Here is a 56,290-nt window from a genome sequence, read left to right as displayed (position 1 = left end):
CGCCCGAGGAGAAGCTCTACCCCGTGCTGGACGACCTCCTGGAGGCCTGGCGGTGCAGCGACTACCGGCCGGTGCCCGCCACGAAGGTCGTCGGGCACCGGTGGTCGGCCCGGTCGTCCGACGTACGGGAGTTCCTCGCCCGCAATCAGGTGCCCTACCGCTGGTACTCCGCCGACGAGCCCGAGGGGCAGCGGCTGCTCGCCGCCGCCGGGCAGGACGGGCGGCGGCTGCCGCTGGTGATCACGCCCGAGGGGACCGCGCTGGTCGAGCCGGATGTGCCGGAACTCGCCTCGCACGTCGGTCTCGCGACGACGCCGACCGCCGACTTCTACGACCTCGTCGTCATCGGCGGCGGGCCCGCCGGGCTCGGGGCCGCGGTGTACGGGGCGTCCGAGGGGCTGCGGACGGTGCTGGTGGAGCGGTCGGCCACCGGCGGGCAGGCCGGGCAGAGCTCGCGGATCGAGAACTACCTGGGGTTCCCGGACGGTGTGTCCGGCGCCCAGCTCACCGACCGGGCCCGCCGGCAGGCCGCCAAGTTCGGCGCCGAGGTCCTCACCGCCCGCGAGGTCACCGGCCTGGAGGTCAGCGGCGCCGCGCGCATCGTGCGGTTCTCCGACGGTTCGGCCATCGCCGCGCACAGCGTCATCCTGGCGACCGGTGTGTCGTATCGGCAGCTCCGGGCACCCGGCTGTGCCGAACTCACCAGCTGCGGAGTGTTCTACGGCTCCGCGCTGACCGAGGCGCCCTCGTGCAAGGGGCAGGACGTGTACATCGTCGGCGGCGCCAACTCCGCGGGACAGGCGGCGATGTACCTGTCCAAGGGGGCGAAGTCGGTGACGCTGCTGGTGCGCGGGGCGGATCTGTCCGCGTCGATGTCGCACTATCTGATCCAGCAGATCAACGAGGCGCCCAATATTTCCGTCCGCCCGAGGACGGTCGTCGACGCCGCCCACGGCGAGGGGCATCTGGAGCAGCTGACGCTGCGCGACACGGAGACCGGGGACACCGAACTCGTCGACGCGCAGTGGCTGTTCGTGTTCATCGGCGCCGCCCCGCTGACCGACTGGCTGGACGGCACCGTGCTGCGCGACAGCGGTGGCTTCATCCTCGCCGGGCCCGACCTCACCCCCGACGGACGGCCACCGGCGGACTGGGAGCTGGACCGGCCGCCGTACCACCTGGAGACCAATGTGCCCGGTGTGTTCGTGGCCGGCGACGCGCGCGCCGAGTCCGCCAAGCGGGTCGCGTCCGCCGTAGGAGAGGGAGCCATGGCCGTGATGCTCGTCCACCGTTATCTGGAGCAGTCGTGAGCGGACAGCCCGTGCCGTGCAGCCCCGCGGAGATCGGCTCGCTGTTCCTGTTCGAGAAGCTCTCCCCCGAACAGCTCGGCAGGCTGTGCGCCGAGGGGCGGGTGGAGAGGTTCGAGCCGGGGCCGGTGTACGCCGAGGGTGATCCGGCCACCTGTTTCTACGTCATGGTCGAGGGGACCGTCGTCCTGTCCCGCCGGGTCGGCGCGGACGATGTGGAGGTGATCCGCAGCTCCCAGCGCGGGGTGTATTCGGGGGCCATGCAGGCCTACCTCGGGGACCGGGCCCGGCAAGTCTACAACAACTCCATGCGCGTGACGGAGCCGACGCGGTTCTTCGTGCTGCCCGCCGACACGTTCGCGGCCATCATGCGGGAGTGGTTCCCGATGGCCGTGCATCTGCTGGAGGGGCTGTTCTTCGGCTCGAAGGCCACCCAGCAGGCCATCGGGCAGCGTGAACGGCTATTGGCGCTCGGCTCGTTGTCCGCCGGGCTCACCCATGAGCTCAACAACCCGGCCGCCGCGGCCGTACGGGCCACCGCCACCCTGCGCGAGCGGGTGGCGAAGATGCGGCACAAGCTGGCCGTGATCTCCGCCGGCCCGTACCCGCGCGAGAGCCTCGCCAGTCTCATCGACATCCAGGAACGCACCGCCGAACGCGTCGGCAAGGCGCCCGCCTTGAGCCCGCTGGAGGCCGCCGACCGCGAGGACGCGCTCACCGACTGGCTCGACGACCATGACATCCCGGAAGGCTGGCGGCTCGCGCCGACCTTCGTGCAGGCCGGGCTCGACGTCGACTGGCTGGAGCAGGTCGCCGCGGCCGTGGAGGAGGACATCCTGCCCGGGGCGATCGGCTGGCTCAACTACACCGTGGAGACCGAGCTGTTGATGGACGAGATCGCGGACTCCACCACCCGTATCTCGCACCTGGTGGACGCCGCCAAGCAGTACTCCCAGCTCGACCGTGCCCCCTTCCGCAGCGTGGACGTCCACGAACTCCTCGACAGCACCCTGCTGATGCTCTCCGGGAAGATCGGCCCGCAGATCAAGGTCGTCAAGGAGTACGACCGCACCCTCCCGGAGATCCCCGCGTACCCGGCGGAGCTCAACCAGGTGTGGACCAACCTCATCGACAACGCCGTCTCCGCCATCAACAGCGCGGGCGGAGAAGGGACGTTGACCGTGCGGACGGCAGCGGACCACGACCGGCTGCTGGTGGAGTTCCGCGATACCGGCGTCGGTATCCCGCCGGAGAACCACGGGCGGATCTTCGATCCCTTCTTCACCACCAAACCGGTCGGCGAGGGAACCGGGCTCGGTCTCGACATCTCCTGGCGGATCGTGGTCAACAAGCACCACGGCACGCTCCGGGTCGAGTCCGAGCCGGGCGACACGCGGTTCCAGGTGCTGCTTCCGCTCACCGCCGCCGCGGAGGACGACACGAACGAGGAGTCCGTATGACCAGCGGAATCGACCCCGGCGTTCCGCCCAGCGGCGCGGGATGCGTGGAGTGCGACGAGCACGGAGGGTGGTGGTTCCACCTTCGGCGGTGTGCGCAGTGCGGGCACGTGGGGTGTTGCGACTCCTCTCCCGCGAAGCACGCCACCGAGCATTTCAAAGCCACCGGGCATCCTGTCGTGCAGAGTTACGAGCCCGGTGAAGGGTGGTTCTGGGACTACAGCTCGTCCGAGCTGTACGAGTCGGGGCCGGAACTGGCGCCGCCCGTCAGTCATCCTGCGGATCAGCCCGCGCCGGGGCCTGCGGGGCGGGTTCCTGATGACTGGGCTCGGGTGTTGCGGGGCGCCTGAGGGGGTGGGGGTCCCGGCGCGTCGGCGGGTGCGAGTACCCCGTGGCCGGTCGCGCCGTTCCCCGCGCCCCTTTGCGTCGGACCGGCGTGGCAGGATTGGCAAGTGACGCAGACCATGTCCCCCGCACCTCTCGTCGGCCGCGACCAGGAGCTTGCCCGGCTCCTCGGTGTGCTTGAGCGCGCCCGCGCGGGTGAGGCTCGGGCCGTGCTGGTCGCCGGGGATGCCGGAGTCGGCAAGACCCGGGTGCTGGACGAGGTCGCCTCGCGCGCCGCGACGGACGGGATGACCGTCCTCAGCGGCCACTGTGTCGATCTCGGGGACGTCGGTCTGCCGTATCTGCCTTTCACCGAGGTGCTCGGCTCGCTCGCCGCGGATCCCCGCTTCGCCGACGTGCTCGCGGGGCATCCGGTGGTCGACCGGATGCTGGGCGGGGGGACGGACACCGCGCGGGACTCACGGCTGCGGCTGTTCGAGGGCATGGCCGCGCTGCTGACGGACCTGGCGGACACAGCCCCGCTGCTGCTTGTGCTGGAGGACCTGCACTGGGCCGACCAGTCCTCCCGGGATCTGCTGCGGTTCCTGCTCAGCCGGGGTGCGCTGCAGCGGTCGGCGGGCGGGGTCGCGGTACTGGCCTCCTACCGCGCGGACGATCTGCACCGGCGCCATCCCTTGCGCCCGCTGCTGGCGGAGCTCGTACGGCTGCCCGCGGTGGAGCGGCTCGAACTGCGGCCGCTCGCCGACGCCGAGGTGACCCGGCTGGTGCGGTCCCTGGAGGAACGGCCGCTGCCGGACACCACGGTCCGCCGGATCGTCGAGCGGGCCGAGGGCAACGCCTTCTACGCCGAGGAGCTCCTCGCGGCCACGGACACCGAGGCCGGCGGTGTGCCGAGCGGCCTCGCCGATGTCCTGCTGATCCGCTTCGAGCAATTGTCCGACACCGCCCAGCAGGTGCTGCGCACCGCCGCGGTCGCCGGGCGGCGCGTCGAGCACGACCTGCTGAGGGAGGCCGCGGGCCTGCCCGAGGACGAGCTGGAGTCGGCGCTGCGCGAGGCCCTGGGGCGCCAGCTGCTGGTCCCGGGGGACAGCGACACGTACTCCTTCCGCCACGCCCTGGCGCGCGAGGCGGTGTACGCCGATCTGCTGCCGGGCGAACGGGCCCGGCTGCACGGCGCGTTCGCCCGGCTGCTCGCCGGCCGGCCCCGGCGCGCCGAGACCGCCGCCGAGCGCGCCCACCACTACCGCGAGAGCCATGACCTCGCCGAGGCGCTCACCGCCTCGCTGGAGGCCGCCGACCATGCCCGCCGGGTCGGCGCGCCCGCCGAGGAGCTACGGCATCTGGAGGCCGCGCTCGATCTGTGGCCGGCGGTGGAGGCATCCGCGCGGCCCTCGGGCGAGGGCAGCGACCGGGTGACGCTCACCCTGCGTGCCTCCTCGGCGGCGGCGCACGCCGGTGAGGCGCATCGCGCGGTCGCGCTGACCCGGTCCGCGCTGGCGGGCGTCGACCAGGACGAGAACTCCGAGCTGGCCGCCCGGGTCCGCTACACCCTCGCGGGCAATCTGATGAGCGTCGACAACCTGAGCGCGGCCTACGCCCACAGCAGCGAGGCGCTCGCCCTGATCCCCGCCGAGCCTCCCTCGCCGACGTGGGTGTGGGCGGCCGCCACTCATGTCCTGGCGGCACGTCAGGTCGGCGAGAACGACACGGCGTTGCGGGTGGCCCGCGAGGCGCTGGCCGTCGCCGAGCGGCTGGAGGTGGCGGACGCCCGCGCCGACCTGCTCATCTCCCTGGCGATCCTGGAAGGCGACGGCCGGCGCAGCCCCGAGGGCCGGGAGCGGCTGCGCGAGGCCCGCGATCTGGCGCGGACTTCGGGCAACGCGCCGGTGGAGCTACGCGCCCTGCTCCACTTCGCCATGGGCAGTTATGAGGCGGGCGAGCTGGAGGAGTGCCTGCCGTGGCTGACCGAGGGTCTCGAACGCGCTCGCCGCGCCGGGCTGCTGTCCTCGACGTATCCGATGGAGATGCGCTATCTCCGGCTGCTGGTGCTGTACACGCTGGGCCGCTGGGACGAGTGCGTGCGGGCCGCGGCGAGCGACAGCGGCGTGCTGCCGACGGCGGGCGGGTACACGTCCGGGCCCGCCTGGTACGTGTCCCTGGCTCGCGGTGATCTGAAGGCCGCCGGCCGGGCCCGGGCGCTGCTGGAGGGGCCGTTCGACTGGATGGGCACGCTGGTCGCGGGCATCGTGCTGACCGACGCCGCCGCGCTGGCGGGCGAGCCGGAGGCGGCGGTGGAGCGGGTGCGGTCCACGGTCGCGGCGCTCACCGACGACGCGGGCTTCCGCCCCGATGTGACGGTGCGGCTCGCCGCTCTCGCGCTGTCCGCCGTGGCCGACCGGGCCGCCGAGCTGCGACGCAGCGGCGACGAGGCCGGGGCCAGGCGCTGGGCGGACACCGCGACGGAGCTGATGGAGCTGGCGCGGGACTCGGCCGAACACAGCGCGGACCGGGCGCCGCAGGGACCGGAGGGCATGGCGTGGCTGGCCCGCGCCGAGGCCGAGTGGCTGCGGGCGACTTCGGGGCCCGACGCGGAGGCCTGGACCAAGGCGGTGGCCGCGTTCGGCTACGGCGACGCCTACGAGCTGGCGCGCTGCCGGCTCCGGTATGCCGAGGCCCTGTTGACGGCCGAGCGGCGAAAGGAGGCGGCCGTCGAGGCGGCCGCGGTACGGGAGACCGCCGCGCGGCTCGGCGCGCTGCCGCTGCTGGAGCGGGCGGACGCGCTGATCCGCCGGGGCCAGCTGTCGCACACGCAGGACCGCACCTCGCCGCTGACCGCCCGGGAGCAGGATGTGCTGCGGCTGCTGGCCCGTGGGCGCAGCAACCGGCAGATCGGCGAGGAGCTGTTCATCAGCGGCAAGACGGCGAGCGTCCATGTCTCCAACATCCTCGCCAAGCTGGGGGCGGCGAGCCGTGGCGAGGCGGTGGCCATCGCCTACCGCGAGGGCCTGATCGCACCGGAGCCGACGTCGTCCGGCTGAGCGTGCGCCCGCCTCATATGGGTGAGCCATGCCCGCGTAAGTCCTGAATGACCATCTTTTCTTCTCTTCCTGGCACTACTGTGCGTCGCCGTGACGGTGTGTCAGAAGGAATGGGAGAGGACTCGGATGGTCTCAGCAACGGTGGGCAGGGCTACGGCGTTGGGGACAACGGTCCTCGTCTCCCTCCTGGCGGTCCCGGCGCACGCGGCACCCCAGGAACCCGCGCCCGACCTCACCGCCCTGCGCGGCGTCCTGCGCACGGCGATGCAGCAGGGCGCGCCCGGAGCGATGGCCCGCATCGACGACCGCGGCACGGTCTCCAAGACGGCCGTGGGCATCGCCGACCGGAAGACACTGCGCGCTCTCGGCACCACCGACCGCTTCCGCATCGGCAGTGTCACCAAGACCTTCTCCGCCGTCGTCCTGCTGCAACTGGTCGACGAGAAGAAGCTGAAGCTCGACGCCCCGGTCAACCGCTATCTGCCCGGGCTGCTGCCCGACGACCGGATCACCGTGCGCCATGTGCTGAGCCACCGCAGTGGCCTGTACGACTACACCAACGACATGTTCGCGAAGACGGTTCCCGGCTTCGAGGCGGTCCGCACCAAGGTCTTCACGTTCCGGCAGCTGATGGAGCGCTCCCTGGCCAAGCCGCGCACCACCGCGCCGGGCGGCGCCTACACGTACTCCAACACCAACTTCGTCGTCGCCGGAATGCTCATCAAGAAGCTGACCGGGAACTCCCTGCACACCGAGTACGAGAACCGGATCATCAAGCCGCTGAAGCTCAGCGACACCTTCTACGTCCATCCCGGCACGAAGATCCCGGGCCGGCACGCCCGCGGCTACCTCACCCCGGACACGCCCGGCGCGGCACTGGTCGACGCCACGGAGCAGACGGTCTCGTGGGCGCAGAGCGCGGGCGCCGTCATTTCCAGCGCGCGGGACCTCAACACCTTTCTGTCGGCGCTGCTCGGCGGCAGGCTGACCTCGGCCGCGCAACTGGCGCAGATGGAGCGGTGGGTGCCGGCGGGCTCCGGTCAGGCGTACGGACTCGGACTGCGGCGCCGGGATCTGTCGTGCGGTGTGTCGGTGTACGGGCACACGGGTGCCGTCCAGGGCTTCTACACCTACGCGTTCGCCTCCAAGGACGGCCGGCGCAGCCTGACGGCGCTCGCCAACACCTCCAACAACGGCTCGGTGCACACCACCATGCTCGGGACGCTGGAGTCGGCGTTCTGCGGCAGGAAGGCGAAGGCGCCGCGCGGTTCCTCGACCGGCGAGCGGATCGATCCGGGCGCCCTCCTGCGCTGAGTCGGCGGGGCGGGAACCCTCGCGGTGGGGCGCACGTTTTCCGGACATCTCCCACCGGAACGCGTACGACGACACCAGGACGGCCCGATGAGCGAGTTGGTCCCCGGGGGCAATGTGCCCCTTCCGGGCGGCGCCGTGGCCGTCCGGGTGCCCGGCCCCTTCGATATGTCCGCGCTCATCACGGACGAGGGTGGCAAGGTGCGCGGCGACGGCGACTTCGTGTTCTACAACCAGCCGGCCGCCCCGGGCGCGCGGCTGCACGGCGACACACTCACCGTCGACCCGGCGCGGCTGCGCGCGGGCGCCACCCGGGTCACGGTCGTCATCAGCCCGGCCGACCCCGGCACCTCCCTCGGCGCCCTGCCCGCTCCCATGCTCCATGTCACCGGCCCGGGCGGCCGCACCCTGGCCCGGTTCGGTCCACCGCGCCCCCGGCAGGAGACGGTGCTGCTGCTCGCGGAGCTCTACCGGCGCGGCGGCGGCTGGAAGCTGCGGGCCCTGGGCCAGGGGTACGCGGACGGGCTGGCGGGCCTCGCCCGTGACTTCGGGGTGGAGGTCACCCTGGACGCACCCGTCGAGCCGGACGGCTTCGCAGGGCTCATCAACTCCGCTCGGGCATCGGCCGGCTCACCACCGATAGCCCTGGACGCCCGCCTGACCTCCGCCGCGCGGGACCATGCCACCGCCATGGCGGCGAGCGGCCGCCTGAACGGGGCGGGCCTCTACCCGCGCGTCACCGCCACCGGATACACGTATCTGACCGTCGGGGAGCACCTGGTGTCCGGCCCCCGCTCTCCCGCCGAGTTCGTCGACTACTGTCTGCGCTCCGACCGCTCCCGGCGCACCCTCCTCGACCCGGTCTTCGTCCATGCCGGACTGGCCCAGGTTCCCGCCCGCTCCGGCGAGGTCTACTGGACGGCGCTGTGGGCCCGCCCGTTCACCCCCGCGGATCTGGCCCGGACCGCCACGGAGGTCGTGGAGCTCACCAACCGGGAGCGGGCCAGGGCCGGTCTGTCCCCGCTCGCCGTCGACCCCGTCCTCACCACCGCCGCGCAGGCGCACAGCGCGGACATGGTCGCGCGGGCCTTCTACGCCCACACCTCGCCCGAGGGCAGCCGGCCCTGGGACCGGGCGGCCGCGGCGGGCTCCCGGCGGCGCTCCATCGGCGAGAACATAGCCTGCGGCCAGCGCTCCCCCGCCGAGGTCGTGCTGGGGTGGATGAACAGCCCGGGCCACCGCGCCAACATCCTCAAGCGCGACTTCACCCACATCGGCATCGGCTTCGCGGGCGGCGGCGAAGCAGGCACGTACTGGACCCAGCTCTTCGGCGCCTGACGCGGGGTGCCGCGCGATCTAGGCGGAAGGACATCGTCCGCGGCACGATGCCCTCATGAAGGGTGACCTGTTTTCCAGCGAGCACATGGTCCAGCCCGCCACGGCGCCGGGCATGACAGTCGAGAACGCCAAGTGCATCAGATACGCGGTGAGCGGCGAGATGCTGGCCCGCCAGGGCGCGATGATCGCCTATCGGGGCAATCTCCAGTTCGAGCGCAAGGGCCAGGGCGTGGGCGGGATGCTCAAGCGCGCGGCCACCGGGGAGGGGTTGCCGCTGATGGCGGTGCGCGGGCAGGGCGAGGCCTGGTTCGCGCACGAGGCGCAGAACTGCTTCGTCGTCGAGCTCGACCCCGGCGACGAGTTCACCGTCAACGGCCGTAACGTCCTGTGCTTCGACGCGTCGCTGTCGTACCGGATCGCAACCGTGAAGGGGGCCGGTATCACCGGCGGCGGCCTGTTCAACAGTGTGTTCACCGGGCAGGGCCGGCTGGGCCTGGTCTGCGAGGGCAATCCGTTGGTGATCCCGGTGTCGGCGCAGTATCCGGTCTACGTCGACACCGACGCGGTCGTCGGCTGGAGCGCGGGCCTGGGGACCTCGCTGCACCGGTCGCAGTCCATCGGGTCGATGCTGCGCGGCGGCTCCGGGGAGGCCGTCCAGCTGATGCTGAGCGGTGAGGGCTATGTCGTCGTACGGCCGAGCGAGGCGACACCCCCGAAGGCCCAGCAGCACTGACGTCCCGTGAGGTGATCTGCGCCTCACGGGCAACCCTGTCGGCTCCGTCCACGTCTTGATCGACAACAGATCACACCGCCCTGGTCCCTCGGGGGCCAGGGCTGGTTTACGACGCCCTATACACGCCATGTATACGCTCAAGGTATAGATGGGGTGTATACGGACCGAAAGGCATCCATGTACGGCAAGGCTTTCGCCCCGGAGTACCAGGGCGCCCTGACCACCCTGTCCGTGAACTCCTCCCTCACCGACGTCCTGGCAGCCGGCACCGAGGAGTTGCGGTCCGCCGAGCGGACCGGGCGGCACCGCGAGGCGGCGCGCTCCGGGCTCGCCGTCGCCGAGGCACACCGGCGGCTGGGGCAGATCGGGGAGGCGGACCGGGCGTGGAAGGCGAGCTACCGCGCCGCCCGCCAGGCAGGGGACACGGCGGCGATGGCCTGGGCGCTGTGGAGCGGCGGCACCCTGGCCCGGCAGCGCGGTGAATTCCCGCTGGCCCGGCGCCTCCTCCAACTCGCCGCCGACCTCGGCGAGCGCGGCGGTGACATCGTCGTCCGCGGGTACTCGCTGGCCGGCCTCGCCGAGACCGGCCGGATCCAGGGCGACTACGAGGCCGTCGCCCGGCTGCACGAGCAACTGCTGGCCGAGGCCCGGCGGCGCGGCGAGGCCCGGCACACGGTCTGGGCACTGGAGGGCATCGCGCAGATCCACCGCAACACCGGCTCCTTCGACACCGCCTACGCCCTGTTCGAGGAGGCGGCCGAGATCGCCGCCCGCGCCGACGACCGGCGCGGGCACGCCTGGGCGCTGCGCGGACTCGCCGACATCGTCTCGGTCCGCGACGGGGACACCGGGCGGGCACTCGAGCTGCTGTCCGAGGCGGAGGCGACCTGCCGGGCGATGAACCTCTCCAGCGCGCTCGCCTACAACCACAAGATGCGCGGCAACGTCCTGTACCGCGCCGGTCGTTACGCCGAGGCCCGGGAGCTGTACGAGCGGGCGCTCGCCGAGTTCCGTGCCATGAGCGAGCCGCGCGGGCAGGCTCTGGCCCGTCTGGGCCTGACCAAGTGCAGGGCCCGGCTGGGCCGGGACCACTCGGAGACGGCGGCCGAACTGGCGGAACTGGCAGGGACGCTGGACCGGATCGGCCTCAAGCACGCCCGGGAGATGGTGGCCCGGGCCCAGGAGGAGCTCGGCACGGAGGCCGTACGGTGACGGTCTTCTCCTCGACGGCGCCGGTGACCGGCGTCCACGTCTCGACGGCGCCGCTGACCGGCGTCCACGTCCTGGACCGCTGCCGGGAGTTGGTCCGTCCCGTGCTCTGCGAGGCGGTGGGGCGGCTGCATCCCTGGGTGGGTGAGATGGCCGCGTACTCCTTCGGCTGGTCCGAGGTGGGCGGCGCCCCCGTCGCCGCCACCGGAGGCAAGGGGGTTCGGCAGGCGCTGGCCGTGCTCGGCGCCGAGGCGGTGGGCGGCCCCACCGAGGCCGGGACGACCGCGGCGGTGGCCGTGGAACTGGTGCACGCCTTCTCGCTGCTGCACGACGACATCATGGACGGCGACACGGCCCGCCGCCGGCGCCCCACGGTGTGGAAGGCGTACGGCACCGGCCCGGCCGTGCTCGCGGGTGACGCCCTGTTCGCGCTGGCCGTCGAGACGCTCGCCGCGGCACCCGGGGGCGGCGGCCCCGTGCGGCTGCTGTCCGTGGCGCTCGGCGATCTGGTGCGCGGGCAGGCCGACGACCTGCTGTTCGCGACCCGCCCCTGGACGGGACCGGAGCGGGTGCGGCCCGAGGAGTACCGGGCGATGGCCGAGCACAAGACGGGCGCGCTGCTGGGCTGTGCGGCCGCGCTGGGTGCCGCGCTCGGTGGGGCGCCGTCCACGACGGTCGCCGCGCTGGACCGGGCCGGACGGGACCTCGGCATCGCCTTCCAGATCGTCGACGACGTCCTCGGCATCTGGGGCGACCCCGCGGTCACCGGCAAGCCCGTCCACGGCGATCTGCGGGAACGCAAGAAGACGTTCCCGGTGCTGGTCGCGCTCGACTCGCCCGTGGCCCGGCGCCTGGCCGAACTCCTGGAATCCGGCGAGGATTCCGGCCGCGCGGCCGCGCTGATCGAGGAGGCCGGCGGCCGGTCGGCCGCACTGCGCGAGGCCCGGCGCCGGATCGGCGAGGCGGAGGCCGCCCTGGACGCCGTACCTCTGGAAGCGGGCGCGGCCGGGGAGTTGCGGTCGCTGCTGGATTTTCTGGTGCGGCGCGACCTCTGATACGGGTGTTCGGCTCGCCAGGTGAACAATCGGGAATCGGCGCATCTGGGCCGGCGCATCCTTGAACACACCACGTCGCACCCGCCGTACCTCTGGGAAAGGTGAGAGCCAGGGGTTCAGCGAGGGATGACCATGGTCAAGGCGCACGTCTCCACACCCGTGTTGGTCGCCGGGAGATTCCGGCTCGTCGAGGTCGTCAGCCGGGAGACCAACCACGTCTGCTGGTACGGCGAGGACATCGGGGTGGAGCGGCCCGTCCTGGTCACCCAGATCGGGCTGCCGGAGGTTCCGGACGCGGAGGAGGCGCGTCGGATCGCCGCGCGTGTCATCCGCACCTCCGAGCGGATGGCACTGATGCCGGCCGGCCGGGTGGCCGAAGTCGTCGACGTCGTCCAGGAGTCGGGCACGCTCTGGGTGGTCACCCGGTGGATCGACGGTGTGCCACTGAGCGAACTCCTCGCCCAGCAAGGCACGTTGAACTATGTCCGGGCCGCGCGCATCGGTCTGGAACTGCTCGACATCCTGGAGGCCGCGCACGGACAGGGCATCACGCACGGCGAACTCAGCCCCGCCCAGGTGTTCGTGCGCGACGAGGGTTCTGTCGTGGTCACCGGCTTCGGACTGGCCGGCGCCACCGTCGTACCCCGGCTGTCCGCCCCCGCCTACGCCTCCCCCGAGCAGGCACGCGACGAGCCCCTCGGACCGGCCACCGACATGTGGACCCTGGGCGCGCTGCTCTACACCATGCTGGAGGGACGCCCGCCCTTCCGGGACCGGGGGCGGCCGGAGGCCACGCTGAAGGGTGTGGACCGGCTGCCGCTGCGCACCCCGGTGCGTGCCGGGCCGCTCACCCAGGCCGTACAGGGCCTGTTGCGCAAGGACCCCGTGGAGCGGCTGCCCCGTCCGGTGGTCCGCGAGGCCCTGGTCCGCACGCTCGACGAGGAGACCGCGGTGGCGATGCCCAGCCCCCGGCTGCGCGGCCGTTTCGTGCACTGCCCGGGCTGGAGCAACCGCACGATGATCGCCGGGACCGCCCTGGCCGTCGTCACCGTCGCGGTCGCCGTCCTCGCGGTGACCGACCGGCTGCCGGGCGGCTCCGACTCCCCCGCCGCCGCCCCGAAGCCCGCCCCGACTCCGTCCGCCACCGCGTCCGCCGCACCCAGCCCCTCGGCCACGCCGACCCCCACCCCCACGGAATCGCCCTTCCGCCGCTACGACTCCCCCGAGGGCTTCTCCGTCACGCTCCCGGAGGGCTGGCAGGCGCTGAGCACCAACCGGGTCTCGGATCTGGCGTACCGCGTGGTGCTCGGTGCGGAGGGTGATCCGCGCACGCTCACCGTCACCTACAGCGAGCGGGTGGGGCCCGATCCCGTCGACGTCTGGCGGGAAGTGGAGCCCGGTCTGAAGCAGGCCGGCGGCTACCGGAGGATCGGTGAGATCCGGGCGACGACGTACCGGGGCCGGGAGGCCGCCGAGATGGAGTGGCTCGCCGACGCGGACGGCACGCGGGTGCGCACCTTCGGCCGGGGCTACCTCATCGGGGGCGGCCGCGGCTACTCGCTGCGCTGGACGGCGGCCGCGGCCGACTGGGACGACCCCGACAACCGCGAGGCCCTGGCCACCGCCCTGCGCACCTTCCAGGAGCCGTCAGTCTGACCGGCGGGGCGCGCCCATCGCGCGCAGCGGCCTGGGATGCAGGGGCTGGGTGCGCCAGCGTGCCACGCACGTGCGGTCCGGCAGCGAGCAGGTCACGGCGAGCCGGTGGGGCGTCTCCAGGAAGAGCACGTCCACCTCCAGCGTGTCGGCGTCGGTCCACCCCCCGCTCACCGCGGTGGGGACCGGCTCCTCGGTGACGCTCCAGCCGCTCTCCGCGAGCCGCAGTTCCAGCCGGTGACCGTCCTCGACGAGGGTCAGACAGTGCCCGTCCGGATCCGCGGTGACCTCCGCGGAGATCCCGTGGGAGCCGAAGGTGACGGCGGTCCACTCCTCCGGCGCGGACTTGCTCTCGGCCGGCGCCAGCGCGAGCCCGGCCAGCCGCTCTGCCAGGGCCGTGTCCGCTCCCTCCGCGCCGGGCAGTGGCGCGGGACCGAAGGCGGGCAGCAGATGCGTCCAGACCAGCTCCAGCATCCGCTGCATCTCCACGGTGGCCGCTGTCGTGGCGATCACCGCGTCGTGCTCGGGCAGCACCAGACAGAACTGGCCGTAGGCGCCGTCACCGCGGTAGCCGTGCCGCGACATCCAGAACTGCAGGCCATAGCCCTGCCGCCAGTCCTCGCCGCCCATCGGTCCCTGATCGTTGGCCGTGTGCAGGCGGGTGGCCTCCGCCACCCAGGATTCGGGCAGCACCCGCCGCCCGTCCCATATCCCGCCGCCCAGATACAGCTGCCCCAGCCGGGCGATCGCGTCCGTGGTGGCGTGCAGCCCGCTGAAGCCCAGGTCGTGGCCGGACCGGTCGCGCAGCCACACCACCTCGCCGATGCCGATCGGGTCGAAGAGCCGGGGGCGCAGATAGTCGGTGAGCGACTGGCCGGTGACGCGCTGGACGATCCTGGCGAGGGTGTACGTGGTGGGCTGGTTGTACGCGAAGACGGTCCCCGGATCACGCTCCGGCGGGATCCGCAGGAACCCCCGCACCAGCTCGTCGGGGTCCAGGGCACGGGCCCGGTCGAGGGTCTCGGCCTCGTGTCCGCTGGCCATCGACGCAATGTGCCGCACCAGCATCGCGCGGCTGCGCGGGTCGGTGACATCGGCATCGAACTCGGGGAAGTACGAGATCACCGGGTCGTCGAGGCGCAGCAGCCCCTCGGCGACGGCGAACCCGGCCGCGGTGGACGTGAAGCTCTTGCTGAGGGAGTACAGCAGCTGCGGGCGCTCGGCGGTGTACGGCGCCCACCAGCCGGACGCCACGAGCTTGCCGTGCCGCATGATCATGAGGCTGTGCGGCTCTATGGCGGGGTCGGCTTCGAGGGCGTCGAGGAAGGCGAGCACACCGGATGCGTCGACGCCCTGGGACGCGGGCGTGCTGGAGGGCAGTACGCGAGTTGTCATGACGGCATCCATACCCACCAGGCCGTTTTCCCGTGCCCGGACCGGGGACTCGGGCCGTATGGTGCAAATCGGATACACGATGATGACCGAACAAGCCGGCCCCCGTGACCTCGTCGACCACGTGGTGGGCGCCGAAGAGGCGGGCTTCGATTTCTCGGTGACCTCGGACCACTACTTTCCGTGGCTGCGCTCGCAGGGTCACTCGCCGTACGCGTGGACCGTGCTCGGCGCGGCCGCTCAGGCGACCCGGCGGATTCCGCTGATGACCTATGTGACGTGTCCGACCTTCCGCTACCACCCGGCGGTGGTCGCGCAGAAGGCCGCGACGACGCAGCTGCTGTCCGACGGCCGCTTCCGTCTCGGGCTCGGCTCCGGGGAGAACCTCAACGAGCATGTGGTGGGCGGTGGTTGGCCGTCCGTCGATGTGCGGCACGAGATGCTGGAGGAGGCGATCGGAATCATCCGGGCGCTCTTCGACGGCGGCCATGTCACCCATCACGGCGCCCACTACGACGTGGACTCGGCCCGTCTGTGGGACCTGCCCGAGCAGCCGCCGCCGATCGGTGTCGCCGTCTCCGGCGAGCAGTCCTGCTCGCTCGCGGGCCGGCTGGCGGACCTGGTGATCGCCACCGAGCCGAAGGCGGGCCTGCTGGAGGCCTTCGACCGGCACGGCGGCCAGGGCAAGCCGCGCGTCGGCCAGTTGCCGGTCTGCTACGACCCCGACCGGGACACCGCACTCAAGCGCGCCCACGCGCAGTTCCGCTGGTTCGGCGGTGGCTGGAAGGTCAACTCGGAGCTGCCGCACCCGGATTCCTTCGAGTCGGCCACCCAGTTCGTCACTCCGGACGATGTCGCCGCCTCCATCCCGTGCGGCGACGACCCGGACGCCTTCGTCGAGGCCGTACGGCCGTACGCGGAGGCCGGGTTCAGCGAGATCGCCCTGGTGCAGATCGGCGGGGAGTCGCAGCCGGCCTATCTCGGCTGGTCGGAGAAGACGCTGCTGCCGGCGCTGCGTGACGCCTTCGGATGACACACCTGGGGTCCGGCAAACCATCGCATGCAGGTGCATATAGGCTGCCCGTCGGTACATGTCACCCGGCCCAGCCTCAGGAGAGTCCTCCGTGACCCTGGCGTTCGTCCCCTCCGAGACGTCCCCCGCGCCGCTGTCCGACCTCGTCGCGCGGGACGCGCGTGAGTTCGGTGTGTACGCGCGCACCGGCGGGTGGGCCTTCGGCCTGATGGTGGCGCGCAGTGTGCGCCCCGGCGGGCAGGGCGCGGACGAGACGCCGAAGGTCTCGGCGAAGGAGTTCGCCGAACTCGCCGGCTGCTCGCCCGAGCGTGTCATGCGCTACTACAAGGCGTGGGACCGGGCCGCCGACGACGGTCTCGTCCCGCACTTCGAGGCGCTCCAGCCGGGCGCGGAGGTGGAGCTGCCGGACGCCGACGTCTGGCTGAGCTACTACGTCTCCCGCAACAGCGCCACCTCCGAGCGTGGCACCGCCATCGCCGAGGCCGCCGAGGCGCAGGGCATCCGGCCGACGAAGGCGCTGGAGGTCGCGGAGAACCCCACCGCCCTGCGGGCCGCGATCCTCGCGGACCACTCCACCGCCCGCGCGGCCCGCAGCGCGCTGCTCGACCGCATCAAGGAAGACCCGGAACTCCAGGCCGAGTTGGCCCGGGACGTGGTGCGCACCGACGACCTGAAGAAGGCCGTCGCCAGCGAGAGCCGGGCCGCCGACCGGATCGGCTACGTCCGGCAGATCGCGGAGTCCGGCCAGGTCAAAACACCTGCCGGGCAGACCATCGACGCGCCCGCGGGCCTCCGTCAGGAGGCCGAGCGGCATCTGTCCCTGCTCGACGAGCTGGACGAGGACGAGGACACCGGCGAGTGGGCCACCGAGGCCTACGACACCATGAAGACCCTCGTCGCCGAGACGGTGGAGGCCGACCCCGAACTCCGCGTCCAGGAACGGCGGACGAAGTTCTACAGCAGCCTGCAGAGGGCGACGAAGGTGTTCGAGGAGCTCACCTTCGACGATGTGCAGGAGTTCGTCGAGGACGACATGGTGCAGCAGCTGGAGGAGCTCCAGCAGGCCATCGCCTCGTGCATCAGCGCGCTGCGCGGCGCCAAGGGAACCGCGCCGGCCGAGTAGCCGTACTCATGCCGCCGGGGCGGCCCCCGGCCACGAGGGGACTTCCGCCGGGGCGGCCCCCGGCCACGAGGGGGGCTTCCGCCGGGGCGGCCCCCGGCCACGAGGGGGGCTTCCGCCGGGGCGGCCCCCGGCCGCGAGGGGGCTTCCGCCGGGGCGGCCCCCGGCCACGAGGGGACTTCCGCCGGGGCGGCCCCCGGCCACGATGGGGCTCCGACGACAAGGAGCCCCCGCTGTCTCCTGACGCGGCACGCGCTGGTCCTCCTGCTGGAGTGGGCGGCCGCCGTGATCGGCGGGCACGCGGCCGACGCCTTCCTCGCCACGCAGGGCGACGTCTGGCACACGCGGTGCGACATGTTCTGCACGACCGGCAGCTCTCGGCGTCGGCGGTCAGTCGTGCGACGTATAGCGGTGCCGCACCCACCACGGCAGTACGAACCAGCACAGCAAGTACCACAGGACCACGCCCGTGACCAGCCACGGCACAATGCCGTTGCGGGTGGCCACCCGCAGGATCAGCAGCAAGGACGCCGTCGTGGTGGCCAGCAGCAGCACCAGGCCGACGAAGGTCAGCCGGGACGCCCACTCCACCGCGCGCGGTTTGATGCGCCGACCGGACACCAGCCGGTGCAGGGACACGGGCCCGATCAGGGCGCCGGTGGCGGTGGCGCCCAGAACGACGGTCACGATGTAGATGGTCTGCTCCGTGTCGCCCAGATCGGCGTACGTCGGGGTGAACACCACGGTGAGCAGGAAGCCGAACAGGATCTGCACACCCATCTGGGCCACCCGGACCTCCTGGATGAGCTCGGACCACATACGGTCGGCACGCTCGTCCTCGGTCTCATCACGGCCGGAGCGTCTCTCTGTTGCCTGCGCCATGGGGTCCGGGTGACCCGGCAGTGATCGTTCAAACGGCTCTGGAGGGCCGGGTGTCCGGCCCCGTTCAGCTCTCGCCGAACAGAACCCGCTAGTTGCGCACGACGCGCCATCGATTGTCGGCCGTGCCGTCGTCCGAGTCCTGAACGGCGAAGGCGCCGACGGCGGTGGAGTCGCCCGCGATGGCGAGCAGTTTGCCGCTGTGGAGGTTGCGGATCTTGTAGGTGCCGTCGTTCTGGTCGAGCAGGGTCCACCGGTGGTCGGCGGTGCCGTTGTCCGCCCATTGCAGGACGGTCGCGTCGTCGGCGGTGGACATGTCCTGGACGCCGAGGACCTTGCCGCTGTGGGCGTTGCGGAAGCGGAAGGCGCTGCCGTCGCTGATCATTTCCCAGTTGTGGTCGGCGGTGCCGGAGTCGTGCCACTGGAGGGCGCGGCCGCCGTCGGCGGTGGACATGTCCTGGATGCCGAGTACCAGACCGCTGGCCGCGTTGACGAGGCGCACGGTGGGGGTGGTGCCGGTGTTCCAGTAGACGGTGTAGTTGTGGCCGTGGGCGTCGTGGAACGGCCCCAGGTTCACGGTGGCACCGGCCGCGGTGGCGGTGAAGGCGAGTGTGCCGGCGCTGGTCCGTCTGATCGAGGTCGTGTCCAGGGACGGCAGGGAACTGAGCGCGGTGTTGCCGTAGTTGCCGGACAGGACGACCGGGCCGTAGGTGATCGCGGCGACATTGGGGGTGTCGTTGGCCGGCCGTATGACGACCCGCATGGGGAGGCGGACGGTGACCGTGTCGCCGGAGGTCCAGGCGCGGGTGAGGGCGGCGTAGCTGCCGGGCGTGGTGGCGATGTTCTGGGTGGCGCCGTTGACGCTGACGGTGGCGCCGGTGGTCCAGCCCGGGATACGGATGCGCATCGTCCAGGTGCCGGCGGCGTTGCCCGTGACGCGCAGGGTCGTGGTGTCGCTCGCCGGGTACGAGGTGGTCTGGGTGACGGTGATGCCGCGCTGGGACCAGGTGAGGACCGAGGGGACGAACAGGTTCACCGTCAGGGTGGTGCCGGCGTGGAAGTACACGCAGTCCATCAGCCTGGTGTGCATCTCCAGGCCGGTGCCCTGGCAGCACCAGAAGGTGGTGTAGTCGGTGCTCCAGGTGCCGCCTCCCCACGCCGGGCCCGCCCCGCGACGGCCGCCGGGGTTGAGGGGGGTGAAGTAGGTGACGTGGCCGTGGGAGTCGGCCGGGTTCTGCTGGCCGATCATCTGGTTGAGCCACGCCTGCTCGTAGTAGTCGAACAGCGCGGCACGGCTCGGGTCGAGGGCGCACAGCTCCCGGGTGAGGGTGAGCATGTTGAACGTGTTGCAGCTCTCGCAGGTGTCCTGGCGCAGGTAGGCGGCGATGGCGTTGGGGGCGCGGAAGTGTTCGGCCTGGCTGTTGCCGCCGATGGCGTAGGTGTGGGTGCCGACGCAGATGTTCCAGGCGTTGGTGGCGATGTCGCGGTAGCGAGTGGTGCCGGTGGCCTTGTACTCGCGGGCGGCGCCTATCCACTTCGGCACCTGGGTGTTGGCGTGCAGGCCGTTGAGCTGGTCCTGGTTGGCGGCCAGGGGGTCGAAGACCGCGGCGTGGTCGAAACGGCGGGCGACGGTGAGCCAGCGTGCGTCGCCGGTCTGCTGGTAGAGGTCGGTCAGTACGGCGTTCATGCCGCCGAACTCGGTGCCCAGCATGGCCTGCGTCTGCGCCGCGGTCAGCCGGCCGGTGCGTGCGTCGACCCATCCCGCCAGGGCCAGCAGTACGTCGCGGGCCTGGATGTTGCCGATGAGGCGCCACACGTCCAGCAGGCCGGTGAGCGTCTTGTGGATGGTGTAGTACGGCACATTGCCGTTGCTCAGGGTGCGTTGTTCCAGGGCGGTGAAGTCGGACTCGGGGTAGCCGGAGAGATATCCGGCACCGAATCCGGCGGCGCTGTTGTTGGCCTGACACTTCGCCAGCTCCGCGACCATGTACGCCGCCTTGTCCCGGCATACGGTGTCCCCGGTCACGGCGTACAACTGGGCCCAGGCGGTGAGGAAGTGGCCCTGGACGTGGCTGCGGAAGGGGAAGTCCGGCGCGTCCCAGCCACCGCCGGGGCTCGCGCCGGCCGTGGACAGACGGTGGTTGGCGCGGAAGTTGTACAGCAGCCGTTCGACGTCGACGAACCGCAGATAGCTCGCGGCGCGGTTCTGGTTGTCCAGCCAGCGGCTCGCGCTCAGTCGGACCTGGCCGAGTTCGAAGGGATGCACCAGCGCCCCGATGTCGGACCGGACCGGCGGGACCACCGCGGCGTGGGCGGGCGTGCCGCCGAGGAGAGAACCGGTGGCGGAGGCGGCGACCGAGGCTCCGGCGGCTTGCAGGAGGCGGCGTCTGCTGAGCGGTAAGGACATCGGGTGCTCTTTCCGTGTGGGTTCGGAATATCGAACACTGTTCGCTGTGCCGACGGAACCCTAGTGAGCACGTCATACGGCGTCAACGCTGTGGACGTTTCTGGTGGCGGCGTACGGCCCCCCATGCACGAAGACCCCGCTCCCAGCGTTTCCGCTGGTGACGGGGTCTTTGGCGCTACGCTCCTACCAGCGCCCCTCCACCTGCCCCTTGATCCGCCGCTCGTACAGCTCCCGGATCGCGGTGAGTGTCTGCTCGGTCAGCTCCGGCAGGGACGCCGCGGCCGCGTTGGCGCGGGCCTGTTCCGGGGAGCGGGCGCCGGGGATCACCGTGGTCACTCCGGACTGCTGGATGATCCAGCGCAGGGCGAGCTGGGCGGGGGTGTATCCGGCCGGGGCGAGGGCGGAGAACTCGGCGGCGGCCTCGACGCCGGTTGTGTAGTCCACGCCGGAGAAGGTCTCGCCGACGTCGAAGGACTCGCCGTGCCGGTTGTAGGTGCGGTGGTCGTTCTCGGGGAAGACGGTGTCCTTGGTGTACTTGCCGGACAGCAGGCCGGAGGCGAGCGGGACGCGGGCGATGATGCCGACGCCCGCCTCCTGGGCGGCGGGCAGGACCTCGTGGAGGGGCTTCATGCGGAAGGCGTTGAGGATGATCTGCACGCTCGCCACGCCGGGGCGGGCGATCGCGGTGAGGGCCTCCTCGCAGGTCTCCACGCTCACGCCGTACGCGGCGACGCGCTCCTCGGCGACGAGGGTGTCCAGGGCGTCGAACACCTCGTCGGTGGAGTAGACGGGCGTCGGCGGGCAGTGCAGCTGCACGAGGTCGATCCGGTCGACGCCGAGGTTGCGGCGGGAACGGTCGTTCCAGGCACGGAAGTTGTCCAGGACGTAGTTCTCCGGGATCTGGTCGGCCCGGCGGCCCATCTTGGTGGCGACCATGACATGCAGATCGGGCCTGCCGCGCAGGAAGGTGGCGATGGTCTCCTCGCTGCGGCCGTCGCCGTAGACGTCCGCGGTGTCGAAGAAGGTCACGCCCGCCTCGGCCGCCGCCTCCAGCACCGCGAGGGCTTCCTTGTCGTCCACGTCGCCCCAGTCGGCACCCAGTTGCCAGGTGCCGAGACCGACCACGGACGCGTGCTGCTGAGACCTGCCGAATGTGCGCTCGTCCATGGCGTCAGTCTGTCATCCGCGGAGCGCTCCGCTCGCCCGAGGCCAGCGCCCGCGCGTGGACCGTGCGCGCCACCTTCGGCCCCAGCCAGCGCTTGAACCGGCGCAGCGCCTCCAGCCGTCCCGCCGCCTTGTCGAGGCGGTAGTAGAGCTGGGGCGGGATGTACGGCAGCAGGGGCGAGTGGCGCTGGCCGAGCAGGACGAACATGTGCTCGGGGGGCAGCTGGATGTAGCGGGGCAGGTTCTCGTACCACTGGGCGCTGTAGCGGGCGGCGCTCTGGATGGGGAGCAGGGCCTGCTTGCGCTCCCGTTCGTACTGGGCGAGGGCTCGCGGCAGGGCGGTGTGCTCGCGCAGCGCTCCGGCCAGCGCGATGGCGTCCTCCAGGGCGAGGGTGGTGCCGGCGCCGATGGAGTAGTGGGTGGTGTGGGCGGCGTCGCCGAGCAGGACGAGGTTGTCGTGGTACCAGGTGCGGTTGGTCAGGGTGCGGAAGTTCAGCCAGGGGGAGCTGCCGTCGGCCGGTGACCGGCCGATCAGGGCGTGGCCGTCCAGGGTGTCGGCGAACAGCTTCTCCAGCAGGGCGAGGCTTTCCGCCTCGTCGGCGTGGTCGAGGCCGAGGCCGGTGAAGGTCTCGGGGGCGCATTCGACGACGCAGGTGCTGCGGTCGGGGCCGAAGCCGTAGCCGTAGGCCCAGATCCAGCCGTGGTCGCTCTCCACGAAGGCGAAGGTGAAGGCGTCGAAGACCTTGGTGGTGCCGAGCCAGATGTAGTGGTTGCGGCCGGGCCTGAGCTCGCTGCCGAAGTGGCCGGCGTGGCGGGTGCGCAGGGCGCTGTGGACGCCGTCGCTCGCGACGACCAGGTCGGCTCCGGCGGGCGGGTCGGCCGCGTCGATCTCGTGCTCGTACTCCAGGCGGACACCGAGGGAGCGGGCGCGTGCGGCGAGGAGTTCCAGCAGCCGGTGGCGGCCGATCCCGAAGCCCTCGTCGCCGCTGTGACGGGTGGTCAGGTCCCTTACCCGGGCGATGCCTTCGCTCCACTTGACCGAGTGGTCGGCGATGGCGCGTGCCGACTCGGGGTCGTGGGCGTGGAGCTTGTCGAGCAGTCCGCGCCAGTAGGTGACGCCCCAGCCGTATGTCGAGCCCTCCCGGTTGCGCTCGTGGACGGTGATGTCGTGGGAGGGGTCCTGCAGCTTCAGCAGGATCGAGAGGTACAGGCCTGCGGGCCCGCCTCCGACACAGTCGACCTTCACGCGCACCCCTTGGAATCACTCAATGCGATCATTTCGATACGGAGAGTAGCAGCGCGGGTCCTCGCGATCCGACTTCCGGATCGCGTCAGTTTCCGGGCGTGCCCCAGACCACGAGCGGCACACCCGTCCGCGAAACACCACCCGATTCAGGGCTCCCGGGAGTAGGAATTGCCCGTTCCGGGGGAGACGCCGCCACCAGGGCGGCAAGATCACCTTCGTTCAATCTTGCATGACATGTGGGTAATTGTCTGGATCGTAGCCAACCACTCCTGAGGGATTTCTCCAGGTCTCGCTGCTCCCGATAGGCATGCGGAGTCAACTGCCGAACCGAACCGGGAGATCCGTATGCCGGAACTCAGCCGTCGCCGCGCGCTCACCGCCGCGGCCGCCCTCGCCGCCGCCTCCGGAGCCGCCACGCTCGCCGCCCCCGCCGCCCCCGCCGCCGGCCAGCCCGGCTCCTCCCCCGCGCCCTTCGACGAGGTCTACAAGGGCCGCCGCATACAGGGCCGGGCCCGCTCGGGCGGCGGGCACGACAACCATCACGGCGGGGATTACGCGGTGTTCGTCGACGGCGTGGAACTGCATGTGATGCGCAACGCCGACGGCACCTGGATCAGCGTCGTCAGCCACTACGACCCGGTGACCACCCCGCGCGCCTGCGCGCGTGCCGCGGTCGACGAGCTCCGGGGCGCCGCGCTGCTGCCGTTCCCCGCCAACTGACCCGCCCCTCACGCACTTTCGGGAGCCCTCGCACATGACCGTCCGCAAGAACCAGGCGAACCTGACCGCCGACGAGAAGCGCCGCTTCGTCGCCGCCGTCGTGGAGCTCAAGCGCACCGGCCGCTACGACGAGTTCGTCACCACACACAACGCCTTCATCGTGTCGGACACCGACAACGGCGAGCGCACGGGGCACCGTTCGCCGTCCTTCCTGCCCTGGCACCGCAGATTCCTGCTCGGCTTCGAGCGCGCCCTGCAGGAGGTGGACGCCTCGGTCGCGCTGCCGTACTGGGACTGGACCGCCGACCGCACGGCGCGTGCCTCGCTGTGGGCGCCGGACTTCCTCGGCGGCACCGGGCGGAGCCTGGACGGGCGGGTGATGGACGGTCCGTTCGCCGCCTCGACCGGCAACTGGCCGATCAACGTCCGTATAGACGGCCGTACTTATCTGCGCCGGGCCCTCGGCGGCGGCCGTCAGCTGCCGACCCGGGCCGAGGTGGACTCCGTACTGGCCATGGAGACGTATGACATGGCGCCCTGGAACAGCGGCTCGGACGGGTTCCGCAACCATCTGGAGGGGTGGCGCGGGGTCAATCTGCACAACCGGGTGCATGTGTGGGTCGGCGGGCAGATGGCGACCGGGGTCTCGCCGAACGACCCGGTGTTCTGGCTGCACCACGCGTTCGTGGACAAGCTGTGGGCGGACTGGCAGCGGCGCCACCCCGGCTCCGCCTACCTCCCGGCCGCGGGCACGCCCGATGTCGTCGACCTCGACGACACGATGAAGCCGTGGAACGATGTGCGGCCCGCCGATCTGCTGGACCACACCCCGCACTACACGTTCGACGCCGCCTGATCCCGGCACTCCGGGTGGCCCCAGCCCTGCGCGTTCTTGGTGATGGGCTCGCCCGCCGCGTAGGAGCGGCCGCACAGACAGCGGCCGGGGAACTTCGCCTTGATCGTGCGCGAGGAGGAACCGCCGGCGGTCTTCTTGGCGGCCGTGGGGCGGCGGCGCGGCGCCTTGGCGGGGGTGTCCGGGGAGGGCGGCGGCTCGGGCGAGCCGAGGTCGCTGCCCGCGGGCTCCTGGACGATGGCCGCCTGGCTGGCGGCGCGGTCGGCGAAGTCGTTGAGCTTGTCGCCGTCGACCTGGTGGGCGGGCACATAGCGGAACTCGACCTCGCGGCCGGCCAGGAGCTCGTCGATGCGTACGACGAGCTCCTGGTTGGCGACCGGCTTGCCGGCCGAGGTCTTCCAGCCGTTGCGCTTCCAGCCGGGCAGCCACGTGGTGACGGCCTTCATGGCGTACTGGGAGTCCATCCGGACCTCCAGCGGTACGCCGGGGTCGGTCGCCGCCAACAGCCGCTCAAGCGCGGTGAGTTCCGCGATGTTGTTGGTGGCCTTGCCGAGCGGTCCGGCTTCCCAGCGGGCCGGCGTCTCACTCTCGTCGGCGACGACCCAGGCCCAGCCCGCGGGTCCGGGGTTTCCCTTCGAAGCACCGTCGCACGCGGCCACTACTCGTTCACGCATGTGCCGATCATGCCATGGGCCGAAGGGGTGGCCGCTCAGACGTCGGTGAGCTTGGGCATCTCGCCCTCGGTGGAGGTGACGTCGATCACCGAGAAGTTCGCGCCCTGCGGGTCGCTGAGGGCCGCGAACCGGCCGAAGGGGCTGTCCATCGGCCCGAACCGCAGCACCCCGCCGAGCTTGGTGGCCTTCGACACGGCCTCGTCGCAGTCGGCGACGGAGAAGTAGACGTTGATGTACGGCGGTACCTCGGGCGGGAACTCCTCGGTCATCCTCATCCGGCCGAGGACGGGGGCGTCGGAGACGTTGAAGATCCGGAAGTCGACCCCGTCGTCCTCCATCTGCTGCGCGGTGTACCGCGTGAAGACGGCGGGGAAGAAGGCGTCGGACTTCTCCGGCTCACGGGTGAAGACCTCGGCCCAGCAGAACGCGCCGGGCTGCTCGGGCGGCGCCTCGAAGCCCTCGTGGGTGCCCGCCTGCCAGACGCCGAAGACGACGCCGCTCGGGTCGCGGGCCAGGCACATGGTGCCGAAGTCGCCGACCTGCATCGGCTCCATCAGCACCTCGCCGCCGCTCTCCCGGATCCGGCTCGCGGTGGTGGCGACGTCCGGGGAGGCGAAGTAGAGGCACCACTGGGACTGGCCCTCCTGCCCGGGCATGGGCGGGACGACGGCGGCGACCGCCTTGCCGTCCGCGTAGGCCTGGGTGTAGTTGCCGAACTCCGACGCCTCCTCGCCGAAGGTCCAGCCGAGGACGTCGCCGTAGAAGCTCTTGGCTCCCTCGACGTCACTGAACATCGCGTCGGCCCAACAGGGGGTTCCCTCTGGCTGAACGGCCATGACTGCGGCCTCTCCGATCGGTGCGGTTGGTCCGCTTCCACACGCTAGCCATCCCCGCCGCGAACCGCGCGCCGAACGACGCGCTCTGTTCCAGACTGGGAGAAAACGGTGCCGGCGGGACGGGGAGCGCGATGACGGACGGGACGATGCGCGCGTGGTCGGTGAGCACGCCGGGGCCGGTCGAGGCGGGGGCGCTGCGGTGCGTCGAGAAGCCGGTGCCGGTGCCGGCGGCTGACGAACTGCTGGTGCGGGTGCGGGCGTGCGGGGTGTGCCGCACCGACCTGCACGTCACGGAGGGTGACCTCCCGGTGCACCGGCCGGGGGTGACGCCCGGGCACGAGGTCGTCGGAGTCGTCGCCGGGCTCGGCGCTGAGGTCAGCGGCTTCGCGCTCGGCGACCGGGTCGGGGTGGCCTGGCTGCGGCGGACGGACGGCACCTGCGCTTATTGCCTGCGCGGTGCGGAGAACCTGTGCCCCGCCTCGCGGTACACGGGCTGGGACGCGGACGGCGGCTACGCGGAGTACACGACCGTACCGGCCGCCTTCGCCCACCCGCTCCCCGGGAACCTGGACGACGTGGCGCTCGCGCCCCTGTTGTGCGCCGGGATCATCGGCTATCGGGCGCTGCGCCGATCGGCTCTCCCGCCGGGCGGGCGGCTCGGTCTGTACGGCTTCGGCGGCAGCGCGCACCTGTGCGCCCAGGTGGCGCTGGCGGAGGGCGCCCGGGTACATGTCCTGACCCGGGGTGCGGCGGCGGGGCGGCTGGCGCTGGAGCTGGGGGCGGCGTCGGCGGGCGACGCGCACGAGCCGCCGCCGGAGCCGCTGGACAGCGCCATCCTGTTCGCCCCGGCCGGAGACCTCGTCCCGGTGGCGCTGCGGGCGCTGGACCGCGGCGGAGTTCTCGCGGTCGCCGGGATCCACCTCACCGACATCCCACCGCTGCACTACGAGAGCGAGCTGTTCTACGAGAGGGAACTGCGCACTGTCACCTCCAGCACCCGGGAGGACGCGCGCGAGTTCCTCGCCCTCGCCGCCCGGCACGGCGTGCGCGCGACCACGCACACCTATCCGCTGGCCCGGGCCGTCGAGGCGCTGCGGGACCTCAAGTGCGGCCGGTTCGACGGAGCCGCGGTGCTGGTGAACGAGGTGATCTGACCGCGCGCGCGGTGACGCGCGCACGGCCCGTTCGCTCCCCGCGCGCCGCCCGTCCGGGCGATGTCGACCGGCGTGCGATCACACGCGCTTTCGCAGTCCACCCCGATCGGGCGGTTTGCACATCCGGCGCGTGAACCCGCCCCCTTCACGCCGTTCCCGGGTCTCACCGCCGCTGTTTGCCTTGTGTACAGGCAGCGCGTGCTGTCCACCCCGCGCCACGAGGTTGCCGTCTCACCGACCACACCGCTCACCCCTGAATCACCCTCCAGGGAGGGACTGTGTCCGCACCCGAAAGCGCCGCCAATCCCGCCGTCGACGACCCCGCCACCACCGCTCCCCCGTTCACCAGCCTCAGCACGCAGGCGGCCCGACAACTCACCACGACCACCAAGTCCGAACCCCAGATGCAGGCCATCACCTCACGATGGCTGCTGAAGTCGCTGCCCTGGGTCGACGTCAGGGGCGGCGCCTACCGCGTCAACCGGCGTCTGCAACTGCGCATCGGCCGCGGGCGAGTGCAGTTCGAACAGAACGGCGCCGACGACGTCAAGGTCATCCCCGAGACGCTCACCGAACTGCCGGTACTGCGCGGCTACTCCGACACCGAGGTTCTCAAGCAGGTCGCCGCCCGCTTCCAGGTCCGCGAAGTGCGGGCGGGGCAGGTGCTGTTCGAGGCGGGGCAGCCGGTCACCGAGGCCTACCTCGTCGTGCACGGCCGCTTCACCCGCTTCACCGCCGGCAAGTACGGCGAGGAGGAGGTCATCGGCGTCGTCACCGACGGCGAGGGCATGGGCGACGAGGCCGTCGGCCGCGCCGACCCGCTCTGGCTCACCTCGGTGCGGGCGGAGACGGCGGGCATCGTCCTGGTGCTGCCCTGGGACACGCTCAGGGAGCACGTCGACCGCGCCCCTTCGCTCGCCGCGCATCTGGAGGCCTACGCGCAGCGGCAGAGCAAGCCGATGAACCGCAAGGGCGAGGCCGATGTGCCGGTCCAGGCGGGCCATGTGGGCGAGCCGGTGCTGCCCGGCGGCTTCGTCGACTACGAACTCGCCCCGCGCGAGTACGAGTTGTCCCTCACCCAGACCGTGCTGCGGGTGCACACCCGGGTCGCCGACCTCTACAACGACCCGATGGACCAGACCGAGCAGCAACTGCGGCTCACCATCGAGGAGATCCGCGAGCGTCAGGAGTGGGAACTGGTCAACAACCGCGAGTTCGGGCTGCTCCACAGCACCGCCTACGACCAGCGCATCAGCACCTTCGCCGGACCGCCGACCCCGGACGACCTGGACGAGCTGCTGTCGATGCGCCGCAAGACCCGGCTCTTCCTCGCCCATCCGAAGGCCATCGCGGCCTTCTTCCGGCAGTGCAACCGGCGCGGCCTGGTGCCGGGCACCGTGACCGTCGAGGGCCACGAGGTCCCCGCCTGGCGGGGCGTGCCGCTCTTCCCGTGCGGGAAGATCCCGATCGGTCCGCAGCACACCACCAGCATCATCGCGCTGCGCACCGGCGAGGCCGACCAGGGGGTGGTCGGCCTGTACCAGACCGGCATCCCCGAGGAGTACCAGCCGGGCCTGAACGTGCGGTTCATGGGCATCGACGACAGCGCGATCCTGCGCTACCTCGTCACCGCCTACTACTCCATGGCGATCCTCGTGCCGGATGCCGCCGGGATCCTGGAGAACGTCCAGATCGGCCGGACCGCCGACTGAACAGGTGGAGTACGTCGATGAGCACTCCCTCGTTCCGGGCGCCCGGCCCGCCGAGCCTCGCCCGCTCCGTCGGGGCCCGGCGCGGCGGGGCCGTACCCGGCCTGCTGTACCGGCCGGCGGTCCCGGCCGATCCCGAGAAGGTGAAGGAGGTCGATCTGCGCCTTGAGGCATGGGCGCGCGGTCTGGATCTGTTCCCCAAGGCGTGGTCGGGCGACTTCGCCGGGTTCCAGTTCGGCCGGGCGGTGGTGCTCCAGCATCCCGGCGCCGCCGATCTGGAACGCCTCACCGCCGCCGGCAAGCTGCTGCTCGCCGAGAACGTCGTCGACAGCTGCTACTGCGAGGTCTCCGAAGGCCGGGGCGCCTCGGCGCGCGGCCTGGGCGGACGGCTGGTCATCGCCCAGTCGGCCCTCGATCCGTACCACGGCACCCCCGAGCTGGAGGAGCAGTGGCGGCTCGGCGTCCAGGCGGACGGCCCGCTGCGCTCGTACCACTGGGCGCTGAAGGACTACGCCGCCTTCGCCACCCCCAGCCAGACCGACCGGTTCGTGCACGACATCGCCCGACTGCACCTGGGGTATCTGGGCGAGGCGGCCTGGGCGGAGACCGCGTACATGCCGCGGGTGTGGGAGTACCTGACGATGCGGCAGTTCAACAACTTCCGGCCCTGTCTGTCGCTGGTCGACGCCGTGGACGGCTACGAACTGCCCGAGGCGGTCTACGCCCGCCCCGAGATCCAGCGGGTGACGGCGCTGGCCTGCAACGCCACCACGATCGTCAATGACCTCTACTCGTTCACCAAGGAGCTGGCGAGCGACCCGACGCATCTGAACCTGCCCGTGGTCGTCGCCGCCAACGAGCGGTGCGGGCTGAAGGCCGCCTATCTGGAGGCCGTCGAGATCCACAACCGGATCATGGCGGCCTTCGAGGAGGAGGCCGCGGCCGTCTCCGCCCTCTCACCCCTCGTCGAGCGCTACACCGAGGGCCTCGCGGCCTGGGTCTCCGGCAACCACGAGTGGCACGCCACCAACACCCACCGCTACCACCTGCCCGACTACTGGTAAGCCCCCACCCTGACGAGATGTCAGAAGTACCAGGAGGAACCCGCGTTGAGCTTCACCGACGTCGGCACCACCACCGCACCGGTGCCGCCCCAGTCCACGTACCAGAACCGTGTGGCGGACTACTGGAACGCCGAGGAGAACCCGGTCAACCTCGAACTCGGAAAGATCGACGACCTCTATCACCACCACTACGGCGTCGGTGACGTCGACTGGTCGGTGCTGGAGGGGTCCGATGCCGAGCTCCGCCAGGAGCGGATCACCGCCGAACTGCACCGCCTCGAACACGCCCAGGCCGAGCTGCTCGCCGCCCGGCTCGGGCCCCTGTCCGGCGCCGACCGTGTCTTCGACGCCGGCTGCGGACGCGGCGGCGGCAGTGTCGTGGCGCACCTGCGCTACGGCTGCGCCGCCGACGGAGTCACGATCTCCGCCAAGCAGGCCGAGTTCGCGAATGAGCAGGCCCGCAACCGGGGTATCGACGACAGCGTCCGCTACCACTGCCGCGACATGCTCGACACCGGTTTCCCCTCCGGTGCGTTCGCGGCCTCGTGGAACAACGAGTCCACCATGTACGTCGAGCTCGACCTGCTGTTCGCCGAGCATGCCCGGCTGCTGCGCCGCGGCGGACGCTATGTGGTGATCACCGGCTGCTACAACGACACCTACGGGCGCGCCTCCCGTGAGGTGTCCCTCATCAACGCCCACTACATCTGCGACATCCACCCCCGCTCGGCGTACTTCCGGGCGATGGCCCGCAACCGGCTCGTACCGGTCCATGTGCAGGACCTGACCGCGGCGACCCTCCCCTACTGGGAGTTGCGCCGCCAGGCCGAGCACCTGGTCACCGGTATCGAGGACACGTTCCTGACCGCGTACCGCAACGGCAGCTTCCAGTACCTGCTGATCGCGGCCGACCGGGTGTGAAACGCGCCAGACCCGCGGAGTGTGGTGACGCGAGTCTTCCCCCCGTCGCGCTGCTGTGCTTGCCTGGGGAGCCGTTTTCGGGGTCCGGGGCGGGAGTTGCCGCATGCGCAAGGCATGGATGGCGGGGTTGCTGCTCACCGTGTCAGTGCTCGGCGGGTGCGGGGATCCGACGTCGGGGGCCGAACAGGCGCCCGCGCCCGAGGTGCCGAGGGCGTCGGCCACCACGCAGCAGCGGGCGCCCGCTTCTCCGAGCGCCGCCGCCGTGAAGGCACCGAGGGTGCTCTACCTCGGGGACTCACTCGCGATGGAGGCCCAGAAGGTGCTCGGGAGCGAGCTCCGCCGGGAGTTGCGCGCCACCTACACCAGCGCCCCGTACTCGGGCACCACACCCTGCGACTACCTGGAGGGCACCGGAGAGCAGTCCCTGGTCCCGGACGCGGACAAGGCCGCCGCGCTCGTGCGTGCGTGGCGGCCGGACTTCGTGGTGCTCCAGTTCTGGGGCAATGCCTGGGGCTATACGCCGTGCATGGACGGCATCACTCATGACGCCGATCCCCGGACGTACTTCGCCCGGTACACGGCCGACCTCAAGAAGCTGACCGAGCAGATCGTCACGGCCGGCGGGGAGCGGCGCCCGCGGATCGTGTGGGTGCTCCAGGGGCCGGATCCGATCACCCCCGACCGGGTCCGCAAGGTGAACGACCTGTACGAGCGGCAAGCCGGCGCCTCGGGCGACCTCGTCGCGGACGCCGGGCGGACGGTGAGCGCCGACGGGGCCCGCTACACCTGGGTGCGGTATCTGCCGTGCACGGCGTACGAGCGCGAGCATCCCGGCTACTGCACCGAGCCGGGCAGCGGCCGTACCGCCCTGCACCGCGACGACGACTATCTGCACTTCTGTCTGGCGCCGACCACCTCGACCCCGAGGCCGTGCCCGGTCCGGTCGCCCGGCATCCTGCGGATGGCGCGGGAGGTCACCCGGTTGATCGGCGACCGTCTCGGCGGCTAGGGGGTGTTTTGAAAGTCCCGCACAGCACCCACGGCGCCCGGCACGCACCCTCGCCGCACCGGCCAAAGACCCAAGTACGTCCAGTACGAGGGCCTTCGTCCGGCACGCCGAGGGCACGCACCGAACACCGCGGGCACCGCACAGGACTTTCAAAACACCCCCTAGCACAGGCTCACTCGCCCGCGTGCGCCTTCTCGAGGGCCGCGATGTCGAGCTTGCCCATGCCGAGCATCGCCTGGGTCGCGCGCGCCGCCTTCTCCGGGTCCGGGTCGGTCATCATGGCGTCGAGGCTGTCCGGGATGACCTGCCAGGACACGCCGTACTTGTCCTTGAGCCAGCCGCAGGGGCCGGGCTCGCCGCCGCCCTCGGTGAGCTTGGTCCAGTAGTAGTCGATCTCCTCCTGGTTCTCGCAGGAGATCATGAAGGAGACCGCCTCGTTGAACTTGAACTCGGGGCCGCCGTTGAGCGCGAGGAACTTGTGGCCGTTGGCCGTGAATTCCACGGTCAGCACGGTGCCGGCGGGGCGAGGGGCGCCCTCCGGGTAGCGGGCCACCTTGCCGACGCTGGAATTCTTGAACACCGAGACGTAGTAGTGGGCGGCTTCCTCGGCCTCGTTGTCGAACCAGAGACACGTGGTGAAACCGTTGCCGGCCATGGTTACCTCCTGGGGCGTGGAACGCGGTCACCTGTACCGACCGATCCTCGCGCCGGAACTCATCGGCGGGGCGGCCGATTGATCCAGATGGGCCGTACCCCGTCCGGCCTGGCATCGGAACCATGACTTCGATGCCCGCCGCCGACGGCATCCGGCCTTTCCGTTTCGACGTCCCCCAGAGCGACCTCGACGATCTCCACCGTCGGCTCGACCTCACCCGCTGGTCGTACGGTGTCCTGCGCGACTACCTCCGGGACCTGGTACGGCACTGGCGGCAGGCGTACGGCTGGCGCGCGGCCGACGGCCGGCCGGGCTCCGTCGTCGAGTTCCTGGATGTCCTCGGGCTGCTCGCCGACCCGGTCGCGCACGGGGGCGATCCGGCCGACGCCTTCCATGTCGTCGTGCCGGGCAGCGGTTCGGGGCGCAGGGCGGGGACTGGGGCGCGGCGATCACCCGCGAGCTGGGCGCCCACCCCGACCTGCTGATCGGCGGGCACCTCAACCTGCTGCCGGGCGCGCACGCGACCACCGAGCCGACGCGGGAGGAGCTGGACGCGCTCGGCCCCGTCGAGCGGGAGCGGATGCTGAACTGGCGTGGATCGTCGAGAAGTTCAGGGAGTGGACGGACTCGGCACAGCTGCCGGCGGAGGCCGTGGGCCGGGACCGGCTGCTCACCAACGTGATGCTGTACTGGCCTGGCGGGGACGGCGGGTTCGGCCTCCCGCATCTACAACGAGCGGGCTCACGACCCGAGTTGGGCGGCCAAGCCAGGCCGAGCCGCAACTGCCCTTGCGGCACAAGGCGGACCGGACCGAGAACATCGTGAGGTGGACCGAGTTCGACCGGGGCGGGCACTTCGCGGCGATGGAGGAGCCGGACCTGCTGGTGGACGACGTACGGGCCTTCTTCCGGCAGTTGCGCGAGAAGGGCTGAGAGAACGCTCTGCCCTCGGCGAATCTGCCGCGGGCAGAGAAATCCCCGCCCGACCGGGTCCGCGGTCAACAGTGGAGTCGACGGCATCCACGCCACGACGAGGAGATCCCATGACTTCACTCACCGCGTTCGCTCCACGGGCGGAGGAGGGCGACACCCCGCCCACCCGGTTCGACGACCAGTTGGCCGCCCAGTTGCTCGGCCAGCGGATCGTGCTGCTGGGCACCCAGGTCGACGAGGTCTCCGCCAACCGGGTCTGCGCGCAGTTGCTGATCCTGTCGGCCGAGGACCCGCGCACCGACATCAGCCTGTACATCAACAGCCCGGGCGGCTCGGTGCACGCCGGCCTCGCCATCTACGACACCATGCGGCTGATCCCCAACGACGTCTCGACTCTCGCCATGGGCTTCGCGGCCAGCATGGGCCAGTTCCTGCTGAGCGTCGGCACCGCGGGCAAGCGATTCGCCCTGCCGAACGCGCGGATCATGATGCACCAGCCGTCGGCCGGGATCGGCGGAACCACCGCGGACATCGAGATCCAGGCGGAGAACCTGGAGCACACCAAGCGCACCATCGAGGGGATCACGGCCGAGCACACCGGCCAGAGCCCGGAGACGATCTCCCGGGACGGCGACCGGGACCGCTGGTTCACGGCCGAGGAGGCCAAGGAGTACGGCATGGTCGACCGGGTGGTGGAGTCGCTGACCGACGTCCGCCCGGCCGCCTCGAAGCGACGGATGGGGCTGTAGTCATGGGGAGTTACACGATTCCGAACGTCATCGAGCGCACCCCGCAGGGCGAGCGGTCCTTCGATGTGTTCAGCCGGCTGCTGAACGAGCGGATCATCTTCATCGGTACGGAGATCGACGACGGGGTGGCCAATGTCGTCATCGCGCAACTCCTCCATCTGGAGTCGGCGGCGCCCGAGAACGAGATCGCGATCTACCTCAACTCCCCGGGCGGCTCGTTCACTTCGCTGATGGCCATCTACGACACGATGACCTACGTCCAGGCGCCGATCTCCACGGTCTGCGTCGGACAGGCGGCCTCCACGGCGGCCGTACTGCTGGCCGGCGGGGATCCCGGGCGGCGGTCGGTGCTGGAGCACGCGCGCGTGCTGCTCGGGCAGCCGGCCAGCGGCGGACGGCAGGGCACGGTCTCCGATCTGGCGCTCCAGGCCAAGGAGATGGTCCGCATCCGCGCCCAGGTCGAGGAGGTGCTGGCCCGGCACACCCATCACGACGTGACGACGCTGCGCGCCGACATGGATCGCGACAAGGTGTTCACCGCCGAGGAGGCCGTGGCGTACGGCCTGGCCGACCAGGTGGTGAGCCGGCGCCTCGTCGGGGTGTGAGGCGCCGGGACGGCGGGGTCAGGCGGCCAGGCAGAGTCCGTCGTACGACGAACCTGCCGTGCCGCGGCTCCGGACCGGGCTGTGGCGGCTGGTGAGCCGGATCAGCTCGCCCTGGGCCCGGGACAGCAGGTCGCCGAGGCCCAGTCCGAGGGCGTGGGCGGCGGCCGCGAGGACCTCCGAGGAGGCCTCCTTGCGGCCGCGCTCCACCTCGGAGAGGTAGGGCATCGAGATCCGGGCGGCGTCGGCCACGTCCTTCAGGGTGCGCTCCTGGGCGAGGCGCTCGCGCCGCAGGACGTCACCGACCAGGTGGCGCCAGAGGGGTTCTCTGGGCGCGGGTGCGGCGGACTGCGGGCGCGCGGGCTCCTGGCGCGCGGGCGGGCGCAGCGGGATGACGCGGGCTTGGTTCGGCGCTTGGTTGCTCACCCTCCCAGCCTAGGAGCCCGGGCCGCGGCGGGAAGGGATCAGCGTTCCGCCCTGGGGGAAATCGCCAGGGGCGAACAGGGAGTTGGCCCCGCTCCGGTCACTCGTCGCTCAGCCTCAGCACCGCGCGGACCCGCTTGCCGACCGGGACCCGCTCCACGGCGACCTCCGCCGCCAGCGCGTGCACTATCTCCAGGCCGTGCCGGCCGACGCGCTCGGGATCCCGGGGGAAGCGCCGGGGCAGCGCGGCGCTGCTGTCGTAGACGGACACCGCCACCCGGGCGTCGGTGCCCTCCAGGTCCAGGATGTAGGGGCCGTTGCTGTGCCGGTCGGCGTTGGTGACCAGCTCGCTGACGACCAGGAGCACCTCTTCGTGGGTCCGGTCGTCGATGGCTGCGCACCATTCGGTGCGCAGGCGGCCGAGGAAGAGGGAGGCGAAGGACCGCGCCTCGGCGATGCACCCCGGTTCACCGCTGTAGTGGGTCGCCCGTCGGAGCGGCTCCACGGGCACGTCGAAACCAGTCGGAATCACTGCCCCGTTGTGTTCGATCATGCGTTTCTCTCTCGGGAAGCCGGACCGGCCGGACACTGCTGCACCAGTGCTCGTACCCAGTGCCGCGCCCGGCATCCCCCGCTCCGGAGCCCGGTGCGTCACATCGCAGGCGACAGCGGGCTCAGGCCCGTGGAGAGCGACTGGTTCGCCGTGGCGGTCGTGTCGGACGCGAGCGGCACCTCGGGCGTGCTCGTCGCCGGGGACTCCGGCTCCGTCGTGGGCTCGGAGGTCGGGGTGTCCGAGGTCGGCGGCACGATCTGGCCGGAGGGCGTCTTCGAGCTCGGCGGGCAGGTGGTCTCCGTGCCGGTGGGCGTCGCCGGACAGGGCGTCGTGGTGCCGGGGGACGGCGATGTCGTGGGCGGCTTGGTCACCGACGGGGAGGGCTGGTGGGCGGGCGGATCCGTCTTCTGGTCCTTGCCACCGGTGTCGCCGGGGCGCCGCTCGAACCAGTCGCCGCGCTCGGGGTCGTAGACCACGAAGACGTTGATGACGACGGTGGCGGGCGCGACCACGACGACGTTCGAGGACTTGTACGACGGCCAGGAGTCGCCGGTGGTCCTCGGCGCGGTCCGCTGGGCGACCGGCTCGGTCAGCGGGTTGCCGCAGGCGCAGCGCACCCGGGGCACTCCGCGGTCGTCGACGAGGACGGCGGTGCCGGTCTGCAGGACGGCCTGGTAGCTGGTGGCGTTGCCGTCGCGGTAGCCGTGGTTGGTGACGCGGGTGTCCATGCGCAGTTGCACGGGGGTGAGGCCGCGCAGGTAGGCCGGGACGCCGGAGGGGTCGACGCCGGCGACGGAGGCGAACGCCCTGTTCTTCGCCGGGTCCGCCTGGAGCGCCTTGATCTGCTTCTCCACGTCGCAGCTGGCGACGTTGCGGGTGCCGCCGTACAGGCCCGGCGCCGCGCCGTCGACACCGCGGACGGCGTTGCCGGTGGCGGTCTCGGTGGCCGGGGAGGGGGTGACCGGCGGGGCGGAGCTGTCCGTCGCGGTGGACTCGGTGAAGGGGTCGGGGCCGGTCTTTCCGGCGGCCTGGAGGAAGACCTCGCCGTTCGAGCCGGAGCCGCCGCCGTCACCACGGCTGAAGACGAGGGCGAGCACCACGGCCGCGACCACCACGGTGGCGAGCGTGGCGACCCGGGGAACGGACCGCCACCAGGGGTGATGGGGTTCCGGCCGCGGGGGGACTCCGCCGCCGCCGGTGTCCGGGGGTTGACCGCCACCGCCGCTGCCGCCGGGCGGCTGCGAGGGCGGCCCGGAGGGCGGTTGCGTGGGACCGGACAGGGGGCCCGAGGGGGGTCCTGTGGGTCGGCCGGAGGACGGAGGTTCGGCGCTCACGAGCCCTTCTTCCCGATATGGGCGTCTCGCGGCTTTCATTCCAATCGCCGCTCTTTTCCATATCGTGACCATTGTGTGCTCCGGCCCCGTGCGGTGCGCAAGCCGACGCGGACGGCCCTCCCGGCAGGCGGGCGGCGCGGGTCCTGCTTAGCGTGGCAGGGTGAGCGCGCGCACCCCCTCCGACCAGGCAGTGGCCCGTCACGGCTGGCCGCAGGCCCTCCTCGCCGTGCTGGCCGGACTGGTCGCCATGGGGATCGTCGCCGCGCTGGGACTGTGGGCGGCTGGCGCGACCGGCCTTCCGGACAACGCCTTCCCTCGGGTCGTCGCCGCGACCGTGGTGACCGCCGTCGGTGGCACCGTCGAGATGTCGGGCGACGCCGGCGGCCTCGCCGAGTCCGCGGCCGACCTCACCGTGATCCCGCTGTCCGTCACCCTCGTCGGCGCGCTGATGATCGCCGCCGGCTTCCTGCGGCCGCTGCGGCACCGGGCGGTCACCGGCGCGCGTGAGCTGGCCGGGTGGGCCGGCCGGATCGCCGCGCTGTGGCTGCTGGCGCTGCTCGGTCTGGCCCTGGCCGCCCGTCAGACCTTCACCATCTCCCTCGGCGACGACACCCTCGGTGACCTGGGCGACCTGTTCGGCGTGACACCGAAGGCGGGCTTTCGCACGGATGTGCCGCTCACCGTGTTCTTCGGACTGCTGTGGCTGGCGGGCGTCCTGATCCTGGCTCTGCTGGTGTCCCGCGGAGCTCCCCTGCCGGCCCGGCTGCTGCGCTTCCAGAAGTCGGTGCGCCCGGCCGCGTATGCCATGGTCCTGCTGCTGCTCGCCCACGTCGCTCTGGGCGTGGTGATCGGTGTGATCGTCGCCGCGACGCGCGGCCATGCTCAGGAGACCCTCGCCGTGCTCCTGCTCGGCCTGCCGAACCTGGTGTGGCTGGCCTTCACCATCGGCCTCGGCGCCACGTGGGAGGGCAGGGTCGAGGGACCGTTCGGCCTGCCGATGCCGCAAGTCCTGGACGAGGTGTTGCGCGGCTCGGACACCGCCACCCTGAACCTGAGCGCGCTCGCCGAGCGCGACAGCCGGGTGTGGTGGCTGGTGGCCGTCGAGGCGGTGCTCGTCCTGGGGGCCGCGTTCGTGATGGCGGCCCGCTCCCCACGCCGGATGCGCGCCTGGCAGCACGCGGTGCACATGGCGGTGGCGCTGGCCCTGACGGTGCTGATGATCTGCCTGGTCGGCCGGACCTCGGCGCACTACGGCCTGTCCGTCCTCGGCATCGGCGACCTGGGCGGCGATCTGGGCGGTGAGCTGCTGCTGGATCCGCAGGTGTGGGGTGCACTGGGTTTCGCGCTGCTGTGGGGGCTGGTGGCGGGGTTCCTAGGGGGCCTCATGGCCAGACCCGTGCAGCGGCAGCCCTGAGGACGGGGCTGTATCGGGGTGCGACGCGCGTGGGCGCTACCAGCCCGCACGGCCCCGCGGAACCACCACCGGCTCAGCCCACCGCGGCGGCGCCTTGGGCCCCTCCGCCGCCCGGTCCGCCACGACCTTCGTGTCCACCTGGGTGGCCGGATGACCGGCACCCGGCGTTCCGCGCAAGGCGGCCCGCAGTGCCGCGACGAACGCCAGACACGACTCGTACCGGTCGTCAGGACTCTTGGCCAGCGCCTTGGCGAACACCGGGTCGACCTGCGCGGGAAGATCCGGCCGCGCCGACGTCAGCGGCGGCGGCTCGTCGTACTGATGCGCCCACAGCAGCGCCATGTCGTCGTCCCGCCGGAAGGGCGGCCGCCCCGTCAGGCACTCATGGACGACACAGGCGAAGCCGTACACATCGCAGCGCGCGTCGACCGGCTTGCCGGAGATCTGCTCCGGCGCCACATAGTCGAGCGTGCCGACGAACTGGCCGACGGTGGTGAACCCGGTCAGGGACAGCGACTTCTTCGTCAGTCCGAAGTCGGTCAGATAGGCGTGCTCGGGGTGATCGCTGTCCGTACCACGGGCGACCAGGATGTTGCCGGGTTTCACGTCCCGGTGGACCAGCCCGTGTTCATGCGCCGCGTCCAGCGCGGAGGCGACCTGCGCGGCGATCCGCACGGCCGTCGGGGGCGCCAACGGGCCCTGGCGGTCCAGCAGATGACGCAGGTCGCTGCCGGCGACATAGCGCATGGCGATGTACAGCACGCCGTCCGTCTCGCCCGCCTCGAAGACCGGCACGATGTGCGGGTGGTCGATCGCGGCGGCGGCCCGGGACTCGTGGGTGAAGCGGCGGCGGAAGGTGTCGTTGCGGGCGAGTTCGGGGGCGAGCAGCTTGAGCGCGACGGCGCGGTCCAGGCGCAGGTCGCGGGCGCGGTAGACGACGGCCATGCCGCCGCGGCCGATCTCCTGCTCGATGCGGTAGCCGGCCACCTGCCTGCCGATCAGCTCGGAGGGGCTGCCGGAGAAGAGGCTCGTCTCACGGGCCATCCGGGGTCACCACCTGCGTGGCGGCGGGGCCGTCCGGGGCCACCACCTGTGTGGCTGCGTGGCCGGGGTCCGCGGCGGCGGCGCGGGGTGCCTCGTCCGTGGCGAACGTGCTCAGCCGCAGCCCGTCGGCGTAGACCCAGCGCCCGTGCTCGGAGTCGTACAGCCACACATGCTCGCCCTCGACGACCACGCCGATCCGCAGGCCGTGTGTGCGGTCGCGGAAGGACTCGCCGTCCAGCCCGCCGGCCGCGAGGTCCTCCAGCGCGGCCCGGTAGCGGGCCAGGTGCTGTTCGGCGCGGGTGAGGTGGGGACGGGGGTCGGCGGTGCGGGCCAGGGCGGCGTCGGGGGTGGGCGGGTCCTGGGGTACGGCGACCAGGTGACGGCCGTCGACCCAGGCGGACCAGCCGTTGGCGCACAGGACGTGGCCCCAGTCACCGCGCCGTTCGAGCATCTGTACCGGCAGCAGCGGGTCGAGGGGCACCGTGGGCCGGGCCGGGTCGGGGGCCTCCCAGGCGGGCATCCCGTGGGCGGGGACGACGTGGGTGGGCCGGAATCCGGGTGTCGCCATGGGCCTCGCGCCTACTTCCGCATCACGACGGGTTCCTGGCGGCGCAGCAGCCGGGAGACCACGTAGCCGAAGAGCACCGACAGGACGAGCAGCATGGCGATGTTGAGCAGCCACACGCCCGCCGAGTGGCCGAACAGCGGGTCGCCGGTGAGATCGCCGGGGACGATCCGCGCCAGGTCGACGGTGCCGGCCATCGCGCCGAGTGCCCAGCGCGAGGGCACCAGCCAGGCGAGCTGCTCCAGGCCGGGCACACCGTCGAGTTTCAGCAGGGCGCCGCAGAACACCACTTGGACGATGGCGAGCAGCACCAGCAGCGGCATCGTCACCTCTTCCTTGCGCACCAGCGCGGAGACCAGCAGACCGAGCATCATCGCGGTGAAGGCCAGCAGGGCGACGGCGATGATGATTTCGACCAGGGGCGACATCAACACACCCTCGCCGCCTGGAGCGTTGAGGTCCACGCCGAGCAGGGCGACCAGTGTCAGCACCACGGCCTGGAGCACGGTGATGGTGCCGAGGACGACGACCTTCGACATCAGGTACGCCGATCTGGACAGGCCGACGGCGCGTTCCCGTCGGTAGATCACGCGTTCCTTGACCAGTTCCCGGACGGCGTTCGCGGCGCCCGTGAGGACCGCGCCGACGCACAGGATGAGCAGCGCGTTCAGCGCGGTGTCCCGGGTCAGGGCGCTGCCTGCCAGGGCGCGGGCCATGGCGCCCATCACGAACGGCAGGGCGATCATGATGGCGAGGAAGGTGCGGTCGGCGCTGAGCGCGGCCGTGTAGCGGCGGATCAGGGTGCCGAGCTGGGCGCCGCGGCTGCGCGGCCGGCGTGGCGGGGTGATGACGACCGGTCCGGAGCGGGGCAGCCGCGGCTGTGCGGTGGCGTCGGCGACGTACCGGTGGTGCAGGGGTGAGGTGGTGTAGTCGCCGGCCCAGTCGCGGTCCTGGTCGCGTTCGAAGGCCTCGAAGGCCTCCGGCCACTGGTCGAAGCCGAAGTAGGCGAGGGCGTCGTCGGGCGGGCCGTAGTAGGCGATCCGGCCGCCGGGGGCGAGGACCAGGAGGCGGTCGCAGACGTCGAGGCTGAGGACGCTGTGGGTGACGACGATGACGGTGCGGCCGTCGTCGGCGAGGTCCCGCAGCATGTGCATCACCGAGCGGTCCATGCCGGGGTCGAGCCCTGAGGTCGGTTCGTCGAGGAAGAGCAGGGAGGGCTTGGTCAGCAGCTCCAGGGCCACGCTGACGCGCTTGCGCTGGCCGCCGGACAGGCTGTGCACGGGCTGTCCGGCGCGCTGCTCCAGGCCGAGTTCGCCGATGACCTCGTCGACCCGGGCCCGGCGTTCGGCCTTGGCGGTGTCCTGCGGGAAGCGGAGTTCGGCGGCGTAGGACAGGGCGCTGCGGACGGTCAGCTGGGAGTGCAGGATGTCGTCCTGCGGGACCAGGCCGATGCGCTGGCGCAGCTCGGCGTAGTCGCGGTAGAGGTCGCGGCCGTCGTAGACGACGGTGCCGTGGTCGGCGGGCCGCTGTCCGGTGAGGGCGTTGAGGAGGGTGGACTTTCCGGCGCCGCTCGGTCCGACCACCGCGAGCAGGCACTTCTCCCCCACCGGGAAGGACACGCGGTCGAGGAGGGTCTTGCGGCCGTGGTCGACGGCGACGGTGAGGTCCTGCACCTCCAGGGAGATCTCACCGGTGTCGACGTACTCCTGGAGCTCGTCGCCGACCAGGCAGAACGCCGAGTGTCCGATGCCGATGACATCGCCGGGCAGGACGGGGGCGGCGGTGATGGGGCCGCCGTTGAGGAAGGTGCCGTTGTGGCTGCCCAGGTCGGCGATCTCGTGGCCGCCGTCGGGCAGGGCGCGCAGCTCGGCGTGGTGGCGGGAGACGACGAGGTCGTCGAGGACGAGGTCGTTGTCGGCGGCGCGGCCGATGCGGACGGTACGGGTGGGCAGCGGCCGTACGCTGGTCGGCTGCCGGAAGGTGCCGGTCTGCGCGGGCATCGAGACGGCCGAGGGGCGCTCGGGGCCGGGTTCGGGGCGGTCGAGGAGGACGGCGCGGGGGCCGTCGGCGGGGTTGCCGAAGCGGATCACGGTGCCGGGGCCCACGCCCCGTTCGTGGATGCGGTGGCCGTCGGTGTAGGTGCCGTTGGTGCTGTTCTCGTCCTCAAGCGTCCAGTGGTCGGCCTCGGGGTGCAGGACCGCGTGGTGCCAGGAGACGCGGGCGTCGTCGATGACGATGTCGCACAGCGGGTCGCGTCCGACGTGGTAGTCGCGGCTCGGGGTCATCACGGTGGAGCCCGACTCGGTCTCCATCACGAGTACGGGCGCAGTCGGTGCGAGCGGTCGCTCCGCCATGCCAGAATTCTACCGATTAGCACTCCTATGCGCCTGGCGCGGCGGGTCAGGCGACCGGTACGGCCAGGGCGGGGATGGTCCGCTGCATACGCAGGGCGTCGATGGACTCGGCGAGCAGTTCGTACTCGGTGGTGTCGTCACTGGTGGCGATGCGCACCAGCCGTCCTGCGGCCAACTGCTCGGCCACGAGCTCCTGTTGGGCGGCGTCGCCGCACCAGGCCCGCAGCACGCCGGGCACGTCGGGCACGGTGGCGGCGACCGGGACGAGGGCGCTCGGCGGGAAGTGCTCGGCGTCGGGGTGGGGGTCTAATCGCTCCGCGATCCAGGAGGCACGGTCGCGCAGCCACCACAGGGCGAGGGCGAGGGTGGGTGCCCGGTAGGTGCCGAGCGGTACCCCGATGCGCCGGCCGCCGCAGGTGCCGTACGCGGTGACATGGCAAAGGAATTCGTCGTGCACGTCTCACTCCCCCGTGGTGCTGTCGCCGGTGGGGCGGGCCTCGCTTTCCGTGCGGCTCAGTGCTGTGCGTGATCGACTCTTCGCTCCGCGTGAAGCGCCCTCTGCAGTTGAGTATGTTCACTACTGAAACACTGTCACCATGACTTTCCGGCCAGTCTCCTGGCATATTCACCGAGATCGTTGGCCGAAACGTGACGGGATCGCGTCAAGCACGGCATGAACGAAAGGCGAGTGGAGGACATCATGGGCACAGCCGGAAATGTGGACGTGCAATTCACCGCCGTCCTGCGCAAGCGGCCCGAGAGGGGAAGCTGGACCTACGTCGTCTGGCCGGAGTCGGTCGCCTTCTTCGGCACCCGGGGCCTGGTCAAGGTCCGTGGCACGATCGACGGCCACCCTTTCCACAGCTCCTTCATGGCCCTCGGGGACGGCACCCACATGCTGCCCGTGAAGGCGGAGGTGCGGCGGGCGATCGGCAAGGAGGAGGGCGACACGGTGACCGTGAGGCTGGAGGAGCGGCTGAGCCCGTGACGAGCCCAGCCGCTCAGGGGAACATCCGTCTCAGGCCTTGGCGACCTCGTCGATGCGGGCCAGCTCCTCCGCGTCGAAGTGCAGGTTGCCGACCGCTGCCACGCTGTCCTCCAGCTGCTGCGGGCTGCTCGCGCCGACCAGGGCCGAGGTCACCCGGCCGCCGCGCAGGACCCAGGCCAGGGCCATCTGGGCGAGGGTCTGGCCGCGGCCCTTGGCGATGTCGGCGAGGGTGCGCAGCCGGGTGACCAGGTCCTCGGTGAGGGCCTCGGAGTTGAGGAACGGGCTGTCGCTCGCGGCTCGGGAGTCCTCCGGGATGCCGTTCAGATAACGGCCCGTCAGCAGACCCTGCTCCAGCGGGGAGTAGGCGATGGAGCCGATGCGCAGCTCGTCGAGGGCGTCGAGGAGACCCTCCTCCTCCGGACGGCGGTCGAGCATGGAGTAGCGCGGCTGGTGGATCAGGAGCGGGGTGCCCAGCTCACCGAGGATGCGCGCGGCCTCCCGGGTCTGCTCCGGGGAGTAGTTGGAGATGCCGACGTAGAGCGCCTTGCCCTGCTGGACGGCCGAGTGCAGCGCGCCCATCGTCTCCTCCAGCGGAGTCTCCGGGTCCGGGCGGTGCGAGTAGAAGATGTCGACGTAGTCCAGGCCCATCCGCGCAAGGCTCTGGTCCAGTGAGGACAGCAGGTACTTGCGGGAGCCCCACTCGCCGTACGGGCCGGACCACATCAGGTATCCGGCCTTGGTGGAGATGACGAGTTCGTCGCGGTACGGCGCGAAGTCCGCCGTCAGCGCCTCGCCCAGCGCCGACTCGGCGGAGCCGGGCGGCGGGCCGTAGTTGTTGGCCAGGTCGAAGTGCGTGACGCCGAGGTCGAAGGCGCGGCGCAGGATGGCCCGCTGGGTCTCGACCGGGCGGTCCGGACCGAAGTTGTGCCACAGACCGAGCGAGAGGGCGGGGAGCTTGAGACCGCTGCGTCCGGTGCGCCGGTAGGGCATGTCCGCGTAGCGGTCGGGGTGTGCGGTGTACAACGCGACTCCAGAGGGGTGGGCACGGTGGAACCAGGTTCCCTGAAAACCGGTGTCCACTCTTTCGTGACCTGTGGGCATCGGTCCAACAGAAGAATCCGATGGAATTCAGCGGATACGCTTCTCAGTCATGGAACTGCGCCATCTCCAGCACTTCGTCGCGGTCGCCGAGGACCAGCATTTCACCCGGGCCGCCGAGCGGCTCATGGTGTCCCAGTCGGGACTCTCGGCCTCGATCCGCTCACTGGAACGGGAGCTCCAGACCCCGCTGTTCGTCCGTACGACGCGCAGCGTGACGCTCACCCCGGCCGGGCGGGCGCTGCTGGGCGAGGCGGAGCGGATCCTTGCGCAGGTGCGGTCGGCCCATGAGGCGGTGGCCGCGGTGCAGGGCGTGCTGCGGGGGATGCTGGCGCTGGGGTCGGAGCAGTGCATCGCCGGCGTGCATGTGGCGGGGCTGCTCGCGGCCTTCCGGCGGGAGCATCCGGATGTGGAGATCTGTCTGCGCCAGGCGGGCTCGGGGGCGCTGGCGGAGGAGGTCGCGGCCGGCCGCCTCGATCTGGCCTTCGCCGTGCGTACGGCGCAGGAGGACACCGACCAGCTGCGCGCCGTACCACTGACCAGTGAGCCCATGACGGTGCTGTGCCACCCCGGTCACCGGCTCGCGGCAGCCGGGGCCGCGGTCACTCCGGAGGAGCTGGGCGGCGAGGTGTTCGTCGACTTCCACCCGGACTGGGGGCCGCGCCGCACCACCGACGCGGCGTTCGCCGCCGCGGGCGTACGGCGGGCGGTCGCCCTGGAGGTCAACGACGTGCACAGCCTCCTGGACCTGGTGGACGAGAACCTCGGCATCGCCGTCGTACCGCGCCACTTCCGGCACAAACGGGAGTCACTGACCGCGCTGCCCGTGAAGGGCACCGGCGAGCGGGTCTACGAGACGGTGGCCCTGCTGCCGCCCGCGCAGGCCACGAGCCCGGCGGCGCGGGCGCTGATGGAGTTGCTGGACATCGAGGGCGCGTGACGGCCGGCTTTGCGCGAAGGTGGAGCCATGCATGCCAAGGACATCCTCATCGACGGTTTCAGCCGCATCCAGGAAGAAGTCCACGCCACCGTCGAGGGCCTCGGCCCCGACGACCTGCACGCCCGGCCAGGACCGGACGCCAACTCCATTGCCTGGCTCGTCTGGCATCTCACCCGCGTCCAGGACGACCACATCGCCGACGCCTTCGGGCTCGACCAGGTGTGGCTCACCCAGGACTTCCAGAAGACCTTCGGACTCGACCTGCCCCGCCACGACACCGGCTACGGGCACACCGCCGCGAAGGTCGCGAAGGTGAAGGTCGCGTCGGGTGACCTGCTGACCGGGTACTACGACGCCGTCCACGCCCAGAGCCTCGGGGCGCTGCGCGAGCTGGCCGCCAAGGATCTGGAGCGCATCGTCGACGAGCGCTGGGACCCGCCGGTCAGCCTGGGCGTACGGCTGGTCAGCGTCCTGTCCGACGATCTCCAGCACATCGGACAGGCCGCCTATGTCCGCGGGCTGCTTCAGAGCGCGTAGCCCGGCAGGACGACGTCCTCGATGAGGGCCTTGCGCTCGTCGAACGGGATGAAGGCGCTCTTCAGGGCGTTCACCGTGACCGTGCGCAGGTCCTCCACCGTCCAGCCGGCCTGCTCGGCCAGCAGGGACATCTCACGCGTCATCGTCGTGCCCGACACCAGACGGTTGTCGGTGTTGAGGGTGACGCGGAAGCCCAGGTCCTTCAGGGCGGTGATGGGGTGCTCGGCTATGGAGGTGGCGGCACCGGTCTGGAGGTTGGAGGTCGGGCACATCTCCAGGGCGATCCGGCGGTCACGGACCCAGCCGGCGAGGCGGCCGAGCTTGCCGGCCGCGAGGTCGGGGATGTCGTCGGTGATGCGCACACCGTGCCCGAGACGCTGGGCGCCGCAGATCTGGAGCGCCTGGTGGATGCTGGACAGGCCGTCGGCCTCACCGGCGTGGATGGTGAAGGGCACGTTCTCGCGGCGCAGGTGCTCGAAGGCGGCCAGATGGTCGGCGGCGGGGAAGCCGGCCTCGGCGCCGGCGATGTCGAAGCCGACGACACCGGCGTCACGGAAGGCGACGGCCAGGTCGGCGGCCTCGCGCACCCGGTCGAACATCCGCATGCCGCACAGCAGGGTGCCGACGCGGACCGGGGTACCGGCCGCGGCCGCCTTCGCCATTCCGGCCGCCAGGCCCTCCTGGACCGTCTCCACGACCTCGGCGAGCGTGAGACCGCCGTTGGTGTTCAGCTCGGGGGCGTAGCGGACCTCGGCGTAGACGACACCGTCGGCGGCCAGGTCGAGCACGTACTCCTCGGCGGTGCGCAGCAGGCCCTCGCGGGTCTGCATCACGGCGAGGGTGTGCTCGAAGGTGGCGATGTAGCGGACCAGGTCGCCGGAGTTCGCGGCCTCGAAGTACCAGGCGGCGAGCTCGTCGGGGTCGGTGGTGGGCAGGGTGTGGCCGACCTCGGCCGCGAGCTCGATCACGGTGGCGGGGCGCAGGCCGCCGTCGAGGTGGTCGTGCAGGACGGCCTTGGGGAGGCGACGGATCACATCGGTGTCTACGCGCGTAGCGGTCATGGCGGGTCTTTCCTTGGGCGGGGCGGTTCGGAGCGGCGGTGGAGGTCAGCCGGCGGGCTGGAGCAGGTCCCAGCGGTTTCCGTACAGGTCCCGGAAGACGGCGACCGAGCCGTAGGGCTCGTGGCGCGGCTCCTCCAGGAAGGTCACGCCCGCGGCGAGCATCCGGGCGTGGTCGCGGGCGAAGTCGTCGGTGTGCAGGAAGAAGCCGACGCGCCCGCCGGTCTGGTCGCCGACCCGGGCGGCCTGGGAGTCACCCTTGGCGCGGGCGAGAACCAGTCCGGTCCCCTGGTCGCCGGGCACCACGACGACCCAGCGGGAGCCGTCCGGGCGGGGGCTGTCCTCGACGAGCCGGAACCCGAGGGCCTCGGTGTAGAAGCGGATCGCCTCGTCGTAGTCGTCGACGACGAGGGTGACCAGGGCGACGCGTCTCATCGGTGCCTTTCGGGACGTGCGAATGACGGGAGAGGTTATACGTAAAACCCACCTCGCGCCAGTCCGCGCGGTACGGCTGGTTCCACAGGCCTGGGACCACGGCCCGAGGTGCCCCCGCCCGGCGATCGGTAGCGTCCCCGCCATGATGATCAACGACGCGATCCGCACTCCGGAACAGCGCAGGCGCGAGGTGCTCGAACGACTGGACCGGGAGGTCGACATCTGGGTCGCCACGGCGGACGCCGAGGGGCTGCCGTGTCTCGTGGCGCTCTGGTTCGTCTGGGACGGCGAGGCACTGTGGCTGTCGACCCGTGCCACCAATCCCACGGGCCGCAATCTGCGCGACGGCGGTCGCACCCGGCTGGCGCTCGGGGACACGCGCGACGTCGTCCTGATCGACGGCGAGACGGAGGCGTTCACGGCCGGGGAGGTGCCGGCCGCGGCGGCGGAGGCGTTCCTGGCGAAGACCGGGTGGGACCCGCGCGCGGAGCGCGCGCCGTACGCCTTCTTCCGGGTGCGCCCGCTGGCGGTGCAGGCCTGGCACGAGCCGCGGGAGCTGCCGCAGCGGCATCTGATGCGAAACGGAACCTGGCTTGTCTAGACAGGTTCGGCGCGTGTACCGCCGTAGGCCATCCGATTCCCCCAAACTGGTTACCTGACAGTAATCCCTGATGGTTTGATGTGCGACGCCACTCAAGACCCCTTCCATCACAGGGAGAACCAGTGACGTTTTCCGCACAGCGCCGTGCACAGGGATCGGCCGTGCTCGCCCTCTCGCTCGCCGTGGCGGGTCTCGCCGGCGCGACGCCCACCGCGTCGGCCGCCGACCGGACGCCGGCGCTGAAGGTGTTGTCGTACAACGTCTTTCTGTTCAGCAAGAGCCTCTACCCCAACTGGGGGCAGGACCATCGCGCCGCCGAGATCGTCAAGACGCCGTTCTTCCAGGGCAACGACGTGGTGGTGATCCAGGAGGCGTTCGACAACTCCTCCTCGGACGCGCTGAAGTCGGCCGCCGCGGGCGCCTATCCGTACCAGACGCCCGTGGTCGGCCGGAGCAAGACCGGCTGGGACGCCACCGGCGGGGCGTACTCGGCGACGACGCCGGAGGACGGCGGCGTCACGGTCCTCAGCAAGTGGCCGGTCCTGCGCCAGGAGCAGTACGTCTACAAGGACGCGTGCGGCGCGGACTGGTGGTCCAACAAGGGCTTCGCGTACGTCGTGCTGAATGTGAACGGCACCAAGGTGCATGTGGTCGGCACACACACCCAGTCGACGGATCCGGGGTGCGACGCCGGTGAGGCGGCGGCCATGCGCAGCCGCCAGTTCAAGACGATCGACGCGTTCCTGGACGCCAAGAGCATCCCGGCGAACGAGCAGGTGATCGTCGCCGGCGACCTGAACGTCGACTCGCGCACCGCGGAGTACAACTCGATGCTCGCCGACGGCGGCCTGGTCGGCGCCGACGCCCGCACCGGGCACCCGTACTCCTTCGACACGCAGGACAACTCCATAGCCCGCGACCGCTACCCTGACGACCCGCGCGAGGACCTGGACTACGTCCTGCAGCGCGCGGGCCATGCCCGTCCCGCCGTGTGGAAGAACGACGTCGTCAAGGAGCAGAGCGCGCCCTGGACGGTGTCGAGCTGGGGCACCGAGTACACGTACACGAATCTGTCGGACCACTACCCGGTGACCGGCTCCGCGGGCTGATCAGGGTGGGCACGGTTCAGCGCCGTGCCCACTCCACCGCGAGCAGACGGTACGAGCGCACCCGGTCCGTGTGTTCGTGGTTCATCGTGGTGATGAGCAACTCGTCGGCCCCGGTGGCCTCCTGGAGCTGTTCGAGCTGGTCGGCGACGCGGCCGGGCGAGCCCACGAACTGGGTGTCGACGCGGTCCTGGACGAGCGCCCGGTCCGCGTCGGTCCAGTCGTGGGCGCGGGCCTCCTTCAGGGTCGGGTACTCGATCGCGCCCTCGGCCGTGCGGATGCTACGGACCCACAGGCCGTAGCCCTCGGCGAGTTCGCGGGCCGTCTCGTCGTCCTCGGCGACGACGACATCCGCCGAGACGCTCACATACGGGGTGTCGAGGAACTCCGACGGCTGGAAGAAGGCCCGGTAGCCGTCCACGGCTTCGAGGACGGTGGCCGGGCTGACGTGGTAGTTCGCGGCGAAGCGCAGCCCCCGGGCGCCGGCGACCGCGGCGCTCTGGCCGCCGCTGCTGCCCAGGATCCACACCTCGACGTCCGCGCCCTCGCCCGGCACGGCGTGTGCCTCGATGCCGTCCGGGGAGCGGTAGGTGCCCGCGAGCGGGGCCAGCACGTCGTCGATCTGCTCGGCGTAGTCCTGGGACTCGGCGTTCGGCAGCATCAGGAGCTTGCGCTGGAGGGCGATCCTCGGGGAGCCCAGCAGATGCTGGGGGTTGAAGAGGGGCGGGATGAGCAGGCCGTTCGCAGGGGATCGGGGCGGGGCTTGTGCGGGTTGCCCCGGTGGGCGTCCGCCGGAGCGGCCGAGGCCCAGGTCGAGGCGGCCGGGGTGCAGGGCGTCGATCAGGCCGAACTCCTCGACCGTGGACAGGGCCGTGCGGTGGCCGAGTTGGACGGCACCGGAGCCGGGGCGGATGGTGGAGGTGGCGGAGGCGGTCAGGGACGCCTCGTGCTCCCTGCGGTGGAGAAGGGGATCGGGGTCCGGGCGGCCGCCTCGGTCCGGAAGGGGTGGCTCCACAGGCCGCGTGACGCGAGCCGGGGCAGGACGCCCTCGCCGAACCAGTACGTCTCCTCCAGATGCGGATAGCCGGAGAGCACGAACTCGTCGATGCCCAGCCGGTGGTACTCCGCGATCCGGTCGGCGACCTCGTCGTGGCTGCCGACCAGGGCGGTGCCCGCGCCGCCGCGCACCAGGCCGATGCCGGCCCACAGGTTCGGGGCTGTCTCCAGGTCGTCGCGGCTGCCGCCGTGCAGGGCGAGCATGCGCCGCTGGCCCTCGGACTCGCTGCGGGCGAGCCCGGCCTGCACGGTTCGCACGGTCTCCGGGTCGAAGCCGTCGAGGAGCCGTCGGGCCTCGGCCCACGCCTGCTCGGCGGTGTCGCGGGTGATGACGTGCAGCCGGATACCGAAGCGGAGCGCACGGCCTTGCTGTGCGGCCAGGCCCCGGATCCAGGCGATCTTCTCGGCGACCTGGGCGGGCGGTTCGCCCCAGGTCAGATAGACGTCGGCATACCGGGCGGCGATCTCCCCGGCAACCGGCGAGGAGCCGCCGAAGTACACCTCGGGCACGGGGTCGGGCACCCGGGCCAACCGGGCGCCCTCCACGCGCAGATGTTCGCCCTGGAGGTCCACGGACTTGCCGTCCCACAACTGCCGGACGACGTCCAGGAATTCGCCGGTACGGCGGTAGCGGGCGTCCTTGTCGAGGAAGTCGCCGTACGCCCGCTGCTCCTGGCCCTCGCCGCCGGTGACGACGTTCAGCAGCAGCCGTCCGCCGGTCTGCCGCTGGAAGGTGGACGCCATCTGCGCGGCCAGGGTGGGTGAGACGAAGCCGGGGCGGAAGGCGACCAGGAACTTCAGCCGCTCGGTGTGCCGGCTGACCATCGCGGTGGTCAGCCAGGCGTCCTCGCACCAGGCGCCGGTGGGCGTGAGCGCGCCGGTGAAGCCGAGGTCCTCCGCGGCGCGGGCGATCTGGCTCAGATAGGCGACCGTCGGGGGCCGGTCCTGTCCGGAGGCGGTGGCGGGGGTGCCGTGGCCGCCTCCGACGACGTGCCGGCTGTCGCCGTTGGTGGGCAGGAACCAGTGGAACGTGAGGGTCACGGGGTCTCCGATCGGGGTCGTGCGGTGGGGCGGGTGCTCAGCCGGCGGCGGCGAGCGCGGGGCGGCCGCCGAGGGCGAGGGAGAACTGGTCGGTGACCTGGGCCAGGGCCTCGGCGGAGCCCGGTGCGACGGTCAGCGTTCCGTCGTCGCCGACGGTGATGTCCTTGTCCAACGTGAACCAGCCCGGGGTGATGTGCGCGGGACCCATGGAGTTCAGGACGGGGCGCAGGGCGTAGTCGATGGCGAGGACGTGGGCGGTGGTGCCGCCGGTGGCCAGCGGCAGCACGGTCTTGCCCGCGAGGGCGTACTGCGGAAGCAGGTCGAGCAGGGCCTTCAGCAGGCCGGAGTAGGCGGCCTTGTAGACGGGCGTGCCGATCACGACCCCGTCCGCCCGCTCGAACAGGGCGGTGGTCTCGACGATCGCCGGGTGGCGGAAGTCGGCTCCGAGGAGTGCCTCGGCGGGGAGGGTGCGGACGTCCAGCGGTATCACCTGGTGGCCGTGGGCGGTGAGGCGGTCGTCCGGGTGGCGCAGCGCCGGAGCGCGGGGTGGTTTCGGAACCGTCGTGGGTGGCGGCGATGCCGAGGAAGTCCACGGGCATGACAGGGGGCCTTTCGGAGACGAGCGCACGCGGGCATGGGTGACAGGCCGTCAGACGGAGGACGGGTCGATGGTGCGGGCGTGACGACGCCGGGCGTCGGAAGAAAGAGAGGTGCTGCGGCAGCGCGCGTGGGAAGAGAACTCGGCCCGCGACGGGGTCACCGAGGGAGGGAAGGGCCGGTCAGACGGCCCGCTGCCGCGTCAGGCGCAACACGCCGCGGACCACACTCGACCGAAGTCGATGTGGTCGCGTGAGACCAGGCGCGGCTGGGGGTTCATGCGAACCAATTGAGCAGGGCATCCAGCTTTTCGTCAAGCGGCGCTCGGAGGCCGGACCACCTCGACGGGCCGCGAGGGGCGTGGTTGACGCGGGCTCGGCGCAGGCCCGTACGATCGTTTTCCCGTGCCGCGTTGAGGGACGCGGCGCGTGTGACGACACCGGGCGGATCACTCCCAACGCCCCCCGGAGCGCCTCCTGATGGTCACCCCTTCCGAAGTCTCCCCCGCCCTCGACGCACCGCCGTCAAAGCGGTCCGGCACCGGCGACGACGACCCGCGCATCGTCCCGCGCCGGCACCTCGGCCGCTGGGTGACCGCTGCCGCCGCACTGCTCGTGTTCGCGATGGTGGTCAACTCCGTCGTCCGCAACCGGGCGTTCCAGTGGGATGTGGTGGCCCGGCACTTCACCACCGCCGCCGTGCTCGACGGGCTGCTGCTCACCCTGTGGCCTACCGGTGTGGGCCAGTTCTACGTCGAGCGCCGCTACGCGCGCGGCTCCGCGACGCAGCCCTGACAGCAGGCTTCTCTACTTTTCCTATCGAGTTACTAGGAAAGCATTGACGGGGCTCGTACCCGTTGCGCAGGATGGTGACCATGCCCCACACGCAGCAACGACTCGTACGTCGTCGGCATGTCGACTTTGGTCACGTCGTCAGTGCCGCCTGCTGTCGCGCGTAAGGCACGCATCGCGCGTTGCCACTCCGCTCCTTCTCTCTTCGACTCCTCTGAAGGACGAACGCCATGACCACGGCACTTCCCACCACCCCTGTGTCCGATGTGCGCCATCTGCGCCTGGTGGACGACATTCCGCAGGACACCGCACCCGGTTCCCCGCCACTCGTCGGCTACCTCGTGATGGTGCCCGAGGGCACCGACCCCGCCGAGCTCTTCGCCCGCGCCGGGGTGCACCCGGTGGCACCTCCCGTCCGGCGGAGGGAGGACGACGACGTCCGCATCGATCCCGCACGGCATGTCGCGGAGGTCGACGGACGCGAACTCGACCTCACCTACCTGGAGTTCGAGCTGCTGGCGCATCTCGTCCGCCATCCCCAGCACGTGCATACACGCGAGCGGCTGATGGCGGAGATCTGGGGCTACGACCACGTCGGTGACGGCCGCACCGTGGACGTCCACATCGCGCGGCTGCGCCGCAAGCTCGGCAAGGCCTACCGGGACCGGATCGTCACAGTGCGCAGCGTGGGCTACAAGTACGTGCCCGGCCGGCAAGTCGGCTCCGACGCCGCACTCCGCGGCCGGCCTTGAGGAGAGCACTTCGATGGGCGTCGCCCCTGCCCCGTCCCGGCCCACCCCGCCGGCCGCACCCGACCGTGCGCACTGGCTGCGGGTCACCCGTGAAACGGCGGACGACCTGGCCACGGACGCGGTGGCCAGGGAGCAGGCAGGCAAGGCGCCCTTCGACGAGCTGTCCCGCCTGCGCGAAGCGGGACTGCTGACGCTCCTCGTCCCGGTCGAGCGCGGAGGCGGCGGCGCGGACTGGCCCACGGCCTACGCGGTCATCCGGGAGCTCGCCGCATCAGACGGCGCCATCGGTCAACTGCTCGGCTGTCACTACGTCTTGTCGTGGACCGCCCGGCTCTTCGCCGAGCCGGCGCTCGCCGCGCGGATCGAGCAGCGATCGGCGGCCGAGCAGTGGTGCTGGGGCGGTGGCATCGCCCGCCAGGAGCCGCGGCTGACGCTGGTGACCTCGGGCGACGGATATGTGCTCAACGGCCGGCAGAGCTACACCACCGGTGTGCTCGTCGCCGACCGGCTGACGGTACGAGCGGTGCGCGCCGACACCGGCGAACCGCTCGCCGTCGTCGCCGACCCCACGCGCCGGGGCGTACGGATCGACGACGACTCCGACCCCTTCGGCCAGCGGCTCGCCGCCGGTGGCAGCGTGGAGTTCGACGGCGTCCGCGTGGACGCCGACGAAGTGCTCGGCTCCCTCTCCGTCGACGAGGACGTCCTGTCCCCCGCGACCTCACTGGCCGCGCCGCTGGGGCGGCTCGTCTCGGTCCAGCTCCGTCTCGGCATCGCGGAAGGAATGCTGGCCGAGGCCCGTGAATACAGCAGGACAGGCCCCTCCCCCTGGCACCCGGAGTGGCCGGTCGGCTCACCCCAGGACCCACAGACACTGACCGAGTACGGCGAACTCACCGTCCTCACCCGCGCCGCCTCCGCACTCGCCACCGAGGCGCTGACGGCCCTGGACAGCGGACTGCACCGCGGAGCGGACCTCACCTACGACGAGTGCGCCGAGATCTCGGTCCTGGTGGCCGTCGCCGAAGCCGCCGCTACCAAGGCCGCGCACGAATCCACCGCCCGCGCCCCGGGCATCATCGGCACCCGCTCCACGTCCTCACGCCTGGGCCTCGACCGCTTCTGGCGCAACGCCCGCACCCATACCCTGCACGAGCCGGTGGTCCACCGGCTCCGCGACGTGGGGGACTACTTCCTCAACGGCGAGCATCCGCCGTTCACACTGCCGGTCTAGGCGACCGGGCGTCAGCCTGATCCCGAAATGCAAGATCAGGCCGTCCAGCATACGAACACCCTATTGGGGTGGCGGCCGACTTCTGCCACGATCCCTAGCAACCAGGTAGGAAAACTAGGAATCGATGGGGGTGGCCATGGGATCGTCCGTCCGCGCAGAGCTTTCGCTGCCCCTTCTGACCTCCCGCCGCCACATCGACCTTCGTCGTACGTCGAGCGCCATCTGTCGGCCTGTCTGAGCCCGTTCGCCGGCCTGCCGGTCTCCCCGCACCGCCCTTCAGCAACACCCGCGCCTGCCCGGGCGCGGGTGCGTGCCGCGTACCCCTGATCCACCGAATCCCGAGAGGACACCTCCGTGTCTGCCGCAAGACCGCTCACCATCCTGCGCACCCTCGCCGCCATAGCCGCGCTCCCCCTCCTGCTCACCGCCTGCGGTTACGGCTCGGAGTCCACCGACGACGACAAGCAGGCCCAGGTCGCGGCGGACGCCGAGAAGCTCTCTGCCGACGAGGTGCGCATCGGCTACTTCCCGAACCTCACGCACGCCACGGCCCTGGTGGGTGTTGAGGAGGGCATCTTCCAGAAGGAGCTCGGCGGCACCACGATCAAGTCCTCCACCTTCAACGCCGGCCCCTCCGAGATCGAGGCCCTCAACTCCGGGTCCATCGACATCGGTTGGATCGGCCCCTCCCCCGCCATCAACGGCTACACCAAGGCGGACGGCAAGAACCTGCGGATCATCTCCGGCTCGGCGTCCGGCGGGGTGAAGCTCGTCGTCAACCCCGGCAAGATCACGTCTGTGAAGGACGTCAAGGGCAAGAAGATCGCCACCCCGCAGCTCGGCAACACCCAGGACGTGGCCTTCCTCAACTGGGTCGCCGAGCAGGGCTGGAAGGTGGACGCGCAGAGCGGCGAAGGTGACGTCTCCGTCGTCCGCACCGACAACAAGGTGACCCCTGACGCCTACAAGTCCGGCTCCATCGACGGCGCCTGGGTGCCGGAGCCGACCGCGTCCAAGCTGGTCGCCGAGGGCGCCAAGGTGCTGCTGGACGAGGCCGACCTGTGGCCGGACAAGAAGTTCGTGATCACGAACATCATCGTCCGGCAGGACTTCCTCGACAAGCACCCGGACATCGTCGAGGCCGTCCTGCGCGGCTCGGTGAAGACCAACGAGTGGATCAACGCCAACCCGGACAAGGCCAAGGCGTCCGCCAACAAGGCCCTGGAGCAGGAGTCCGGCAAGGCGCTGCCCGCCGAGGTCATCGACCCGGCCTGGAAGTCGATCACGTTCCTCGACGACCCGCTGGCCGCGACCCTCGACACCGAGGCCGAGCACGCGGTGAAGGCCGGTCTGCTCGAAGAGCCCGACCTCGACGGCATCTACGACCTCGCTCCCCTCAACAAGGTCCTCAAGGCCGAGGGCAAGGACGAGGTCGACGACGCCGGCCTCGGCGTCAAGTAGCGGACCCGATACGTTCCCAGGAGGTGACGACCATGGCCACCACGATCGCCAAGGCTGCCGACAGCGGCACAGCGAACGCGTACGCCACACGCATCGAGCATGTCTCGAAGTCCTTCGCCGGCCCCGCCGGACAACAACTCGTCCTCGACGACATCACCCTCGATGTCGCGCCCGGCGAGTTCGTCACCCTCCTGGGAGCCTCGGGCTGCGGCAAGTCGACCCTGCTCAACCTGGTCGCCGGGCTGGACGAGCCCAGCGCGGGTGCCATCACGACCGACGGGCGCCCGGCGCTGATGTTCCAGGAGCACGCCCTGTTCCCGTGGCTGACCGCGGGCAAGAACAT

Annotated in this window: 54 protein-coding genes and 2 pseudogenes (1 of these 56 cut by a window edge); 35 read left to right on the top strand and 21 right to left on the bottom strand. The window is 71.4% G+C overall.

What is annotated here, in order from left to right:
* From RMT89_RS25090 to RMT89_RS25045, 10 genes are all read left to right on the top strand, one after another.
* On the top strand, window positions 1-1,310 hold the 3' portion of the coding sequence (locus RMT89_RS25090; protein WP_315886047.1) for an FAD-dependent oxidoreductase. Its footprint begins 367 nt before the window's first position; the window shows 1,310 of its 1,677 coding nt (coding positions 368-1,677); its start codon lies beyond the left edge, outside the window; it ends in the stop codon at window positions 1,308-1,310.
* Entirely contained in the window at window positions 1,307-2,767 is a 1,461-nt protein-coding gene (locus RMT89_RS25085) for an ATP-binding protein (RefSeq protein ID WP_315886046.1), read from the top strand. The genes RMT89_RS25090 and RMT89_RS25085 overlap by 4 nt, the downstream gene beginning before the upstream one ends.
* Window positions 2,764-3,114, top strand: a complete 351-nt coding sequence (locus RMT89_RS25080; RefSeq protein ID WP_315886045.1) for a UBP-type zinc finger domain-containing protein — start codon at window positions 2,764-2,766, stop codon at window positions 3,112-3,114. The genes RMT89_RS25085 and RMT89_RS25080 overlap by 4 nt, the downstream gene beginning before the upstream one ends.
* 114 nt (window positions 3,115-3,228) lie before the next feature.
* On the top strand, window positions 3,229-6,147 hold the full coding sequence (locus RMT89_RS25075; RefSeq protein ID WP_399498480.1) for an AAA family ATPase: 2,919 nt from the start codon (window positions 3,229-3,231) through the stop codon (window positions 6,145-6,147).
* Between the two features lie 126 nt (window positions 6,148-6,273).
* A complete protein-coding gene (locus RMT89_RS25070; protein ID WP_315886043.1) occupies window positions 6,274-7,461 on the top strand; it encodes a serine hydrolase domain-containing protein in 1,188 nt (395 codons plus the stop codon).
* Between the two features lie 87 nt (window positions 7,462-7,548).
* A complete protein-coding gene (locus RMT89_RS25065; protein ID WP_315886042.1) occupies window positions 7,549-8,796 on the top strand; it encodes a CAP domain-containing protein in 1,248 nt (415 codons plus the stop codon).
* Between the two features lie 55 nt (window positions 8,797-8,851).
* Window positions 8,852-9,529, top strand: a complete 678-nt coding sequence (locus RMT89_RS25060) for an AIM24 family protein (protein ID WP_315886041.1) — start codon at window positions 8,852-8,854, stop codon at window positions 9,527-9,529.
* 177 nt (window positions 9,530-9,706) lie between these two features.
* The gene (locus RMT89_RS25055) at window positions 9,707-10,741 is read left to right on the top strand and encodes a tetratricopeptide repeat protein (protein ID WP_315886079.1); all 1,035 of its coding nucleotides are present in this window, start codon (window positions 9,707-9,709) and stop codon (window positions 10,739-10,741) included.
* A 23-nt stretch (window positions 10,742-10,764) separates the two neighbouring features.
* A complete protein-coding gene (locus tag RMT89_RS25050) occupies window positions 10,765-11,793 on the top strand; it encodes a polyprenyl synthetase family protein (RefSeq protein WP_315886078.1) in 1,029 nt (342 codons plus the stop codon).
* Window positions 11,794-11,925: 132 nt separating this feature from the next.
* The gene (locus RMT89_RS25045; RefSeq protein ID WP_315886077.1) at window positions 11,926-13,449 is read left to right on the top strand and encodes a serine/threonine-protein kinase; all 1,524 of its coding nucleotides are present in this window, start codon (window positions 11,926-11,928) and stop codon (window positions 13,447-13,449) included.
* Here the strand turns inward: RMT89_RS25045 and RMT89_RS25040 are convergent.
* A complete protein-coding gene (locus RMT89_RS25040) occupies window positions 13,441-14,841 on the bottom strand; it encodes a serine hydrolase domain-containing protein (protein ID WP_315886040.1) in 1,401 nt (466 codons plus the stop codon). The genes RMT89_RS25045 and RMT89_RS25040 overlap by 9 nt on opposite strands.
* A 58-nt stretch (window positions 14,842-14,899) precedes the next feature.
* Here RMT89_RS25040 and RMT89_RS25035 point away from each other — a divergent pair, with 58 nt between their 5' ends.
* The 3 genes and pseudogenes from RMT89_RS25035 to RMT89_RS25025 form a co-directional block, all read left to right on the top strand.
* The gene (locus tag RMT89_RS25035; RefSeq protein ID WP_315886039.1) at window positions 14,900-15,871 is read left to right on the top strand and encodes an LLM class F420-dependent oxidoreductase; all 972 of its coding nucleotides are present in this window, start codon (window positions 14,900-14,902) and stop codon (window positions 15,869-15,871) included.
* A 91-nt stretch (window positions 15,872-15,962) separates the two neighbouring features.
* Entirely contained in the window at window positions 15,963-16,994 is a 1,032-nt protein-coding gene (locus RMT89_RS25030) for a hypothetical protein (protein ID WP_315886038.1), read from the top strand.
* 249 nt (window positions 16,995-17,243) lie between these two features.
* Window positions 17,244-17,354 (top strand): annotated as a pseudogene (locus RMT89_RS25025) (DUF2238 domain-containing protein); the annotation flags it as partial.
* 27 nt (window positions 17,355-17,381) lie between these two features.
* On the opposite strand, the gene RMT89_RS25020 reads toward RMT89_RS25025, so the two are convergent.
* The 4 genes from RMT89_RS25020 to RMT89_RS25005 all read right to left on the bottom strand — a co-directional run bounded on the left by RMT89_RS25020 (window position 17,382) and on the right by RMT89_RS25005 (window position 22,687).
* Complete coding sequence (locus tag RMT89_RS25020) at window positions 17,382-17,873, bottom strand: DUF6328 family protein (RefSeq protein ID WP_315886037.1); 492 nt, start codon at window positions 17,871-17,873, stop codon at window positions 17,382-17,384.
* A gap of 88 nt (window positions 17,874-17,961) precedes the next feature.
* Window positions 17,962-20,277 carry a beta-L-arabinofuranosidase domain-containing protein gene (locus RMT89_RS25015; RefSeq protein WP_315886036.1) on the bottom strand — a complete coding sequence of 772 codons (2,316 nt, stop codon included), beginning with the start codon at window positions 20,275-20,277 and terminating at the stop codon, window positions 17,962-17,964.
* A 183-nt stretch (window positions 20,278-20,460) separates the two neighbouring features.
* Window positions 20,461-21,444, bottom strand: coding sequence for an aldo/keto reductase (locus RMT89_RS25010; RefSeq protein ID WP_315886035.1), 984 nt, complete (start codon window positions 21,442-21,444; stop codon window positions 20,461-20,463).
* A gap of 4 nt (window positions 21,445-21,448) precedes the next feature.
* A complete protein-coding gene (locus RMT89_RS25005) occupies window positions 21,449-22,687 on the bottom strand; it encodes an FAD-dependent monooxygenase (RefSeq protein ID WP_315886034.1) in 1,239 nt (412 codons plus the stop codon).
* Window positions 22,688-23,032: 345 nt separating this feature from the next.
* On the opposite strand from RMT89_RS25005, the gene RMT89_RS25000 reads away from it, so the two are divergent.
* Window positions 23,033-23,407, top strand: a complete 375-nt coding sequence (locus tag RMT89_RS25000) for an apotyrosinase chaperone MelC1 (RefSeq protein ID WP_315886033.1) — start codon at window positions 23,033-23,035, stop codon at window positions 23,405-23,407.
* Between the two features lie 34 nt (window positions 23,408-23,441).
* A complete protein-coding gene (locus RMT89_RS24995; protein WP_315886032.1) occupies window positions 23,442-24,263 on the top strand; it encodes a tyrosinase MelC2 in 822 nt (273 codons plus the stop codon).
* On the opposite strand, the gene RMT89_RS24990 is transcribed toward RMT89_RS24995, so the two are convergent.
* Window positions 24,242-24,934 carry a ribonuclease H gene (locus RMT89_RS24990; protein WP_315886031.1) on the bottom strand — a complete coding sequence of 231 codons (693 nt, stop codon included), beginning with the start codon at window positions 24,932-24,934 and terminating at the stop codon, window positions 24,242-24,244. The genes RMT89_RS24995 and RMT89_RS24990 overlap by 22 nt on opposite strands.
* A gap of 35 nt (window positions 24,935-24,969) precedes the next feature.
* Window positions 24,970-25,770: a VOC family protein gene (locus RMT89_RS24985; protein WP_315886030.1), complete on the bottom strand. Its 801-nt coding sequence runs from the start codon at window positions 25,768-25,770 to the stop codon at window positions 24,970-24,972.
* Window positions 25,771-25,916: 146 nt separating this feature from the next.
* Here RMT89_RS24985 and RMT89_RS24980 point away from each other — a divergent pair, with 146 nt between their 5' ends.
* The 5 genes from RMT89_RS24980 (at window position 25,917) to RMT89_RS24960 (ending at window position 31,627) form a co-directional block, all read left to right on the top strand.
* Window positions 25,917-26,924: a zinc-binding alcohol dehydrogenase family protein gene (locus RMT89_RS24980; protein WP_315886076.1), complete on the top strand. Its 1,008-nt coding sequence runs from the start codon at window positions 25,917-25,919 to the stop codon at window positions 26,922-26,924.
* A 278-nt stretch (window positions 26,925-27,202) separates the two neighbouring features.
* Entirely contained in the window at window positions 27,203-28,636 is a 1,434-nt protein-coding gene (locus RMT89_RS24975; protein WP_315886029.1) for a family 2B encapsulin nanocompartment shell protein, read from the top strand.
* Window positions 28,637-28,653: 17 nt separating this feature from the next.
* Window positions 28,654-29,697: a family 2 encapsulin nanocompartment cargo protein terpene cyclase gene (locus RMT89_RS24970; protein ID WP_315886028.1), complete on the top strand. Its 1,044-nt coding sequence runs from the start codon at window positions 28,654-28,656 to the stop codon at window positions 29,695-29,697.
* 45 nt (window positions 29,698-29,742) lie between these two features.
* Window positions 29,743-30,618: a geranyl diphosphate 2-C-methyltransferase gene (locus RMT89_RS24965; RefSeq protein ID WP_315886027.1), complete on the top strand. Its 876-nt coding sequence runs from the start codon at window positions 29,743-29,745 to the stop codon at window positions 30,616-30,618.
* A 103-nt stretch (window positions 30,619-30,721) separates the two neighbouring features.
* The gene (locus RMT89_RS24960; RefSeq protein WP_315886026.1) at window positions 30,722-31,627 is read left to right on the top strand and encodes an SGNH/GDSL hydrolase family protein; all 906 of its coding nucleotides are present in this window, start codon (window positions 30,722-30,724) and stop codon (window positions 31,625-31,627) included.
* A gap of 172 nt (window positions 31,628-31,799) precedes the next feature.
* On the opposite strand, the gene RMT89_RS24955 is transcribed toward RMT89_RS24960, so the two are convergent.
* Window positions 31,800-32,282: a VOC family protein gene (locus tag RMT89_RS24955; RefSeq protein WP_315886025.1), complete on the bottom strand. Its 483-nt coding sequence runs from the start codon at window positions 32,280-32,282 to the stop codon at window positions 31,800-31,802.
* Window positions 32,283-32,413: 131 nt separating this feature from the next.
* On the opposite strand from RMT89_RS24955, the pseudogene RMT89_RS24950 reads away from it, so the two are divergent.
* From RMT89_RS24950 to RMT89_RS24940, 3 genes and pseudogenes are all read left to right on the top strand, one after another.
* Window positions 32,414-33,214 (top strand): annotated as a pseudogene (locus tag RMT89_RS24950) (epoxide hydrolase N-terminal domain-containing protein).
* 110 nt (window positions 33,215-33,324) lie between these two features.
* The gene (locus tag RMT89_RS24945; RefSeq protein WP_315886024.1) at window positions 33,325-33,963 is read left to right on the top strand and encodes an ATP-dependent Clp protease proteolytic subunit; all 639 of its coding nucleotides are present in this window, start codon (window positions 33,325-33,327) and stop codon (window positions 33,961-33,963) included.
* A gap of 2 nt (window positions 33,964-33,965) precedes the next feature.
* The gene (locus RMT89_RS24940) at window positions 33,966-34,568 is read left to right on the top strand and encodes an ATP-dependent Clp protease proteolytic subunit (RefSeq protein WP_315886023.1); all 603 of its coding nucleotides are present in this window, start codon (window positions 33,966-33,968) and stop codon (window positions 34,566-34,568) included.
* A gap of 18 nt (window positions 34,569-34,586) precedes the next feature.
* Here the strand turns inward: RMT89_RS24940 and RMT89_RS24935 are convergent, their stop codons facing one another.
* The 3 genes from RMT89_RS24935 to RMT89_RS24925 all read right to left on the bottom strand — a co-directional run bounded on the left by RMT89_RS24935 (window position 34,587) and on the right by RMT89_RS24925 (window position 36,875).
* A complete protein-coding gene (locus tag RMT89_RS24935) occupies window positions 34,587-34,991 on the bottom strand; it encodes a helix-turn-helix transcriptional regulator (RefSeq protein WP_315886022.1) in 405 nt (134 codons plus the stop codon).
* A gap of 97 nt (window positions 34,992-35,088) precedes the next feature.
* Window positions 35,089-35,541, bottom strand: a complete 453-nt coding sequence (locus RMT89_RS24930; RefSeq protein ID WP_315886021.1) for an ATP-binding protein — start codon at window positions 35,539-35,541, stop codon at window positions 35,089-35,091.
* A 98-nt stretch (window positions 35,542-35,639) separates the two neighbouring features.
* Window positions 35,640-36,875, bottom strand: a complete 1,236-nt coding sequence (locus tag RMT89_RS24925) for a DUF6777 domain-containing protein (RefSeq protein ID WP_315886020.1) — start codon at window positions 36,873-36,875, stop codon at window positions 35,640-35,642.
* A gap of 160 nt (window positions 36,876-37,035) precedes the next feature.
* Between RMT89_RS24925 and RMT89_RS24920 the strand changes: the two genes are divergently transcribed.
* Window positions 37,036-38,289, top strand: a complete 1,254-nt coding sequence (locus tag RMT89_RS24920) for a streptophobe family protein (protein WP_315886019.1) — start codon at window positions 37,036-37,038, stop codon at window positions 38,287-38,289.
* 36 nt (window positions 38,290-38,325) lie between these two features.
* Here the strand turns inward: RMT89_RS24920 and RMT89_RS24915 are convergent, their stop codons facing one another.
* Genes RMT89_RS24915 through RMT89_RS24900 form a run of 4 tightly spaced genes read right to left on the bottom strand, consistent with a single transcriptional unit; the run spans window position 38,326 to window position 42,709 of the window.
* Complete coding sequence (locus RMT89_RS24915; RefSeq protein ID WP_315886018.1) at window positions 38,326-39,333, bottom strand: serine/threonine-protein kinase; 1,008 nt, start codon at window positions 39,331-39,333, stop codon at window positions 38,326-38,328.
* Complete coding sequence (locus tag RMT89_RS24910) at window positions 39,323-39,901, bottom strand: hypothetical protein (RefSeq protein WP_315886017.1); 579 nt, start codon at window positions 39,899-39,901, stop codon at window positions 39,323-39,325. The genes RMT89_RS24915 and RMT89_RS24910 overlap by 11 nt, the downstream gene beginning before the upstream one ends.
* 11 nt (window positions 39,902-39,912) lie before the next feature.
* Window positions 39,913-42,252 carry an FHA domain-containing protein gene (locus tag RMT89_RS24905; protein WP_315886016.1) on the bottom strand — a complete coding sequence of 780 codons (2,340 nt, stop codon included), beginning with the start codon at window positions 42,250-42,252 and terminating at the stop codon, window positions 39,913-39,915.
* Between the two features lie 46 nt (window positions 42,253-42,298).
* Complete coding sequence (locus RMT89_RS24900) at window positions 42,299-42,709, bottom strand: hypothetical protein (protein ID WP_315886015.1); 411 nt, start codon at window positions 42,707-42,709, stop codon at window positions 42,299-42,301.
* Between the two features lie 243 nt (window positions 42,710-42,952).
* Between RMT89_RS24900 and RMT89_RS24895 the strand changes: the two genes are divergently transcribed.
* Window positions 42,953-43,240, top strand: coding sequence for a DUF1905 domain-containing protein (locus RMT89_RS24895; RefSeq protein ID WP_315886014.1), 288 nt, complete (start codon window positions 42,953-42,955; stop codon window positions 43,238-43,240).
* 30 nt (window positions 43,241-43,270) lie between these two features.
* On the opposite strand, the gene mgrA is transcribed toward RMT89_RS24895, so the two are convergent.
* A complete protein-coding gene (mgrA, locus tag RMT89_RS24890; protein ID WP_315886013.1) occupies window positions 43,271-44,263 on the bottom strand; it encodes an L-glyceraldehyde 3-phosphate reductase in 993 nt (330 codons plus the stop codon).
* A gap of 127 nt (window positions 44,264-44,390) precedes the next feature.
* Here mgrA and RMT89_RS24885 point away from each other — a divergent pair, with 127 nt between their 5' ends.
* Complete coding sequence (locus RMT89_RS24885; protein WP_315886012.1) at window positions 44,391-45,278, top strand: LysR substrate-binding domain-containing protein; 888 nt, start codon at window positions 44,391-44,393, stop codon at window positions 45,276-45,278.
* A gap of 27 nt (window positions 45,279-45,305) precedes the next feature.
* Window positions 45,306-45,815 (top strand): mycothiol transferase, encoded by a 510-nt coding sequence (locus RMT89_RS24880; RefSeq protein WP_315886011.1) that lies wholly within the window; start codon window positions 45,306-45,308, stop codon window positions 45,813-45,815.
* On the opposite strand, the gene RMT89_RS24875 is transcribed toward RMT89_RS24880, so the two are convergent.
* Window positions 45,803-46,876 (bottom strand): adenosine deaminase, encoded by a 1,074-nt coding sequence (locus RMT89_RS24875; protein WP_315886010.1) that lies wholly within the window; start codon window positions 46,874-46,876, stop codon window positions 45,803-45,805. The two genes, RMT89_RS24880 and RMT89_RS24875, sit on opposite strands and share 13 nt — an antisense overlap.
* Before the next feature lie 45 nt (window positions 46,877-46,921).
* Window positions 46,922-47,308, bottom strand: coding sequence for a VOC family protein (locus tag RMT89_RS24870; protein WP_315886009.1), 387 nt, complete (start codon window positions 47,306-47,308; stop codon window positions 46,922-46,924).
* Window positions 47,309-47,450: 142 nt separating this feature from the next.
* On the opposite strand from RMT89_RS24870, the gene RMT89_RS24865 reads away from it, so the two are divergent.
* Window positions 47,451-47,909: a pyridoxamine 5'-phosphate oxidase family protein gene (locus RMT89_RS24865; RefSeq protein ID WP_315886008.1), complete on the top strand. Its 459-nt coding sequence runs from the start codon at window positions 47,451-47,453 to the stop codon at window positions 47,907-47,909.
* Window positions 47,910-48,031: 122 nt separating this feature from the next.
* A complete protein-coding gene (gene sph / locus RMT89_RS24860; protein ID WP_315886007.1) occupies window positions 48,032-49,018 on the top strand; it encodes a sphingomyelin phosphodiesterase in 987 nt (328 codons plus the stop codon).
* Window positions 49,019-49,034: 16 nt separating this feature from the next.
* Here the strand turns inward: sph and RMT89_RS24855 are convergent, their stop codons facing one another.
* From RMT89_RS24855 to ssuE, 3 genes are read right to left on the bottom strand one after another with little or no spacing between them, the layout of a single operon-like run.
* Window positions 49,035-50,030, bottom strand: coding sequence for an LLM class flavin-dependent oxidoreductase (locus RMT89_RS24855; RefSeq protein ID WP_315886006.1), 996 nt, complete (start codon window positions 50,028-50,030; stop codon window positions 49,035-49,037).
* Window positions 49,949-51,112: an LLM class flavin-dependent oxidoreductase gene (locus RMT89_RS24850; protein WP_315886005.1), complete on the bottom strand. Its 1,164-nt coding sequence runs from the start codon at window positions 51,110-51,112 to the stop codon at window positions 49,949-49,951. The genes RMT89_RS24855 and RMT89_RS24850 overlap by 82 nt, the downstream gene beginning before the upstream one ends.
* A gap of 37 nt (window positions 51,113-51,149) precedes the next feature.
* Window positions 51,150-51,644 (bottom strand): NADPH-dependent FMN reductase, encoded by a 495-nt coding sequence (ssuE, locus tag RMT89_RS24845; protein ID WP_315886075.1) that lies wholly within the window; start codon window positions 51,642-51,644, stop codon window positions 51,150-51,152.
* 544 nt (window positions 51,645-52,188) lie between these two features.
* Here ssuE and RMT89_RS24840 point away from each other — a divergent pair.
* The 6 genes from RMT89_RS24840 to RMT89_RS24820 all read left to right on the top strand — a co-directional run.
* On the top strand, window positions 52,189-52,503 hold the full coding sequence (locus tag RMT89_RS24840) for a hypothetical protein (protein WP_399498479.1): 315 nt from the start codon (window positions 52,189-52,191) through the stop codon (window positions 52,501-52,503).
* Between the two features lie 227 nt (window positions 52,504-52,730).
* Complete coding sequence (locus RMT89_RS24835) at window positions 52,731-53,252, top strand: winged helix-turn-helix domain-containing protein (RefSeq protein WP_315886004.1); 522 nt, start codon at window positions 52,731-52,733, stop codon at window positions 53,250-53,252.
* A 13-nt stretch (window positions 53,253-53,265) separates the two neighbouring features.
* On the top strand, window positions 53,266-54,486 hold the full coding sequence (locus tag RMT89_RS24830) for an acyl-CoA dehydrogenase family protein (protein ID WP_315886003.1): 1,221 nt from the start codon (window positions 53,266-53,268) through the stop codon (window positions 54,484-54,486).
* Between the two features lie 124 nt (window positions 54,487-54,610).
* Entirely contained in the window at window positions 54,611-54,724 is a 114-nt protein-coding gene (locus RMT89_RS46045) for a putative leader peptide (protein ID WP_399498478.1), read from the top strand.
* Between the two features lie 116 nt (window positions 54,725-54,840).
* Complete coding sequence (locus RMT89_RS24825; protein ID WP_315886002.1) at window positions 54,841-55,947, top strand: ABC transporter substrate-binding protein; 1,107 nt, start codon at window positions 54,841-54,843, stop codon at window positions 55,945-55,947.
* Window positions 55,948-55,979: 32 nt separating this feature from the next.
* Window positions 55,980-56,290 (top strand): ATP-binding cassette domain-containing protein (locus RMT89_RS24820; protein WP_315886001.1); only part of this gene is annotated, 311 nt, incomplete at its 3' end.

The sequence above is a fragment of the Streptomyces sp. P17 genome (genome assembly GCF_032436805.1).
GTDB lineage: Bacteria > Actinomycetota > Actinomycetes > Streptomycetales > Streptomycetaceae > Streptomyces.
The sequence above is the reverse complement of the archived record's forward strand: the minus strand, read 5'-3'. Positions and strand labels throughout refer to the sequence as shown.

Coding starts and splice junctions, on each gene's coding strand:
- RMT89_RS25010 (WP_315886035.1), bottom strand. CDS start 21,444: ATGGACGAGCGCACATTCGGCAGGTCTCAGCAGCACGCGTCCGTGGTC.
- RMT89_RS25075 (WP_399498480.1), top strand. CDS start 3,229: ATGTCCCCCGCACCTCTCGTCGGCCGCGACCAGGAGCTTGCCCGGCTC.
- RMT89_RS24955 (WP_315886025.1), bottom strand. CDS start 32,282: ATGGCCGGCAACGGTTTCACCACGTGTCTCTGGTTCGACAACGAGGCC.
- RMT89_RS46045 (WP_399498478.1), top strand. CDS start 54,611: ATGGGGGTGGCCATGGGATCGTCCGTCCGCGCAGAGCTTTCGCTGCCC.
- RMT89_RS25070 (WP_315886043.1), top strand. CDS start 6,274: ATGGTCTCAGCAACGGTGGGCAGGGCTACGGCGTTGGGGACAACGGTC.
- RMT89_RS24895 (WP_315886014.1), top strand. CDS start 42,953: ATGGGCACAGCCGGAAATGTGGACGTGCAATTCACCGCCGTCCTGCGC.
- RMT89_RS24830 (WP_315886003.1), top strand. CDS start 53,266: ATGGGCGTCGCCCCTGCCCCGTCCCGGCCCACCCCGCCGGCCGCACCC.
- RMT89_RS24945 (WP_315886024.1), top strand. CDS start 33,325: ATGACTTCACTCACCGCGTTCGCTCCACGGGCGGAGGAGGGCGACACC.
- RMT89_RS24880 (WP_315886011.1), top strand. CDS start 45,306: ATGCATGCCAAGGACATCCTCATCGACGGTTTCAGCCGCATCCAGGAA.
- RMT89_RS25060 (WP_315886041.1), top strand. CDS start 8,852: ATGAAGGGTGACCTGTTTTCCAGCGAGCACATGGTCCAGCCCGCCACG.
- RMT89_RS24970 (WP_315886028.1), top strand. CDS start 28,654: ATGAGCACTCCCTCGTTCCGGGCGCCCGGCCCGCCGAGCCTCGCCCGC.
- RMT89_RS25040 (WP_315886040.1), bottom strand. CDS start 14,841: ATGACAACTCGCGTACTGCCCTCCAGCACGCCCGCGTCCCAGGGCGTC.
- RMT89_RS24910 (WP_315886017.1), bottom strand. CDS start 39,901: ATGGCGACACCCGGATTCCGGCCCACCCACGTCGTCCCCGCCCACGGG.
- RMT89_RS25035 (WP_315886039.1), top strand. CDS start 14,900: ATGGTGCAAATCGGATACACGATGATGACCGAACAAGCCGGCCCCCGT.
- RMT89_RS24915 (WP_315886018.1), bottom strand. CDS start 39,333: ATGGCCCGTGAGACGAGCCTCTTCTCCGGCAGCCCCTCCGAGCTGATC.
- RMT89_RS25015 (WP_315886036.1), bottom strand. CDS start 20,277: ATGTCCTTACCGCTCAGCAGACGCCGCCTCCTGCAAGCCGCCGGAGCC.
- RMT89_RS25080 (WP_315886045.1), top strand. CDS start 2,764: ATGACCAGCGGAATCGACCCCGGCGTTCCGCCCAGCGGCGCGGGATGC.
- RMT89_RS24840 (WP_399498479.1), top strand. CDS start 52,189: ATGGTCACCCCTTCCGAAGTCTCCCCCGCCCTCGACGCACCGCCGTCA.
- RMT89_RS24905 (WP_315886016.1), bottom strand. CDS start 42,252: ATGGCGGAGCGACCGCTCGCACCGACTGCGCCCGTACTCGTGATGGAG.
- RMT89_RS25020 (WP_315886037.1), bottom strand. CDS start 17,873: ATGGCGCAGGCAACAGAGAGACGCTCCGGCCGTGATGAGACCGAGGAC.
- RMT89_RS25055 (WP_315886079.1), top strand. CDS start 9,707: ATGTACGGCAAGGCTTTCGCCCCGGAGTACCAGGGCGCCCTGACCACC.
- RMT89_RS24930 (WP_315886021.1), bottom strand. CDS start 35,541: ATGATCGAACACAACGGGGCAGTGATTCCGACTGGTTTCGACGTGCCC.
- RMT89_RS24865 (WP_315886008.1), top strand. CDS start 47,451: ATGATGATCAACGACGCGATCCGCACTCCGGAACAGCGCAGGCGCGAG.
- RMT89_RS24835 (WP_315886004.1), top strand. CDS start 52,731: ATGACCACGGCACTTCCCACCACCCCTGTGTCCGATGTGCGCCATCTG.
- RMT89_RS25045 (WP_315886077.1), top strand. CDS start 11,926: ATGGTCAAGGCGCACGTCTCCACACCCGTGTTGGTCGCCGGGAGATTC.
- RMT89_RS24940 (WP_315886023.1), top strand. CDS start 33,966: ATGGGGAGTTACACGATTCCGAACGTCATCGAGCGCACCCCGCAGGGC.
- RMT89_RS25000 (WP_315886033.1), top strand. CDS start 23,033: ATGCCGGAACTCAGCCGTCGCCGCGCGCTCACCGCCGCGGCCGCCCTC.
- RMT89_RS24995 (WP_315886032.1), top strand. CDS start 23,442: ATGACCGTCCGCAAGAACCAGGCGAACCTGACCGCCGACGAGAAGCGC.
- RMT89_RS24960 (WP_315886026.1), top strand. CDS start 30,722: ATGCGCAAGGCATGGATGGCGGGGTTGCTGCTCACCGTGTCAGTGCTC.
- RMT89_RS24990 (WP_315886031.1), bottom strand. CDS start 24,934: ATGCGTGAACGAGTAGTGGCCGCGTGCGACGGTGCTTCGAAGGGAAAC.
- RMT89_RS24980 (WP_315886076.1), top strand. CDS start 25,917: ATGCGCGCGTGGTCGGTGAGCACGCCGGGGCCGGTCGAGGCGGGGGCG.
- RMT89_RS24875 (WP_315886010.1), bottom strand. CDS start 46,876: ATGACCGCTACGCGCGTAGACACCGATGTGATCCGTCGCCTCCCCAAG.
- RMT89_RS24885 (WP_315886012.1), top strand. CDS start 44,391: ATGGAACTGCGCCATCTCCAGCACTTCGTCGCGGTCGCCGAGGACCAG.
- RMT89_RS24985 (WP_315886030.1), bottom strand. CDS start 25,770: ATGGCCGTTCAGCCAGAGGGAACCCCCTGTTGGGCCGACGCGATGTTC.
- RMT89_RS24870 (WP_315886009.1), bottom strand. CDS start 47,308: ATGAGACGCGTCGCCCTGGTCACCCTCGTCGTCGACGACTACGACGAG.
- RMT89_RS25065 (WP_315886042.1), top strand. CDS start 7,549: ATGAGCGAGTTGGTCCCCGGGGGCAATGTGCCCCTTCCGGGCGGCGCC.